The sequence below is a fragment of the Pelagimonas phthalicica genome (assembly GCF_004364805.1).
GTDB lineage: Bacteria > Pseudomonadota > Alphaproteobacteria > Rhodobacterales > Rhodobacteraceae > Pelagimonas > Pelagimonas phthalicica.
The window spans coordinates 1-54,570 of record NZ_SOAP01000003.1 but is presented as its reverse complement, the minus strand read 5'-3'; the positions used below and the strand labels follow the sequence as shown (position 1 = coordinate 54,570).

The window sequence follows — 54,570 nt, the reverse complement described above, 5'->3', positions numbered from 1 at the left end:
TCTGCCAGCCCAATGTCTTCCACCGCCATGCGAGTAATACGGCGGGCCAGAAAACGCGGGTCCTCCCCTGCCTCAAGCATACGCGCGAACCAATAGAGCGAGGCATCCGGGTCAGAGCCGCGCACGGATTTATGCAAAGCGGAAATCAGGTTGTAATGGCCGTCCCCGCTTTTGTCATACTGCGCGGCGCGTTTCATCAGCCGGTTGGTCAGCGCGTCCACATCCAGCGGAGCGTCCACCTTCCAGGACATGACCTGTTCCACGAGGTTAAGCAGCGCGCGCCCATCCCCATCCGCCATTTCCAACAGAGCCCGGCGTGCATCCGTTTCAAGCGGCAATTCGCGCGCCAACTCACTCTCGGCCCGCTGCGCCAAAAGCTCCAGATCCTCCTGCCCCAAACGCTCTAGCACAAGAACCTGAGACCGGCTCAGCAAAGCGGCGTTCAGTTCAAAGGATGGGTTTTCAGTCGTGGCTCCGACCAAAAGGATCGTGCCATCCTCCATATGCGGAAGAAACCCGTCTTGCTGGGCTTTGTTGAAACGATGGATCTCATCCACAAACAACAGCGTGCCCTGCCCGGTCTTGCGCCGCAGCTTGGCCGCGTCAAAGACTTTGCGCAATTCGGGGACACCGGTGAAAATCGCGCTGATCTGCACAAAATGCAGATCGGTGGCATCCGCCAGCAACCGGGCAATGGTGGTCTTGCCCACACCTGGTGGCCCCCAAAAGATGATCGACCCCAGCGTGCCCGCCTCAAGCATCACGCCCAAAGGGGCGTCGGCCCCCAAGACCTGCCCCTGTCCGATCACATCCTCCAATGACTGCGGGCGCAATCGATCCGCCAACGGCCGCGGGGCCGTGTCGGGAACAGTGTCAGACGTGTCAAAGAGGTCGGCCAAAATCAGATCCGGAAATTGAGTCTCACCCGACGGTTACCACGCAAAAGATCGATGCGCACGCGCCGACCTGCTTTTTGCAACAGCCGCGCGACATCAGACGGTGCCGTCACCTCGCGCCCATTGACGCCAAGCAGAATATCACCGCGCTTGATCCCGATCTGCGCGCCATTGCGGCCCGGTGTCAGAACAATGATGCCTTGGATACCAGATGGCAGGCCAAGCTCGACCTGCACAGATGGGTTGACCCGCGCCAGTGTCAGCCCTTCAAGAACATCGCGACGCCCAAGCGTGACCTGATCACGGGGCGGGCTGTCGGGCGCGGTGATCATGGTGACATCGACATCCTGCGCTTGTCCTTGCGAGACATAGGTGACGCGCACGGTCTCGCCGATTCCGCGCACCGACATGCGAAACAGCATCTCAGCCGGGGTGTTCACCGGCAGCCCATCCACATCCTGCACGACATCACCAACCTGCAATCCAGCTTGGGCAAAGGGGCTTTCGGGATGCAGTTCAGCGATCAAAACGCCACCGGGCAGGCCAAGGCCAAGACTATCAGACAGATCCGCATCAACGGGCTGCCCGGTCATACCCGCCCAAGGGCGTTGGAATTGGGCAAAGCCCTGGCGCGCTTGATCAACAAAGGTCGCCACCAAAGCGGAGGGAATGGCAAAGCCGATACCGTTGGACCCGCCAGAGCGTGTCAAGATCGAGGTATTTACCCCGATCAAATGCCCATTCACGTCAATCAGCGCCCCACCCGAGTTGCCGGGATTGATCGGCGCATCTGTCTGGATGAAATAGCCGCGCGCATTGCCTGTTGCCGTGCCAGACCGCGCCAAGCCCGACACAATTCCGGACGACACCGTCTGCCCGACGCCAAACGGGTTACCAATGGCCAAGACCAGTTCGCCCACCTCGACCGTATCGCTATCACGCAAGTTTAGATGCGGCATATCTTCGGCGTCGCGCAGTTTCAGAATGGCCAGGTCCGCCTCTTCGTCGCCCAGCATTACATCGGCCACATATTCGCGACGATCATTCAGCACGACGCGAATATCGGTCGCCATGCCAACAACGTGATAGTTCGACACGACAATCCCGTCCTCAGACAGGATCACCCCGGACCCAAGCGAATTCTGCACGCGTGGCCGCGCCTGAAAGTCCCGGAACAGATTGTTAAAGAAAGGATCATCCGCAAAGGGGCTGCGTTGCTGCACCACCCGACGGGCATAGATGTTGACGACGGCTGGCGTCGCCTCTTTGACCAGCGGCGCAAAGCCCAAACTGATTTCGGCTTGCGACGTGGGTATCTTGGTATCCGCCCAAACCGGGGCGGCCAAAAGGCTCAGGACCAGACAAAGGCGCGCAATCATGGCTTTCCTTTCTTGAAATGCCAATTTGATATGCGGTGCCGTCGATTGGATTGCAAGTTGCCCAAGCGGCCGCCCGCGCAATTGCGCCCCGCATGGTGGTCTTGGGAGGGAGTGAAACCAAGACACCATACGGGACGCGGGGGAATTGGAAACGCTCTAGGGTTAGCTGGCCTTGCGTGTCAGCGCACCCCGGCGTTGGCGCACATTGTCCGACAGTTCGCGCAGGCAATCCTGCGTCGTCGCCCAGTCTATGCAGCCATCGGTGATGGACTGGCCATAAACCAACGGCCCCTCGCCACCGAGCTTCTGCGCCCCGGCCACCAGGTTGCTTTCCACCATCACACCCATGATGCGGTGATCCCCTCGGGCAATCTGACCACCGACATTGGCCAGAACCTCGGGCTGGCGCTCGGGCAGTTTGCCACTATTGGCATGGCTCGCATCGATCATGACCTGTGGGCGGATGCCGTCCTTTTCCGCCGTGTAGCAGAAGGTATCGACCGACGCCTCGTCGTAATTGGTGCCCTCGCCGCCGCGCAGGATCACATGGCAATCGGGGTTGCCGCTGGTGCCGACAATTGCAGCCTGTCCGCCCTCGCTGAGACCCATGAAATGATGTGGTTGCGCCGAGGACCGCACCGCATCAATGGCGATCTGGATATTGCCGCGCGTGCCATTCTTGAACCCAACCGGGCAGCTCAGCCCCGAAGCCATCTCGCGGTGGATCTGGCTTTCAGTGGTGCGCGCGCCAATCGCCGCCCAGCTCACCAGATCGGCGACGTATTGCGGCACGGCGGTGTCGAGGAACTCGGTGCCCACAGGCAGACCCATCTCATTGATTTCCAGCAGCAATTCCCGCGCCGCCAGCAAACCGTCATTAATGGCGAAGGACCCATCGAGGAACGGATCATTGATCAGCCCCTTCCATCCGCCAATGGTGCGGGGCTTTTCGAAATAGACCCGCATCACGATTTCCAGCGTGTCGGCGCATTCCACCCGCAGGGCCTGCAATTTGCGCGCATAGTCCAGCGCCGCCTCGGTGTCGTGGATCGAACAGGGGCCGGTCACCGCAATCACACGATCATCTTCACCCTTGAGAATGCGCTGAATCGCGTTGCGCCCGCCCTCGACGGTCAAAGAGGCCGCCTCGCTGATGGGCAATTGCGCGCGCAGCTCGGCCGGGGTGGTCAATTCTTGCATCTTGGCGACGCGAAGGTTCTGAGTTTTGATAGGCATGGGTCTCTTCCTGATGATGAGCCCCCGGTCAACGGACACAAAAAAACCGCCCCGGGGGCGGCTGGTTGGTGTCTCGTTTTTGCGTATTGTCAGAACGCGCAAACCCCATCCGCCGCCTTATGGCACGGTGCATAAAAATACCAAAATGCTGCGTAGGTATGGGTCATGTCGGCAAAGCTAGCGAGCGAATCGCAGACTGTCAAACAGAGAATTTCTGAATTCTGCGCTTGCATGCCACCTTGCTATGACGGCGTTGAGCCTTAGATTTCCAACCGAAAGCAAAGGAAACCTGATGTCCCAAGCCCCCAGAACCCGCGCGCTTTACAACGGTGATTGCCCGGTTTGCGATGCCGAGATGTGTCGTTACGAGGCGGTGTCGAAACAGAAAAACCTGCCCATCGCCTTTGACGACCTCAACAAGATTGACCTGCAAGACTGGGGCGTGACCGAGGATCAGGCGACGCGGCTGATGCATGTTTTGCATGACGGCCAGTTGCATGTGGGGTTTGATGCCATGCTGGTCCTGTGGGAACAAATGCCCCGGATGCGTATTCTGGCGCGCCTCTGCCGTCTGCCGGGCCTGTTTCAGATCTGCGACTGGATCTATGCCAATATCGTGGCGCGCTGGATCTACAACCGCCATCTGCGGCGCAAGGCCAAAGGCTTGGTTGGATAAGCTCCGGCCCTAAGACAGCAAAAAGCCCGCCAATTGGCGGGCTTTCTTAATTCGGAACAGCTTGCGCTTATTCTGCAGCTTCTGCCGCTTCTTCGCGGGCTTTGTCAGCCGCGCCTTTGGCGTCCACATCGCGGTCAACCAGTTCGATGATCGCCATTGGGGCCATGTCACCGTAACGGAAGCCAGCCTTCAGAACGCGGCAATAGCCGCCCTGACGCTCGGCGTAACGTGGGCCCAGAACTTCGAACAGTTTGGCCACGTCTTTGTCTTCGTTCAGCTGCGCTGCGGCCTGACGGCGCGCATGCATGTCGCCACGCTTGCCCAGGGTGATCAGCTTGTCGATCACGCGCTTCAGCTCTTTGGCTTTTGGCAGAGTGGTTTTGATTTGTTCATGTTCGATCAGCGAGCCGGCCATGTTCTTGAACAGCGCTTTGCGGTGCTCGTGAGTCCGGTTCAGGCGGCGGTAACCACGCTTATGACGCATTGTCTTTCTCCATTCATGTGCCCTCTACGGGCTGTTTTGCTTTGTCTGGCTGGCGATGCGTGTCACCAACTCTCCTTGGGGCGGTATGCCCATAACCGGGCGACGCGCGCGCCGCCCAGATGTAGGGTGGGGTTCTACCCCACCAACCTTAAAAGTTGTCTTCCAGCTTTTTGGCCAGATCTTCGATATTGTCCGGTGGCCAATCCTCGACATCCATGCCCAGGTGCAGACCCATGCCAGACAGAACTTCTTTGATCTCGTTCAGCGACTTGCGGCCAAAGTTTGGCGTGCGCAGCATTTCTGCTTCGGTCTTCTGGATCAGATCGCCGATATAAACGATGTTGTCGTTCTTCAGGCAGTTGGCCGACCGCACGGACAGTTCCAGCTCGTCCACTTTCTTCAGCAGAAGCGGATTGAACTCGAGACCATCGTCTTCGTCCTGGCGGCCAGCGGCTTCTGGCTCGTCGAAGTTCACGAATATCGACAGCTGGTCCTGCAGGATACGCGCAGCAAAAGCCACCGCATCTTCGGGGCTGATAGAGCCATCGGTTTCGACTTTCATGGTCAGCTTGTCATAGTCCAGAACCTGACCTTCACGGGTCGGCTGAACGTCATAAGCCACCTTTTTCACCGGCGAATAGATCGCATCGATCGGGATCAGACCGATGGGCGCATCTTCTGGCTTGTTCTTGTCGGCCGAGACATAACCCTTGCCGGTGTTCACGGTGAATTCCATGTACACTTCGGCTCCTTCGTCCACGTGACAGATCACGTGGTCGCGGTTCAGGATCTCGATACCGGCGCTGTCGGTGATGTCACCAGCAGTCACAACACCCGGACCTTTGGCGTTTACGGACAAACGCTTGGGGCCTTCGACTTCCATACGGATCGACACACCCTTGAGGTTCAAGATGATGTCGGTGACATCTTCGCGAACTCCGTCAACGGACGAAAATTCGTGCAAAACATTGTCGATCTGAACGCTGGTGATAGCCGCGCCCTGCAGGCTCGACATCAACACGCGACGCAGCGCGTTGCCCAATGTCAGACCAAAACCGCGCTCAAGCGGTTCGGCAACAACAGTGGCTTTGCGTGCAGGATCATTGCCTGGCTTGATTTCAAGCTGGGCGGGCTTGATCAGTTCGGCCCAATTCTTATGGATCATGCAAGTCCCTCCATACCAGCCTGGTCCCCATGTCCAAAAGGTCCAGACGCCCGAGGTTTCAAAACGGCATATTGGGGCCGGGTAAAAACCAGGCCCCAATATAGAATATTCGAATTATACGCGGCGGCGCTTTGGTGGGCGGCAGCCGTTGTGCGCGATTGGGGTCACATCACGGATCGAAGTGATGTTGAAGCCAACTGCAGCCAGAGCGCGCAGAGCCGATTCACGACCCGAACCTGGGCCCTGAACTTCGACTTCCAGAGTTTTAACACCGTGTTCCTGCGCTTTTTTGCCTGCATCTTCTGCGGCCAGCTGAGCAGCGTAAGGAGTCGATTTGCGCGACCCTTTAAAGCCCATGGTGCCAGCGGAGGACCAGGAAATTGCGTTGCCCTGAACGTCAGAGATCAGGATTTTGGTGTTGTTGAAGGTCGAGTTCACATGCGCAACGCCAGCTGCGATGTTCTTGGAGACCTTTTTCTTGCCGCCACGGCGGGTATCACGTGCCATTGGTCTGTGTCTCCCTTACTTCTTCTTGCCTGCGATGGCCTTTGCAGGGCCTTTGCGGGTACGAGCGTTGGTGTGTGTACGCTGACCGCGTACCGGGAGGTTACGACGATGGCGCAGACCGCGGTAGCAGCCCAGATCCATCAGACGCTTGACGTTCATGGTCACTTCGCGGCGCAGGTCACCTTCTACGGTGTAGTTGGCGTCGATGTGCTCACGAATGGCCAGAACTTCTGCATCAGACAGCTCGTTCACACGACGGGTCGCGTCGATGCCAACGGCTTCGATGATGGCAGCAGCGGAGGTGTGGCCGATACCTGTGATATATGTGAGCGCGATAGGCACTCGCTTGTTGGTCGGGATGTTAACGCCGGCAATACGTGCCAAGGTGCATCTTCCTTTTCGTTGCGAGCCCGTAGCACCGGGCCCTTTTTTCACAACATGAGGCCCGAGGCATCTGCCGCCGGGCCGTAGCTGATCAGGTGATCTGCGCAGCGGGAGCGACCCACCTTGCATATGTGATTCTCTGTAAGAGATAGCGGTGCGTATGAGGATTTTACGACCGGGTCAAGCACCTATTCGCACTTTCCAAGCAAACCCAGGTTTCTGGGTCTCAAAACCCCTTTGGCAACCAGGCGGAAACCGAGGCTTTCCCATCCAGAAAAGGGAGACTTGGGCAGGCGCGTAATTCGAAAAGTCTCCCCTTCAACGCAAAACTCAATGAATTGGCATTTTGCTGCTTTAACCGCGCCTTTCCAAATCGCATGACTTTTTACGAATGTAGTCCTATATATGATTCAATCTAAAAGAGAGGTCCACGTATTAAGTAAGTTATTTCTGCACCGCCGAGATCAAAGGGTAAATGCTGAATGCTTTTTCAAACAATGTATATTAGCCGTTCCATCCATCCGCAGGGCCATTTGTCCGATTTGGAAATCATGGAGATTGCTACGCAGACCAATCAGGGTATTGGCATTACGGGTGTCTTGTTGCGTGACAAGCAGCGTTTTCTGCAGATCGTCGAGGGCGACAAGGCTCAGATCGAAACTCTGCTGGACAAAATTCAAAGCGACCAGCGCCACTATGACGTTCAGGTCTTGTTCAGCCGAAAGCTCACCCAGCGCAATTTCGAGGATTGGGCAATGGCCTATGCCGAAATCGAACCCGGTGTGTTTGACCAGTTCACGGAACTGAAATTCTCCGATCAACTTGTTCTCGAAGACGGGCTATCCAGAATTCGACAGCACCTGCCCGCCACGCAATAAAAAAGCCCGCTCAAAGCGGGCTTTTTTTGTATCTGTTCAAGCGAGCCTTAGGTGTCCAACTTTTCAGCAATTTGCTTGCGCACGTCTTCCATGGACCGCATGCCCTCAACACGGGCATAGGTGCCTTTGGCATAGTAGTAACCAACCAAGGGCGAGGTCATCTTGAAATAGGCCATCAGACGGGTGCGCAGCGACTCTTCGTTGTCATCTGCACGTACTGGCTGACCTGCGGCCTTGGCATCCGCTGCACGTTTCAGAATACGTCCAACCAGGGCGTCTTCGTCGACACGCAATTCGATGACAGCATCCAGGCTCTTACCCATTTCCTCAAGCAACTCACCCAGGGCGTCCGCTTGTTTCAATGTGCGCGGGAAACCGTCAAAGATGAAACCCGGCGCATCGGTGTTTTCCAGCTTTTCCCGGATCAGACCAATCACGATCTCATCGGTGACCAACTCACCACGATCCATGACTTCAGCCACGCGCTTGCCCATTTCGGTGCCGCTGCTCTTGGCCTCGCGCAGCATGTCACCAGTTGACAGCTGCACCATGCCACGATCTTCGACCAGGTATTGCGCTTGTGTTCCTTTACCCGCGCCTGGCGGCCCCAAAAGAATAATGTTCATCGACGTGCAGGTCCCTTCCGCTTACGGGCCTTACCTTTACCGCGTAGCTGCGATTTTTGGATAAGACCTTCGTATTGATGTGCTAGCAAATGAGACTGCACTTGTTGAATGGTGTCCATTGTCACACTTACGACAATAAGTACCGAAGTTCCGCCAAAGTAGAACGGAATTGCGAATTGGGCGCGCAGGATCTCTGGCAGCAGGCAGACGGCGGTCAGATAGAGCGAGCCCAGAACCAACAGGCGATTCACCACATATTCCAGGTATTTCGCGGTATTTGGCCCTGGCTTGATACCCGGAACAAAACCACCCTGATTCTTCAGGTTGTCCGACACGTCATCGGGTTTGAAGGAAACGTTGAACGTGTAGAAATACGCGAAAAAGATGATCATCGCGGCGAAGAAGGCCAGATACAGCGGCTGACCCGGCCCGAAATAGGCCAGAATCGTCGACATGATCGGCCCTGTATCATTGCCCGAGAAGGTGCTGATCGTCACCGGCAAGAGCAGCAATGAGCTGGCAAAGATCGCCGGGATAACGCCCGCAGGGTTCACCTTCAGCGGCAGGTGGCTGTTTTGCGCTTCGGTCATCTTCATCCCGACCTGACGGCGCGGATATTGAATGGTGATCTTGCGAAGCGCCCGCTCCATAAAGACCACGAAGGCGATCACAGCCACAACCATCACCATGACGCCAACCGTCACAGCCGGGCTGATGGCACCGGACTGACCCGAGGCAAAGAACTGCGCCAAAGCGGCGGGGACTTCGGCGATGATGCCGACAAAGATGATCAGCGAAATACCGTTGCCGATGCCGCGTGCGGTGATCTGCTCACCCAGCCACATCAGGAACATGGTGCCGCCCACAAGGGTGATCACACAAGCGGCCTGGAAATACAGGCCTGGATTGGTGGCCAGATCGCCAGCCTCAAGGCTTTTGGCAAGGCCATAGGCCTGGAAGGTCGCCAGCAAAACCGTACCGTAACGGGTGTACTGGTTGATCTTCTTGCGCCCTTGTTCGCCCTCTTTCTTCAGCTGTTCCAGCGCCGGCACCATGGCCGTCAACAACTGAACGATGATCGAGGCCGAGATATAGGGCATGATGCCAAGGGCAAAGATGCCCATTCGGCCCAAGGCCCCCCCGGTGAACATCGACACAATACCTGCGATCCCCTGCCCGGCTTCATCGACGAATTCCTGCAAGGCCGCGCCATCGATTCCCGGAACGGGAATAAAGGTGCCCAAGCGGTAAACAATCAAAAGACCAAGGGTAAAGAGGATGCGATTGCGCAGGTCGGTTGCTTTGCCCAGTGCCGCCCAGCTTGTATTGGCGGCCATTTGCTCTGCTGCAGATACCATGCGGATCTCTCTGTTAAGCAAACGCCGCCCTGAGCGTCTTCCGGCTCGGGCGGCGTTGATGGAAAACTAAAAAGGTATGTAAGCGGCCAAAGCGCCGCTCACAAGGCGTTTATTCCGCCGCTGCCGCATTCGTGACAGTCAGTGCGCCGCCTTTTGCCTCAACCGCCGCAACTGCAGACTTGGAAGCACCGGTGACTGCGATGGTCAGCGCGCCAGTTACGTCGCCTTTGGCCAGAACGCGGATACCGTCGAGCTTACGACGCACCAGACCGGAGGCAATCAGGCTGTCCTCAGTGATTGCGCCAGCTTCCAGCTTGCCTGCGTCAACGAATTTCTGGATCAGGCCCAGGTTAACAACAGCATATGCCTTGCGGTTTGGCTTGTTAAAGCCACGCTTAGGCAGACGCTGGTACAAAGGCATTTGGCCGCCTTCGTAGCCATTGATGGCCACACCCGAGCGCGATTTCTGACCTTTGATACCACGGCCACCGGTCTTACCTTTGCCGGAACCCGGGCCACGGCCAATGCGTTTCTTACGCTGGGTTGCGCCTTCGTTGTCGCGCAGTTCATGCAATTTCATGTCGCTTCTCCTTAGCCGGAACCTTCCCCGAAGCGATCTTGGGAAGAACACGGCGTTTCTTGATTGTTGTTCGTGCCAATGCAGCACTGATTCTGTGCGGCCTCAGGCCACCGGGCGCGTATAAACGCCAGATGCCGCCCGCGCAAGTCTTACATGGTAAGCCCGGCGCCAGACGGCATCTGTTTTGCTAGGCCGACGGCTTAGCGGTTCTGCTCGGCATTCAAATACTCGGTCCAAGACGGGCACGGGCCCTTATTCCAGGTTGCGCGGAGGGACGCAAAAAAGGCCCGGATGCGTGTCATGGTCGTCTTCCTATTCGTAAAGGCTCTGGATCAGAGCTTGGCTGCTGCATCTGCAGCAATGTTGTGGAAATCTGCGCGGCTCAGGCCCAGATCGTTGAGTTCGCGATCGTTCAAAGCGGACAGCTCGGTGAACACGCGGTTATAGGCGGCGCGGCGCTGCATCATGTCCTGAACGGAAGCGATCAGAGTGCGAACAGCGGCGAATGGTGCAAAAGTTGCGGGGGTTTGGGCGATATGTGCCATTGTATTGGGTCCTTTCGAGGGGCTCGGGCGTATTCCCGGAGCACTGGTTTCAATCTCATTTCCTCTCCCACCCCCGATATAAAAGAAGTGTTTCGCGCTAACAATTTCAGAAAAGTTGACCCCGCCATGCATTTTCTGCAACGCAGAAAATGTGTACTGGCTATGTCTCCCTGCTGTAACCCCGACACTCAGGCTAACTCTTTGAGAGCTTCCCCAAGCCTGGCTTTTAATTCGCGGGTGCCTCTCTCAAGCTGCTCGAAACCATTTTTGAGCGAGTTGCATTGCTCCTGATCCACATCTGCCCATTTTTTGAACTCTCCAGTCTGCTCGCGAAGTTCCCGAAACACATCCTTTAGGCATTGGTGGCCCCGGTAGTATTCTAGGAGATGTGGCTCGATGGCTCCAAAGTACCCTCGAATTATGTATTTAAGCTCCGCCATTTCACTACCTGGGTGCCGGGGAGCGTTAAACCACTCGTGAGGCTTGGGGCGATCGAGCGTTTTCAACCAATCGATACGATCTGAATGGGAGTCATAGATTTCTTGAGAAAGGAGAAATGCCCTTTCTAGCTTTTCGGATCTTTTCCGGCGCTTTTCTGCCTTTCCAGACAAGTAACGGATGAAAAGGGCGATGCCGCCGGCCAGACCACCGCCGATTATTGTTCCCAAAAAGCGCAAAAGTTCCGGTTCCAAGCTGCGAGCCTCTTCTGCAAGAAAAAATCTCTTTCTTCCAAAGTATATTTCACAACTCTTTCAAATAGGACAGTCGAGACTTAAACCAGCTTATCCTGAAGACCCGTCGCAATTGGCGACAACTCCCCACGCGCAATGGGCGCGACCAGAACAAACAGCCATTCGCCGTCCTGCCAGCGTACCACCGTCTCATCCTGCTCGGTATCATAGAGCTGCACTGACTGACCGGCCTCGTCCAGTTTGGTCATGAACAAGGTCATGCGCTGGCCTTGTGCGTTCTCATACATGTATTGCGCTGCGGCACGATCCTGAAAGGGCAGCATCCGGCCACCAACAAAGACCATGCCGTGATCGGTCAATTGAGGGACCGTCATTTCACGGCCCATACGTTTGCTCAGCCAGGTTTGCAGATGTTCGGTTTCGTTGGCCGCGACCTCAACCGCATGGCGATTCTCCGCGGTGAACATGCGATGCGCGGCCCAGGCGTCAAACACCGCTTGCTGCTCCAATGCGCTTGCTTGATTGCGCCATTCGCCAAATCCAAACCCGCCAGCAGCGCCAAAGGCAACCAACGCCAAAGCGGCGGCCATCTGCATCCAAGGGGGCTGAACACGCCGCGACGTGTTTGACACCATCAGGCTTTCCAAATGATCCTTCGACGGGGTCGGCACCATATCCCGCAGGGCCTCTTCTGTATCCGCCCAAGCCATAGCCATCTCCGCCAGTTCGGGATTGTTTTCCAGATCAACCTCAAATTCGCGGCTTTCTTCGGGCGTCATTTCACCGTCGAGATAGGCGCTGAGCCGCTCTTGATCATTTTCAAATCTGCTCATTTGACGCTCCTCAACTCTGGTTTCCTATGCTCGCGCACCTCACTTAAGCTCGCCCGCGCTCTGGCAACACGTGACAAAACTGTTCCAATTGGAACCCCCAGCACGTCTGACACCTCAGCATAGCTCAGCCCACCAAAAGCAACGAGCTGCAAGGCCTGCCTCTGCCCCTCTGGCAAGGAGTGCAACCGCTGTACAACCTCACGCAACTTGGCCCGGTCTTCCCATCGCGTATCCTCGGCCCCGCCGACATAATCCTCGACAAAGGCCACTTCGGCCACCTGCGCCCGGTACCTGTCGCGAAACAGGTTCAGAAGGATCGTCATCAGCCAAGGCTTTAAGCCCCGTGTCGAATCCCACTGCGACTTCTTGCGCAACGCGCGTTCGACACAATCCTGAACCAGGTCATCCGCCCGATAGCTATCCCGCGTCAGGGAGTAGGCATAGCGCCAAAGATGGGGCAGTGAGTCTTTCAGCTGAGTTTGAAATCGCGACATTTGCAAATGCACCTTTGGGTCAAAGCGGCCGACCCCAGGAGGTTTGGGATCGGCGGAACAGGTGCGCCCTACTAGGACAAGGGGGGTTTACGGGCGCGCAATATGCCAAACACCTTTGACACCATCCCCGGTGATGTCACCAGGTTTCTTGTCTTTGACCCACAGATAAAGTGGCTGATCGTTATACGCGACCTGCAGCGAACCGTTCTTGCGTGTGATCGTGGTGAAGCCATCACCAAGTTTCGCGTCGCTTTTCACCAACAGCGGTGGCCAGGCTTTGGCACATTGGCCATAGCAATTGGATTGCCCGGCCTTGTCTTTGTCGAATGTATACAGGGTCATGTCATGACCGTCGGTCAAAAAGCCCGCATCAGAGGTTTTGACCATGCCGGAATGGCCATCGGCGAACGCAGCGGTTGCGGCAACGGTCAGAGCGGCGGCGAGTGTTAAAAAGCGTGTCATGTTGTCTCCATCAATGTCCCCTGCAACATGCAGGTACAAAAGATACGGATGGCAGACGGGTTTATTCCCTCGGATGTGAAAAAAGTCTTGAAACGTCAGCAACAGCCCCATAAGCGACTGACAAAACGCGCATTAATCCAAACCATACCGGCAAAAAAGAACACCCGCTGGATCTCTCCAACGGGTGTGTCTTGTCTCAACCAAATTCCATTGATGGAATTTGCAAATTCCGTGAACGGAATTTAGTCGCGCTCTTCCACGATCTCGACCAGATGCGGGATCTTGCGGATCATGCCGCGAACCGAAGGTGTATCTTCCAGCTCACGGGTGCGGTTCATTTTGTTCAGACCCAGACCGATCAGGGTCTGGCGCTGAATGGCAGGGCGACGGATCGGGGAACCGATCTGCTTTACAACGATGGTCTTGGCCATGGATTAAGCCTCCTCGGTTGCAGCTTCTGCTGCAGGTGCTTCGTCACGCTTGGGCAGGATGTCAGCAACCTTTTTACCACGACGCTGAGCGACGTTGCGAGGCGACTGTTCTTTGCTCAGCCCGTTCAGGGTGGCGCGGATCATGTTGTAAGGGTTCTGCGAACCGATCGACTTGGCGACAACGTCCTGTACGCCCAGCATTTCGAACACAGCACGCATCGGACCACCGGCGATGATACCAGTACCGGTTGGCGCGGTGCGCATAACCACTTTACCGGCACCGTGACGGCCTTCGATGTCGTGGTGCAGGGTGCGGCCCTCTTTCAGAGGCACGCGCATCATCTGACGCTTGGCCTGCTCGGTCGCCTTGCGGATCGCCTCAGGCACCTCTTTGGCTTTACCTTTGCCAAAGCCAACGCGGCCTTTTTGGTCGCCAACAACAACCAGAGCGGCGAAGCCAAAGCGCTTACCACCTTTTACGGTTTTGGAAACGCGGTTGATCGCAACCAAGCGATCTGCAAATTCCGGTGTCTCATCACGATCACGGCCTTTGCCGCGACGGTTTTCACGTTCTGCCATGTGGCATCCCTTTATTCATATGGCGCTCTGGAAATCCAAAACCGCCGATTTTCTCAACCCAAGTGAACCGCGCGCGGCCCCCGGATCATCGAGACGTTTCCGTCTGCAAAATAAGGTGGGGAAGATCCCCACCCTACATCTCTTTGGGTAGGGTGGGGTTTGACCCCACCCGTCCCTTAGATCTTGAGGCCACCTTCACGCGCAGCGTCGGCCAGAGCCTTCACTTTGCCGTGGAACAGGAAGCCACCGCGGTCGAAGTACGCTTCTTCGACGCCAGCCGCTTTCGCGCGCTCGGCAATCGCAGAACCTACTTTGGTTGCGGCTTCGATGTTGTTCTTGCCCACAACACCCAGCGCTGGCTCGAGGGTCGAAGCAGCGGCCAAAGTGCGGCCGGCTACGTCGTCGATCAGCTGAACAGAGATGTTCTTGTTGGAGCGGTGAACCGAAAGGCGAACGCGACCCGCGTTGACCTTGCGAAGTTTGTTCCGAACGCGCAGGCGGCGTTTCTGAAACAGAACTCGTTTGCTGTTTGCCATATCCTGGTGTCCTTACTTCTTCTTGCCTTCTTTTTGGAAGATGTATTCGCCTTTGTAGCGGATACCCTTCCCTTTATAGGGCTCGGGGCGGCGCCAGTCGCGGATCTTGGCAGCCGTTTCACCCACAACCTGCTTTTCGTGACCTTCGATCACGATTTCAGTTGGTTTTGGGCAAGCGATGGTGATGCCTTCCGGGATGTCAAAATCGACATCATGGGAGTAACCGAGGTTCAGCTTCAGGACCTTGCCCTGAACAGCTGCACGGTAACCAACGCCGTGGATTTCGAGCTCTTTCTTGAAGGTGTTCTGAACACCGTGCACCATGTTTGCAACGATGGTGCGGGACATGCCCCATTGCTGACGCGCGCGCTTGGATTTGCCGCGTGGGTCAACTTTGACAACATTGTCCTCGACAGTGATCGTCACATCGTCAGTCGCGGTAAAGCTCTGGGTGCCTTTCGGGCCCTTCACTTCGATGGACTGACCAGAGACAGATGCCGACACGCCGGAGGGCAGCTCAACTGGTTTCTTACCAATACGAGACATATTCAGCCCTCCTTAGAAGACGGTGCAAAGCACTTCGCCGCCAACATTCTGGCTGCGAGCGTTTGCGTCCGACATCACACCTTTGGGTGTGGAGACAATCGAAACACCCAGGCCCTGACGAACCTGTGGGATTTCCTTGACGCCCATATAGACGCGACGACCGGGCTTAGAGACCCGCTTCAGTTCGCGAATAACAGGTTCGCCGTCGAAGTATTTCAGGCTGATTTCGAAGGTCGGGTGACCTGCGGAATCGGTGCCACCTTCGTAGCCACGGATGTAACCTTCGTCGGCCAGCACGTCCAGAACACGGGCACGCTGTTTCGACGCTGGGGTCATTACGGTGGATTTACCGCGCATCTGCGAGTTGCGGATACGGGTGAGCATATCGCCGATAGGATCGTTCATATCTTACTCTCCCTTACCAGCTGGATTTAACCATACCGGGCAGCATACCGGTCGAACCGAGTTCGCGCAGAGCGATACGGCTGATTTTCAGCTTGCGGTAATAGGCGTGTGGACGGCCGGTCAGCTGGCAACGGTTGTGCAAGCGGGTCGGCGACGAGTTGCGAGGCAGCTTTGCCAGTTTCAGACGCGCTTTGAAACGCTCTTCCATCGGCTTGCTTTCGTCGTTCGCGATTTCTTTCAGCTCTGCGCGCTTGGCGGCATAACGAGCCACCAGACGCTCACGCTTTTTCTCGCGTTCGATCATGGATTTCTTGGCCATGTCTATGCTTCCCCTTACGCGTTGAACGGCATGTTGAAATGCTTCAACAGCGCTTTGCCCTGCGCGTCGGCGGTGTGCTCGCCTTGATCCTGCGCAGTGGTGGTGATGATGATGTCCATGCCCCAGACTTCGTCGACTTTGTCGAAATCAATCTCAGGGAAGACGATGTGTTCCTTCAGGCCCATGGCAAAGTTGCCACGACCATCAAACGAAGGCTTCACACCACGGAAGTCACGAATGCGAGGCATCGCGATGGTGATCAGGCGATCCAGGAATTCGAACATACGGTCGCCACGCAGAGTGACTTTGGCACCGATGATCATGCCTTCACGCAGGCGGAACGGCGCGTGGCTGTTCTTGGCCTTGGTGCCGACTGCCTGCTGACCGGCGATCTTTGTCAGATCTTCGATGGCAGATTTGGCTTTCTTGGAGTCACGTACGGCTTCGGCACCACAGCCGATGTTCAGAACGATTTTTTCCAATGCAGGGATCTGCATGTCGTTCTTGTAACCGAATTCCTCTTTCATCGCAGCGCGGATGGTGTCGCGATACTGCGTCTTGAGGCGTGGGGTGTAGTTTTCAGCGTCAAGCATTAGATCACGTCTCCCGTGGTCTTGGCGAAACGAACCTTTTTGCCGTCTTCCATGCGGAAGCCAACGCGGGACGCTTTGCCGTTTGCATCAACGATTGCCAGGTTGGACAGCTGGATCGGCAGCGCCTTTGGCAGGCGGCCACCCTGAGCGGTCTGGCTCTGGCGTGTGTGGCGGATGGCGACATTGACGCCGTCAACGATGGCCTTACCCGCTTTGGGGTCGACCGACGTGATCTCACCGGTCTTGCCCTTGTCCTTACCGGCAAGAACGATGACCTTGTCACCTTTTTTCAGCTTGGCAGCCATCTTACAACACCTCCGGGGCGAGCGAGACGATCTTCATCATGCCTTTTGCACGCAGCTCACGCACAACTGGGCCGAAGATACGGGTGCCGACCGGCTCGTTGCTGTTGTTCAGGATAACAGCAGCGTTGCGGTCAAAGCGGATGGCGGTACCGTCTTCGCGACGGACCTCTTTGGCGGTGCGAACGACGACGGCCTTGCGAACGTCACCCTTTTTCACACGACCACGTGGAATGGCCTCTTTCACCGAGACGACGATGATATCGCCGACCGATGCGTAGCGGCGATGCGAGCCGCCGAGGACCTTGATGCACTGAACTTTCCGGGCACCGGAGTTGTCAGCAACATCCAGATTGGTCTGCATCTGGATCATATGGTTTCTCCCGACCTATGGGGGCTGTTCTCGTTAGCTCCCCCAGGGTTTCGACTAAATGCCGAAAGGCTCTGGCTTAGTCAGCCAGAACCTCCCAACGTTTCGTTTTCGACTTAGGTGCGCATTCGATGATGCGAACGCTATCGCCTACTGCGAACTTTTCCGCCTCATCATGAGCACGGTATTTCTTGGTGCGCTTCACGGTCTTTTGCATGACCGGGTGCTTAAAGCGGCGCTCGACCAGAACGGTAACGGTCTGGGTGTTGGCAGTGGAGGTCACGGTGCCGGTAAGGATACGCTTGGGCATGTGTTACGCCTCCGCTGCAGCAGCTGCTGCTTTTGCATTCAGAATGGTGTTCACGCGCGCAACGTCACGGCGAACCTGACGCATACGGGCGGTGTTTTCGAGCTGACCGGAGGCCTGCTGGAAGCGCAGGTTAAACGCTTCTTTCTTGAGCTGGACGAGCTCTTCCCGGAGTTGATCCGGGGTCTTGTCCATTAGTTCCTTGGCGTTCATCGCCTTTTCCTTTTCCAGTTCACCAGCAGGCCCCGATCAGTTGAGTCCGGGTCACCCAAAGCCTGGTGACGTTTCAGAACAAAAAACAAAACCGGTGCGCGAAAGGCGCACTGATTCCGTTTATTCGTGCATGAGGGCTGCCTATACGCCTCGCAAAAGATTCTGGCAAGGGGGTTTTGGCCGCTATTTGCGCCCGGGCGAAACTTCTTGGAAATTAACCGGTTTTCTCAGGAAAAACGAGCAGATTTGGTGAATTGGCGCGTCCGTGTTACGCTGTCACTCATGCGCTTGGCCGTTCTCATAACCCTCGCGCTGGTCGCATCGCCTTTGGCGGCGCAGGACCAAGCGGAAAAGCCCTGTTTTTGCCGGAGCAGCGACGGGGAAAAGGTGATGCTGGGCGATATCGCCTGCTTGCAGGTTGGATCAACCATGTTCATGGCCCGCTGCTCCATGTCCCTGAACGTTCTGACATGGCGCAAGGTGGCGGATGGCTGTCTGAGCTCGCAGATCAGCACGCCCAAGAAGCTGGTTGCGCTCTAACCCCCTGCCTAGGAATTGTACACATCTCGCGGAATCAAGGCCCTTGGGCCGCCGCGTGATCGCCGTCCCGCCCCCCGGGATGGCGATTTTATTAGCGGCTTGGTGAACACGGAGGTTGGAAGGTGCTTGGCTGGTATCAAGTGGCAGAAACCAGGGTGGGTTCGCCAACCCGCGGTACGACGATCACACGTCTCCGCAAACCGCTCAACGTTATATCCTTACCACTCCGGTGGTGCCATCAAGCGGCAACATCCCTGATGAAAGCTCTCATCCTCACCGTTCACAAAAACCGACGACATCAACCCATAGGCCGCATCAATCATCGTGCTGTGGCAAGTCTCTTTGCGCACGGCAATTAGCACCTCGATGCCGTCGCCCTTAGCGCGCAGCCCGTGATCAGTCAGATGTTCTGAGCCGGTGCGCAACACCCCGGCCACCAACGGATACCCGTCAGGTTCATAATTCTGGCGCAACTCACCCTTGCCGCCTTGGGTAAACCGGATCCCCCAGGGGCTTTCGCTGCCACCGCAATACATATGTGGCCAGTCCGGAAAATTCCCGCCCGGCACCGCCTCAAGGTAGCGCGCATAAAGCCAGCCCTGACCCGCCTCGCCATTATTGACCAAGGCCCATTTGCCGCTCGGGTCGAGCTGCAACACCTCTATATATGTCTCATCATGCGCACGCTCTGCGATGACCGGCGATTTCGACGTGGGCTTGGCCCGCACATTCAGCGTGTCATCCGAGGCCACACCGACAATATTATAAAGAGCGGGAAAATCCTGTGCCGCAGCAGGGCCTGCCAGGCACAGTGCCAAGGTCAAATATCGCAGCATCCGATCAGTTCCCCTGAATGGTGCAGCAGCCCGACAGCACTTCGACGCCATAACCACCAATAATCACCGTCCCCTCAAGACCAAAGAGATCATCCGACATACCGTCGGAACAAATCTCCTTGCTGAAATGGATGGCGATGTTTTCACCCGATCCGCGCCCCAGCATGGCATAGGGTTCCGGGCGGGCGGCAGCAGTGTGCAGGTTGCCCACGACAAAGCCGCGATCCGATCCTTCGGGCGTCGACAACACCGCCTCGCCGCCTTGGGCAATATCGAGTGACCAAAACGGCTCGGTGCCAAAACAGCCGATATTCTGCGCCTCGGGCATCGCCGTGCCATCCTGCATTGTCAGGAATTTCATCGAGGCCCAGCCCGACCCATCGGGCACATTCACGCGCCCCCAGCCATTGTCGATCTCGACCACTTCTATGTCTTGCGCGTTATAGGCCAGCGTTCCGATAATATTGGCCTGCGCCATGGGCCGCGTGCGCACGTTCAGCACATCATCCGAGGCCACTCCGGTGACGTCAAACAGTGCGGGCAGCTCTTCGGCATGCGCCAAGGAGGCGGTGGTCAGCAGGATGGCAAGCGCGCGGGTCAGCATGGGAAACTCCTTGATCAGTTGCCCAAAGCATACCCCAGACGCCCAAAGTCAAAAGTGCGGTATTCCTTACGAGGCCTTAGCGCCGCGCGCTCCACGAGGCAGAGGCATGTTTGCGGGTATAAAACTCGCCCATCAACCCGATCATGATCAGCACCAGCGACAGATAAAGCGCATATTCCGAGCTGGAATTGCGCGGATTGTAATCCAGAAAGGCATAGCCGCGTGACTGATCAATGCAGTGGAACAACGGGTTCCAGTCAAACATGACCAACATATAGGTCGGCAGGGTATTGGCCACGAACATCTTGCCCGAGGCGATCATATTGGCGCGCTGATAGACCGTTGAAATGATCCCGACCGGGGTCGGGAACCAGGGCTTGGCCGCCAGGAACACCATCCCGATCGCCGCGCCTGAAAACCAGGCCAACAGGATCATCGCCAGACAGCCTATCGGATCAAAGATTTCCAGCAGAACACCAGGGGCAAAGGCCACATCATAGACAAACAGGATCGCGACCAGCGACAGGACCTGAATATATAAGGTGCTGATCATGGCCGAAGCGATGGCAATCGCCGTGTTCATCGGCGCGTGCTGCATCATCGGGCTCGCCGGCCCCTCTGACCCGGCCACGGCCCCCAATGTCTTGGAATGGGTCATATACAGGAAGATGCCTGTCATGATGTAAATCATGAAATCGCCCCGCAGCGCCGCGCCGCGTAGCCCGAGGATCATGAACATCACGTAAAACGCCATGACAAAAACGATGGTCTGCAGCATGTTCATGAAAATCGCCATAAAGGCGTTGCCATGGGATTTGCGCACCGCTCTGACCGAATTGTGGTAAATCAATTCGGCGATGTAGATCGCTGACCCCAGACGGGATCTGGGTGATGTCACTTGAAACATACTGCTGCTCCGGTGCCGTGTTGGGTACGGTCCTGCTTGGGGGCCTGATTAATTTGGCATTCTTGCCGTTCTTGTTATTTGCCACCATAAGGCGCAAAGGCTTTCAAATCAATAAACCCGCAACCCGCGCGGGAAGGAGCATATCGTGGACTATTCCGAGCTGACCCAAGTGATCCGCAAACTGGCGCTCGAGGCCGGTGACAAGATCATGGAGATCTACAATGCCGATGACTTTGACGTGAAGGTCAAATCAGATGACAGCCCGGTCACCGAAGCAGACGAAGCCGCCGATGCGTTGATCTCGGCCGGGCTGCGCGCGGCCTTTCCTGACGTGGCCCTTGTGACCGAAGAACAGGCCGACAGCCACGATCTGGATGTCTCGACCTTTCTCATCGTCGATCCGCTGGACGGCACCAAGGAATTCATCAAACGCCGCGGCGATTTCACTGTGAACATCGCTCTGGTCGAAGACGGCACTCCAGTGCGCGGCGTGGTCTATGCCCCCGCCAAAGAGCGGATGTTCTACACCTTGGCGGATGGCTCCACCGTCGAGGAAATGGGCCCGTTCGACAAAGACACAGCGGGCGAGATCAAACCGATCCGCGTCTCTGACCCGGATAACAGCGCCCTGATGCTGGTGGCGTCGAAATCCCATCGCGATCAGGCGACCGAGGATTACATCGCCAAATATGCCACCAAAGATTCCAAAAGCGCTGGCTCGTCGCTGAAATTCTGCCTGGTCGCCACGGGCGAAGCCGATCTTTACCCGCGTGTTGGTCGCACCATGGAATGGGACACCGCCGCCGGTCAGGCGGTTCTGCATGGTGCCGGTGGCAAAGTCGTGCGCTTTGACGATCACACCCCGCTCACCTATGGCAAAGACGGGTTCGCCAACCCGTTCTTTATTGCCTATGCGCCGGGCGTTGAGCTGAAAAAGGCCTGAACCATGGGCGCGCCGGTCAGCGTCATTATCGTCAGCCGGGGGCGCCCCCGCGCACTGCATCGCTGCCTGACCGGCCTTGCCCAACTGGATTACGACCCGTTCGAAATCATCGTGGTTGCCTGCCCCGACGGGCAGGCCATCGCAGCAGCCCATCCGCAAGCAGAACACATCAAACTGATCGGGTTTGATGAGCCCAATATCTCCGCCGCGCGCAATCTGGGCATTGCTCAGGCCGCTGGTGAGATCATCGCCTTTATCGACGATGACGCGGTGCCAGAGCCGCTCTGGCTCCAGCACTTGACCCACCCTTTCAGCGATCCCGACATTTCGGCAACCGGCGGTTATGTCATTGGCCGCAATGGTATTTCCTTCCAATGGACGGCCCGCTCGGTTGATGCCCATGGCGTTGGTCACCCGATTGACCTGACCACCGATGCTCCGCAAACACCCACGCCCCCTGCTGGCCACGCGCTCAAGACCGAAGGCACCAATATGGCCTTTCGCAGCGATGTCCTGCGCGAAATGGGCGGGTTCGACCCCGGTTTTCAGTTTTACCTCGATGAAACCGACCTGAATATGCGCCTTGCCTTGGCCGGTCACAAAACCGCCATCGCGCCGCTTGCGCAGGTGCATCATGGGTTTGAGGAAAGCGATCACCGCCACGGCAACCGCGTCCCAAAGGATCTGACCCAGATCGGGGCCTCGCAACGGTTGTTCCTGCGCAAATATTGCCCCGAGGCTGAACAGGAACCGGCCTGGCACGCCTTTTGCAAAGACCAACGTCTGCGCCTGTTGCGGCTGGTCAAGGGGCGCAAGCTCAAACCCGATGGGTTGGCGGACCTGCTGCACGGCTTGCAAACAGGCGGCGACATGGGTCTGACGCGCGAGATCACGCGCTTGGCCTCGATCCAAACAGCACGCCCACCCTTCACCCCATTCAAGGGCCGCCCGGCCGCCCCGCGCCGCATCTTATCCGGTCGAATCTGGCAAGCCCCTCGCCTGCGACGCGAAGCAGCACAACTGGCCGCCCAAGGCAATATTGTCAGTCTTTACATATTCCTGCCCAGCCCCCGCTATCATACAGTGTCCTTCAAGGAAGATGGCTATTGGGAACAATTTGGCGGCCGATTTGGGCGCAGCACACGCTCACAACCTGTCTGGAAGTATTACCGCCTGTCCGAACGGGTCCGTCAGGAATACGCAAGAACTGCTGCAATCCGTGGTCAAATTTGAGACATATTCATCTGCTAGATATGAATTAAGCAACGAATTGGAAACAATCTTTGGATAATCGAGCTATCGTATCACAATTTGGTGGCTACCGCCGAATCCGCATGCGATAACGCGACTAAAGAAAAACGTCAGGAGCAGACCATGCGTAAGAAGGTCACGAAAGCTATTTTCCCGGTTGCGGGATTGGGTACACGCTTTCTTCCGGCAACCAAATCGGTCCCCAAGGAAATTATGACCCTGGTCGACCGCCCACTGGTGCAATACGCCATCGACGAGGCGCGCGCCGCCGGGATCAAGGAATTCATCTTTGTGACATCGCGCGGCAAGGGCGCGCTCGAAGATTACTTTGACCACGCGCCACAGCTGGAACAAGAGCTGCGCAAAAAGGGCAAGGATGATCTTCTCAACACCCTGAAAAGCACCAATATGGACTCGGGCGAGATTGCCTATATCCGCCAGCACCGCGCCCTTGGTCTGGGCCACGCGGTCTGGTGCGCCCGCCGCCTGATCCATAATGAACCCTTTGCCGTCATGCTGCCTGATGACGTGATCGCAGCCGAAAAACCCTGCTTGCAGCAGATGGTTGAGGCCTATGAGGAAACCGGCGGCAATATGGTCGCCGCGATGGAGGTGCCGGCGCATAAAACCTCCAGCTATGGTGTTCTTGATGTCGAAGAGGACATGGGCAGCATGGTCAAGGTCAAAGGCATGGTTGAAAAACCCAAGGCCGACGAAGCGCCATCCAACCTCGCCGTGATTGGCCGCTATATCCTGTCGCCCGACGTGTTCCGTCACCTGAACCAGATCAAATCCGGTGCCGGTGGTGAGATTCAGCTGACCGATGCCATCGCCCGCGAGATCGAGGATGGTGAGGGCGTCTATGGCTACCGCTTCCGTGGCCAGCGTTTTGACTGCGGTTCCAAAAGCGGCTTCTTGCAGGCCACCGTGGCCTTTGGCCTGTCCCGCGACGATCTGCGCGACGACCTTGAGGGCTACCTGACCGAGGTCATGTCGACCCGGAAAGCCGCAGAATAAGCGAGACTGACGTGTCACATGTACTGGTCACAGGCGGGGCGGGCTATATTGGCAGCCACGCCTGCAAGGCGTTGAAAGCAGCGGGTTTCACCCCCGTCACCTATGACAATCTCAGCACCGGTTGGCAGGATGCGGTGAAATTCGGGCCCTTCGAACAAGGTGACCTGTCTGACCGCGCCCGGCTCGACGCGGTGTTTGCCAAATGGCAGCCCATTGCCGTCATGCATTTCGCCGCGCTCAGCCAGGTGGGCGAGGCGATGGCCAAGCCCGGCCTGTACTGGCGCAACAATGTCGAAGGTTCGTTAACCTTGATCGAGGCGGCCGTTGCCGCGGGCTGTCTTGATTTCGTGTTCTCATCGACCTGCGCCACCTATGGCGAACATGACAATGTCGTGCTGGATGAAAACACCCCGCAGGAACCGCTCAACGCCTATGGCTCCTCCAAATTGGCCGTGGAAAACATCCTGCGCGATTTTGAGGCCGCTTTTGGACTGCGCAGCGTAATCTTTCGCTATTTCAACGTCGCGGGCGGTGACCCGGATGGCGAGGTTGGTGAATTCCACCGCCCCGAGACCCATCTGATCCCTGTGATGCTCGAAGCGGTGGATGGCAAACGCCCGGCCCTGACCGTGCATGGCACCGATTACGACACGCCCGACGGCACTTGCATTCGCGATTACGTGCATGTCTGCGATCTGGTCGACGCCCATGTTCTGGGCCTGCACTGGTTGCAAGAGGGCAAGGGCAGCCGCGTCTTTAACCTCGGCACCGGCAGCGGATTTTCCGTGCGTGAGGTCATTCAATCCGCTGGCACTGTCACCAATCTCCCTGTGCCATGCTCCGACGGGCCCCGCCGTGCCGGTGACGCGACCAAGCTGGTTTCGGGCTCGACCCGCGCCGGAGAAGAGCTGGGCTGGCAGCCCAAGCGCTCGACCATGCAACACATGATCGCCGACGCCTGGCATTGGCACAAGAATGGCCATTACGACGGCTAACCCTCCCGCCCGGCTGCTTGACCTGACACGGTTGATCAGCCGCGCCGGACGCCCCTTTACCGGGGTGGATCGCGTCGAATTTGCCTATCTGGATGCCCTGCTCGAGGCTGGTCCGCTGTATGGGTTGATCCGGTCTTCGCTCGGTTATGTGCTGCTGGATACCTCCGGCTGCCGCCAGCTGCGCGATAAAATCCACGCCAATTCATGGGGTGCCCCCGACCGGCTCAGCACGCTGAAACGCGGCATTGATCCCATCCGAGCCCGCGCGGAATCTGACCTGCGCCGGATGTGCATCGCCCGCTGTCTGCCCCTGCGCCTCAGCCGCATGTTGCGCAAGCATCTGCCGCGTGGCGTGCACTACATCAATACCGGCCATTCCAACCTGAGCGACCGTGTCCTCTCGGCCCTGCGCCTGATCGAGGCGCGGGTGGCGGTGATGATCCATGACACGATCCCGCTGGATTTCCAGGACTATCAACGCCCCGAAACCATTGCCCCTTTCGCGCATTTCCTGACCCGCGCCTGCACCCATGCGGACCTGATCCTGTGCAACTCACACCAGACGGAACAAGACATTGCCCGCCATGCCCCTGGCCCGCTGCCCCAAACGCTTGTCGCTCATCTTGGCGTCACCACGCCCACGACCGGCCAAGCGCCCAAGGGCCGATGGACCACCCCCTATTTCGTCGCCCTGGGCACCATAGAACCGCGCAAGAACCATCAGCTTTTGTTAGATATTTGGGTCGAAAACCCGCCCGGCGACCTGCTGATTTGCGGGCAACGCGGCTGGGAAAACCAAAAGGTGTTTGATCAACTCGATGCCAAGCCAGACCGGGTTTACGAGCTCAACACCCTGCCAGATGACCAGCTGTTTGCGCTGCTGAAATCCTCCGCCGGACTGTTGTTTCCCAGCTTTGCCGAAGGCTACGGCCTGCCCCCGATCGAGGCCGCGGCGCTTGGCGTGCCGGTCCTCTGTAACGATTTGCCCATTTACCGTGAAATCCTGGGAAATATTCCCGTTTACGCAGCGGTTTCTGACAGGTATCTTTGGTCAACAAAGATAAAGCAGATGGCTGAGACACATCAATCTGGTTTAGGTGGTACAAAATCGTTCGATCCTCCCTCTTGGGATGAACATTTCAAGACCGTCTTAACCTTGATCTGATAGCTCCCATCTAGAAATTGAGCTGGGGAACCAGCTTGGGTAAGGGCACTTAATTGGGCGCATGGCAGTCATACCGGCTTCGGATTCAGCGCAAGCGCTGGCGCATTCGTGCGTTCCGCAAACGTCGGGAATTGCGCCCTGTTGCCAATCGCACCTCGGACATTGCGCCATCTGACATCCTGCTGTTTTCCACCCAGCGCAATGAGGGCGTGCGCCTGCCATGGTTCCTGAAATACTATCGCGACATGGGGGTGAACCACTTTTTCTTTGTCGACAATGACAGCACAGATGGCTCGCTCGACTATCTCGCCAAACAGCCCGATGTTTCGGTCTGGACCACGCAGGCCAGCTATAAACGCTCGCGCTTCGGGGTGGATTGGCTGAATTGGCTGGCGCTGAAATATGCCCATGATCACTGGGCTTTGACCGTCGACCCGGATGAACTGTTCCTCTATCCCTTCTGCGACACGCGGCCCTTGCGCGCCCTGACCGATTGGCTTGATGCCTCCTCGATCAAAAGCTTCAGCGCCATGTTGCTGGACATGTACCCCAAGGGGCGCATCGACGCACAGCCCTACCGCGCCGGTCAGGACCCGATGGAAATTGCCTCTTGGTTCGACAGTGGCAATTACACCGTTCAAAAGAACCCGCAATTCGGCAATCTCTGGATCCAGGGGGGGCCGCGCGCGCGCATGTTCTTTCAGGACAAGCCCGAGCTGGCCCCGGCCCTGAACAAAATCCCGCTGGTGAAATGGAACCGCCAATACGCCTATGTCAGCTCGACCCATAACCTGCTGCCACGTGGGTTGAACCAGGTCTATGATGAATGGGGCGGTGAAAAGGCCAGCGGCATCCTGCTCCATACCAAATTCCTCGACACCTTTGCCGCCAAGGCTGAGGAAGAGCTGAAGCGCAATCAGCATTACGGGGCCAGCCGCGAATATATCGCCTATGCCGAGGGCGTGCGCGACAATCCCGATCTGTGGTGCAAATGGTCGGAAAAATACATCAACTGGCGCCAGCTTGAGATTTTGGGCCTGATGTCCAAGGGGAACTGGGCATGAGCGTCGGGATTGTCATGCTGGTGCATACCGCACTGGATCGCGCCGAAGAGGTCGCCCGCCATTGGACACGCGGCGGCTGCCCGGTTGTGATCCATGTGGACAAGATCGTGTCGAACCAGACCTATGAGGCGTTTCAAAACCGCCTGTCTGACGACCCCATGGTGTTGTTCTCCAAACGTCACCGCTGTGAATGGGGCACATGGGGTCTGGTCGCTGCGTCGCAGGATGCCTCTGAGCTGCTGCTTGAGAAATTCCAGGAGGTGCGGCATGTCTACCTCTCCTCCGGCTCTTGCCTTCCGCTGCGCCCGGTCGAAGAGCTGGTCGATTACCTCGCCCAACGCCCCCGCACCGATTTCATCGAAAGCGCCACCACCGCCGATGTGCCCTGGACCGTGGGCGGGCTGGATCAGGAACGCTTTACCATGCGGTTTCCGTTCAGCTGGCGCAACAACCGCTATCTCTTTGACAAGCTTGTAGAAATTCAACGCCTTATCGGTTACCGCCGCCGCATTCCGCACGGGTTGGTACCCCATATGGGCAGCCAATGGTGGTGCCTGACCCGCCAGACCCTGACCGCGATCCTGCAGGATCCGGAACGCGCGCGGTTTGACCAGTATTTCCGCCATGTCTGGATCCCGGATGAGAGCTATTTCCAGACCCTGGCGCGGCTTTATTCCACCAATATCGAAAGCCGCTCTTTGACCCTGTCCAAGTTCGACTTTCAGGGCAAACCACATATTTTCTACGACGATCACCTGCAATTGCTGCGCCGATCCGACTGTTTTGTGGCGCGCAAGATCTGGCCACATGCCGGGCGGCTTTATGATGCGTTTCTGACCGATCCCAACCGCGCCATGTCGCAGCAGGAGCCCAATCCGGGCAAGATTGACCGCATCTTTGCCAAGGCGGTTGATCGCCGGACCCGTGGCCGCCCTGGCCTGTTCATGCAAAGCCGCTTTCCCAATCATGGCTGGGAAAACGGCGTGACCGCCGGGCGCTATTCGGTGTTTCAGGGCTTTACCGAGCTGTTTCACGATTTCGAAAACTGGCTCAGCCGCGCCACCGGTGCGCAGGTGCATGGCCATCTTTATGGCCCCGACCGGGCTGAATTTTCCGGCGGGCAAAACGTGATCAACGGCGCACTCAGCGACAATGCCAATTTGCGCGACGCCAATCCGCGCGCCTTTCTGACCAACCTGCTTTGGAACACCCGCGGCGAACGCCAATGTTTCCAATATGGCCCCCATGACAACCCCAAGATAAATTGGCACATGTCGCGCGATCCCAATGCGCAAATCAGCGTGATTTCAGGGGCTTGGGCCGTTCCTCTGTTCAAATCGAACAAGAATTTCGCCGAAATCCGGGCCGAGGCAGCGGCGCTGCAAAAGATCGAAAGCAAGATGCTGGATGAACTGCGCAACCCCGATGTCAAAGCCCGCGTGCGCATCTGGACCATGGCCGAATTTATCGAGGCCCCTATGGAACCGCTGCAGGTGATCATCGACGAAATCGGCCAGAAAAGCTTGCGGCGTTTGGCCGAAGCCCCACGTCTTGAGGATCTGTCCGGCTTTGGCCAGTTCCTGCAAAACCTGAAAAACCAGGGGATGCACCCCTATCTCATGGGCGATTTCCCCGTCGATCCCGCGCCGCGCAACCTGCCCGGCGGTCACCGCAAACCTTACCTGATCAAGAAATAGGCCCGTTGAATGTCTGACCGTTTCGACTGTTTTGTCGTTTTTGCCGAAATGCGCACCGGGTCCAATTTTCTCGAGGCCAATCTCAACGCGTTTGACGGCGTCACCTGCCATGGTGAGGCGTTCAACCCGCATTTCATCGGCTATCCCAATTCCGAAGACATCCTTGGAATTACCCAATCCGAACGCGACGTCGATCCGACCCGCCTTTTGGGGCAAATCCGCAAGGCGACCATGGGCGGGATTGGCGGGTTTCGCTTTTTCCATGACCATGATCCGCGGGTTTTGGAGCATCTGCTGCATGATCCCAAAATCGGGAAAATCATCCTGACAAGGAACCCGGTAGACAGCTATGTGAGTTGGAAAATCGCCCAATCCACCGGTCAGTGGAAGCTGACCAACGTCAAAAAGCGCAAAGATGGGCAGGCACAATTCAACGCCGCCGAGTTTGAACAGCATCTTGCCGACCTGCAGGAGTTTCAGGTCAAGATTATGAATACGCTGCAAAAAACCGCACAGACCGCGTTTTATGTCGCCTACGAAGACCTGCAGGATGTTGAGATCATGAATGGCCTCGCGCGTTGGCTTGGGGCGTCTTCGCAGCTCGACAGCCTCAACACCGCGCTCAAACGTCAAAACCCGCAGCCCATTTCCGAGAAAGTTAAAAATTTCGACGAAATGGAGGGATCTCTGGCGCGGCTTGATCGCTTTAACCTGACCCGCACCCCGAATTTCGAACCTCGGCGCGGGCCGGTTGTGCCCTCTTACCTTGCCGCGGCCAAGACGCCCTTGCTTTACATGCCGATCCGATCCGGCCCCGAGACGGCGGTACAGCAGTGGTTTTGTGCGCTTGATGGGGTTGAACCGCAGGATTTGATTGGCAAATTCAAACAAAACACCCTACGCGCCTGGAAACGCGAACGCCCCGGCCATCGCAGTTTCACCGTGATCCGCCACCCGCTGGCCCGCGCGCATGAGGCGTTTTGCACCAAGATCCTGACCACCGAAAAGGGCAGCTTTGCCGGGATCCGCCGCACCCTGCGTCGCGCCCATAACCTGCCCATCCCCGAGGGCGAGCCCGATGCCAGCTACACGCTGGAAAATCACCGCGAGGCCTTTACCGCCTATCTGGCTTGGGTCAAGGCCAACCTGTTGGGGCAGACCGCCGTGCGGGTCGACGGGCATTGGGCCACGCAGGCGCAATGCATTCAGGGCATGTCAGAATTCACCCTGCCCGACATGATCATCCGCGAGGATGAAATGGCGCTTTACCTGCCCGCTCTTGCGATGCAAGTCGGGCACCCTGCCCCGGCAGAACCGGCCAGCCTGCCGACCAAAGCACCCTATGCGCTGGCGCAGATCTATGATGACCAGATTGAATCGCTGGCGCGCGAGGCATACCAGCGTGACTATCTCATGTTTGGATTTGATAACTGGGCCTAAGGCCCCATGGTCCAAAATCAGGGCCAAAGATCCGCGGCTATAAGATCAGGCCGCTTTGACCACTTCTGCTTCGGTCAGAATGGTGTGCAGCGTGCCCGTATCGAGATTGGCACGCAGTTTTGCGCACAGGCTTGCTTCGCGCAGGTTGCGCGACACCAAGGCCAGCGCCTTGAGATGTTCCACCCCCGCATCCTGCGGCGCAAACAGGGCAAAGACCAGATCAACGGGCTGACGATCGACGGAATCGAAATCTACTGGCTTTTCCAGCACCAGAAACGCGCCGACAACCGATTGCAGGCCCGGCAGGCGGGCATGTGGCAAGGCAACGCCCTGCCCCACACCGGTTGGTCCCAGCGTTTCGCGCTCCATCAATGCTTCGACGACCTCTTGGCACGGCAAATCATAGGCCGAAGCAGCCAGATCGGCCACTTCGTGCATCAACCGTTTCTTACTTGAAGCCGAGGAGAGAATCTTCACGGCTTCAGGTTTGATGAGATCAACGAATTTCATTATCTACCTGTATTTGAGCGCTCGCGCGGCAGTTAGGCCTTATGGATCGATCCAGCCAATATTGCCATCTTCGCGTCGATAAACGACGTTCACGCCATCCTTCTTTTCATTACGGAACACAAGAACCGGAGCCCCGGCCAATTCCATCTGCATCACGGCTTCGCCCACGGTCAGGGATGGGATCTTGGTCTCCATCTCGGCCACGATAATGGGCTGCAGCGATTCCGGTTCCTGTTCTTCCGATTCCGGACCACTGGCGAGGATATACGAGGCCCCTTCGGAAATTTCAACGGGTTCCGTCCGGTCCTTGTGGTGGTCCTTCAACCGGCGCTTGTAGCGCCTCAGCTGTTTGTCTAATTTTTCACCGCATTCATCAAATGCTGCGTAAATTTCGGTCGCATGTGCCTTGGCAGCGGCGGTCAGGCCGGTCGACAAATGCACAGTGGTTTCACATACAAATTCATGCCCGCTTTTGGAGAAGGTGATATTCGCGTCCGTCGGGCGTTGGTGGTATTTTTGAAGCACGGCTCCCAGTTCGTCTTTCACATGGGTTTGCAAGGCTTCGCCAATATCAATGTGCATTCCCGTGATCTGATAGCGCATGTTACATCCTTTTTGTTTTTGGCCCTCACGACAAAACCCAGGCCGGGGCCTGTGCTTCGTTTGCGGGCTGTTCAGGAAAGACACCTGGTTGCGGCTTGTCATAACCGCTCCCCAAAATCGGAGAGGGTGTGAACAAGGATGCAGCAAACCAAAATGCCATGCCCTATTTGACGGCGGAAATGGGACCGGAGTCAATGATCGGGATCAAACAAAGTGACCCGAACGTAAAACAAAATGCTGAAAACACGGTTAGCACCGATCAACCAATGCGAAAGTTGTCGCCAAGGTAAACGCGGCGGACATTCTCGTTGCGCACTACCTCTTCGGGGGTGCCCGACATCAGGACCTGACCGTCATGCAGAATGTAGGCCCGGTCCACGATCTCCAGTGTTTCACGTACATTGTGGTCGGTGATCAACACACCCAATCCGCGCGTCTTGAGGTCGGCCACAAGGTGGCGAATATCCCCAACGCTGATCGGGTCAACCCCGGCAAAGGGTTCATCCAAAAGCAGGTATTTCGGGTCTGCCGCCAGACAACGGGCAATCTCAACCCGGCGGCGCTCACCACCGGATAGGGCCAAGGCAGGCGCGCGGCGCAGATGTTCGATGGAAAACTCGCCCAGCAATTCTTCCAGCCGCTCGCGGCGACGATGGCGATCCTTTTCGGCAATGTCCAGCACTGCGCCGATATTGTCCTCAACCGACAGCCCACGGAAAATCGACATCTCCTGCGGCAGGTATCCAATCCCCATCCGGGCGCGGCGATACATCGGCAGATAAGTCGCATCCTTGCCGTCGATCATCACCTGACCGCCCTCAGGATTGACCAAACCGGCGATGGCATAGAAGGACGTCGTTTTGCCCGACCCGTTTGGCCCCAGCAAGGCAACCGCCTCACCCCGGTTCAAACGCAAAGACACATCGCGGATCACGACCCGTTTGGCATAGCTTTTGCGCAGATGTTCAATAACGAGGCCGGCATCGCCCTCGGTCACGGTCAGTTTTGGATTAGCCATTATTGACCGTCCTGGTTCAGAACCGTTTTGACCCGACCAGACAGTTGCGCGGTGCCGCTTTCCAGGTTCACGGTCATCTTTTGCGATGTCAGCGCGCTGGCCCCTTGGGTCAGCAACACATTGCCGCTCATGACCACAACACCCTCTTCGGGTGAGTAATCAGCGCGTTCCGCCTCGGCCGCTTCGGAGCCGCTGACCATGGTCACGCCACCGGTGGCCTCAAGCCGTTGAATCTTTTGCTGCGCTTCGGAATAGACAACCAGCACACGCGGAGCGGCCAGGCGCATGTCACCCTGAGCAATAATCACGTTGCCAGTATAAAGCGCCGTGCCATCCTTTTGATTGACCGAAAGCGAGTCCGCGGTCACTTCAACCGGGGCGCTGGTATCTTGATTGCCACCAAACGCAACCTGCGCCCCCTGCGCCAGAACCATGACGGGAAGCAGAACCACTGCAGAAATAAAAGCAATCAATCGTGTCATTCCAAGCACTCACTTGTTTTGCGGCAGGTATACCAGCTTTACGCCGCCGGTGAACAACATTTGCACATCTTTACCGTTTTCAACCGTCTCAATGCGCATTTTTCCGGCATTTAACGTTCCCAGCGGGCCGTTTCCCTGAACCGGCCCCTCACTTTCGACGTCGATTTCATTGATCCCCGAGACCAGAACATCGGTGGTCAGCTCATACCCGGTCGAACTGGTGATCCGCACTCCGTCACGCATGGTGACGCGTTGCTCGCCCTCTTTGACCTTGGCGCGGGTGGCGTCAAGGTTGATCTCAGAGCCATCCTGCATTTGCAGCCGCGCCGTGACCTCCTCGGCATCCACATCGCCCGACACTTGCGGCAGGGCGCGTTTGGCCGTGACCGTCACCATATCCCCGCGCGACGTGGTGCCGGAAAAATGCGGCGCGCTGACCATTTCGGAAATCGCATCGCCGGTGCGGCGCAGATTGTCAGCAAAGGGCAGCTCGCTCACCGGATCGGTGCTGCGCGAAAACAGGAACAGCGTCGACATCAGCCCAAGCGCCACCAGCGGCAGCAAAATCTTGAGCCAAGCAATCACCTGTGAATAAAGTCCCTGCGCGCGCGCCATCTGCCTGAAATCCCCGCGTCAACTATGGGCAAAAATATCGGTATCGGGCCAGCCCTGAAGATCCAGCAAGGCCCGATTGGGCAGAAAATCGAAACAGGCCTGCGCCAGTTCCGTGCGCCCTTCCCGCTCCAGCCGTTCATTCAGGACCTCGCGCAGGCGGTGCAGATAAAGAACATCAGACGCCGCATAATCCATCTGCGCTTTGGTCAATTTTTCCGCGCCCCAATCGCTCGATTGCTGCTGCTTGGAAATATCCACCCCAATCAATTCCTGCGTCAGGTTCTTAAGCCCATGGCGGTCCGTATAGGTCCGCGTCATCCGGCTGGCGATTTTGGTGCAATAGACCGGTGCCGCCAGCGCGCCAAAGGCATGAAACATCGCCGCAATGTCAAAGCGGCCATAGTGGAACAGTTTCAGCACCGCCGGATCGGTCAACAGCTTGCTCAGATTGGGGGCTTCGGTTTGCCCTTTGGCAATCTGGACCAGATGCGCATCGCCATCCCCGGCGGACAATTGCACCAGACACAAACGGTCACGATGCGGGTTCAAACCCATGGTTTCGCAATCGATCGCCACAATTGTGCCCAGATCAAGATCGTCGGGCAGATCGCCTTTGTGGAGATGATTGGTCACTTCTGCCTCTTTTCCTGGTATTTTGGGGTCTGAACCCGACATATCCCTCCCTCTCGCGGCTTTCAACTCGGCCAAATCGGGCGCCTGTGCCACATTTCGCCGGCCCCGCGCCCAAATTGGGAGAGATTCGGGCAGAATTGGGCCCAATTGTGGCAGTGGCGTGCCTTGATTCGGACGCTTTCCTCACGGTTTTCCGAAAATTGTAACATTTCGTGAGCCGGGTATTTCTTGCGTAGATTGTTGCCCTGCGCGCTTTGGCAAATCGTTAACAAAAAGGCTCTTATCCAAGAATAATCCGTTTGTTTTTACCGAAGCGCGTGTTTATTAACGGAAAATCCACAGGTGAACTGTTTCCGATCTGCGGAACAATCCCACAGCCATTGTCACATTGCCGCCAATTTGACCTACCGCTTCGTATAGGATTGCGCGGCAAGTTTCCCATTCGGAAACAATTCAGGGCAATTCACAGGATTATTGTTTCCCGCTAAAATGGCGGGATTATCCAGCAAAACCTGACGCCGAATAGCGTCAGCCACCCTTGACGGGGAATAAAACACCGCCTTAATCACATCTGCATTTCGCGGAATCTGACGCCCCTCAACCCCTTATTTCCTAAAAGCATTTCAACCATAAGATGTGCTTTCATCTCAATGTTGACGCAGAAGCGCCTCATTGTCATAACAAAGAGGTCGAGCGGGAATGACAAAGTCTTGTCACATTTCGCATAACCGGCACTTGGGGGTTGGTGCTTCTACTTCGGGAGTAAACGGTCAGTCTGCTGCAAATAAGCTGCGCTTAGATCTTTAAAACTTGAGGCGATTTCGCCGAAATCTTTCTCGTTCCGACTGCTCGGAGCGACCGGTCGAGTTTTGCCTGATCACAGCCAGTTCCGCCTCAGACCCAGATCATCTCTCGTCACGATTGGCTTTAGGAGGCTAACTTGACACTGCATATTCGCCAGCCGCTGCCCACGGCGAAAATTGATGCTCTGATCGACGAAGCGCTGTTCGCGACGTCGAAAGCCACCTCTTACCGTGACTATGCCAAGCGTGCCTTGGATGTGACCCTGGTTCTCATCGCCGCTCTGCCGGTTCTGTTTTTCGTTGCGATCTTCGCCGCTGTTGTGGCTCTGGACGGCAAATCGCCCTTCTACATGCAAAAGCGCGTTGGTCAGAATGGCCGTATCTTCCGCATGTGGAAGCTGCGTTCGATGGTCTCCAACGCTGATGAGATGCTGAAACAGCACCTGGCCGCTGATCCAGCCGCCCGCGCCGAATGGGACCGCTTTCAGAAGCTCAGCAATGATCCCCGCATCACTAAGATCGGCCAGCTGATCCGCAAGACCTCCATCGACGAGCTGCCACAGCTGTGGAACGTGCTGCGCGGCGACATGTCTCTGGTTGGCCCACGCCCGATGATGCCCTGCCAGCAGGAAATCTATCCTGGCACCGCCTATTACGCGCTGCGCCCTGGCATCACCGGTTTCTGGCAGACTTCCGTGCGCAACGAGAGCAGCTTTTCCGAGCGCGCCGCATTCGACACCGCCTATCTGCGCGAGCTGTCCTTTGCCACCGATGTCAAAACCATCCTCAAGACTTTCAAAGTGGTTGTCCGCGGCACTGGTTGCTGATCTGACAATCCAACGCATATGCAGCGAAAGGCCTTGCCCCTCGGGGCAGGGTCTTTTTCATTGGGGCAAAGACAGGAGCCTTTGATGCCGCCACATGTTACCTCTTTGGATCACCTCGTACTGACCGTCGCCGATATCGCCACGACGGTGCGGTTTTACGAAACCGTGCTGGGCATGACGGCCAGCCAGTTCACCCCGGCGGATGGCTCCACCCGCTGGGCGCTGAGCTTTGGCGCGCAAAAGATCAATCTCCATCCCAAAGGCGGCGAATTTGACCCCAAGGCGCAGGTACCAAAACCCGGCAGTGCCGACCTGTGTTTCCTCTCGGACCAGCCCATCGCCGATTGGCAAGCGCATCTGGCGGCGCAAGACGTCCAAATAGAAGAAGGCCCCGTGCCACGAACCGGGGCGACGGGGCCTATCCTGTCTCTCTATATACGCGACCCCGATGGCAATCTGATCGAGATCGCGAATGGGATAGTGCCTAATCATTGAGTTTAGGAAACGAGACGCGTGATCGCCGTCTCGCGGGTTGGCGACGCTACGCGACTTTCTACCACTTTATTTCAGCCAAGCTCATCCCAACATCAGTGTTTATCCAGACGTGAGCAAATCGCCATCCCGGGGGGCGGGACATGCCAAAGGCATGCCTCTGGCATGACGATCACGCGTCTCTCGGCGTTTGCTTGCAAACGCCTGCCGGCAGCGCATTGCAAGCAATGCGCGAGAGGCAGCCTATCGGCCTTGATTCCGCGTGAAGGGAGTTCCTTTTTCAATGCTCGAGGGCGCTGCGAAGTTAAGCCCGCTCCGCCTCGGCGCGCAGCTTATCCATCAAAACCTGCAGGTTCTCGATCGTCCGCTCATTGGTCAGCGCGCCGGACTCGTCAAACTGGTTAAAGCTCTGCGCCAGACCGATTTCGGGCCCGGTGACAAAACGCGGCTGCGAATAGACCAACGCCTCCCGCGTGGCGACCTGCGCGCGTTCCCCACCGGCACGGCCCGCCGCGGCTGAGATGATGGCGACAGGCTTGTCCTGCCAGGGGTTGCCCTCAACCCGGCTGATCCAGTCAAAGGCGTTTTTCAGCACACCGGGCAGGGATTTGTTATATTCCGGGGTCGAGACGATGATCGCATCCGCCCCAGCAATCAGATCGGCTGTGGCCTGAACTTCGGCGGGAATGCCCTCGCTGCTTTCCAGATCACCATCATAAAGCGGAAAGCGGATGTCGCCCAAGGCGAACTCCGCCTCACCAAACAGGCGCGCGGCCTCTTTTACAAAGAGCGTATTGGTTGATCCGGCCCGCAGGGCCCCGCTGATCCCGACAAGTTTCAATGCTGACATGGTCTGTCTCCTAATCTCTGTTGCCCCAGACATAGGAAACAGAAAACGCCGCGTCTATTCGCGGCGTTTCCATAGGATTGGTGCGTAGGCGCACATAAATGCAATTTAACGCATCAAGCGTTCGGCAGAATGACAATCTCAACGCGACGGTTCTGCGCTTTGCCCTCTGGCGTCAGGTTCGACGCGATGGGCTGATCTTCGCCGCGTCCAATGGCCTGCACGCGATGCGACGGCACGCCTTCGCCGACCAGCACATCAGCCACCGCAAAGGCGCGGCGCTGCGACAGGTCGAGGTTGTAAGAAGCATCACCATCGCTATCGGTATGGCCGATCACCTGCGCGGTGGTGTTCGGGTAGGCCAGCAGGCTTTGGCCCACATCGCGCAGATCCGCCATCAGACCCGGGCGCAGCTGCGCGCTATCCGTGGCAAACAGGATGTCCTGCGGCATGGTTACAATCAGCCGGTCGCCCGTGTTGCGAATGTCGGCGTTGTTGCCCAATTGCTGGCGCAGCTCGGCCTCTTGCTTGTCGAGCTGGTTGCCAATCAGGCCACCCGCCGCCGCACCGACCAAAGCACCGGCAACGGTGGCGCGGTTGCGTTCGCCTTTGTCATCGCCGCCAGCCAAACGGCCCGCGACCGCGCCGAGACCGGCACCAATCAGAGCGCCGGTTTTGGCCTGACGGTTGGGATCGCTTTCGTCAAAGATAGGGCCAGTGGTACATGCGCTAAGCCCAAGGGATGCCACAGCGGCAAGGAATATCGGGGAAGTTGCCCGGATCATGTGAGTGCCTCTTCAAGTTTTCGCCCCTTTGGAATGGGGTCATTCACTGCTGATATACAATAACATGGGGTCTGGACGCACCACTGTCACGGGGAAATCGGCAGTTTGCCGCCCATTTCCTTGGGGTCACGGGGTGTCGCACGGGAAAGGGGCGCTGCCCCGCCCCGAGCAAGCTCGGGACTCCCCGGAGTATTTGAACCAAGAAGAAACGCAGGCTCAGCCTTCGGCGCGGGCGGCTTCCCAGGCCAGAATGGCGCGTTTGACCGGCAGGCCCCAGTGATATCCACCCAGTCCGCCGGATTTGCGTAGGGCGCGGTGGCAGGGGATCAGGAAACTGATCGGGTTACGGCCCACCGCCGTTCCAACCGCGCGCACCGCTTTGGGTTTGCCTATGCTGCCCGCCAATTCCGAATAGGTCGTCACTTGCCCAGACGGGATACGCATCAGCGCCTCCCAGACTTTGATCTGCAAAGGCGAGCCAATCAGGTAGAGCGGCACCTCGCCCTCTTGTTGCACCCCAAAGGCACTGAGCACCCAAGGGCGCAAGAACATCGGGTCTTCGACAAAATCGGCCTTGGGCCAGCGCGATAGCAAATCCTCAAACGCCGCCTCTTCGCCGCTTTCCGAGGCAAAGCCGATGCCGCATAGCCCTTTATTAGTGCCCATCACCAGGGCCGGGCCAAAGGGGCTTTCGAACCAGCCCCAATAGATGGTCAGGCCGGCGCCGCCTTTGGCATAATCACCGGGGCTCATCGCCTCCCATCGCAGGAACAGATCATGCAAGCGCCCGCTGCCCGACAGGCCCGTCGCATGGGCGGTTTCCAGCGTGGTGAAGCGGTCGGTCAGCAAAGCCTTGGCATGGCCCAGCGTCAAATATTGCTGAAAGCGTTTCGGCGACACCCCGGCCCAGCGGCTGAACACCCGTTGGAAATGCGCCGGGCTCATGCCCATTTCACCGGCCAATTGCTCAAGGCTGGCCTGTTCGCCCATCCCGTCGATCAGCTCAATCGCGCGCCGCATGACGTGGAAATGATAGCCCTCTTGCTGCAAATCGTCCGGCATGGTGGCCCCCTTATCTAGTCACCAGCAAACTAGACCGGGCACCCGCGCCAAGCGACCCGGAAATTGCGCATTTCTTGCTATGCCAGTTTTCTCGCACCACGCGTGTTGCGGCGGCGCAGGGTCATCAACAGGGCGGCTTGCTCCTGCGTCAGGCAGCTGCGTGTGGCGCGGGCGTGATAGATCCCCTTGGGGCTCAGCGCGCAGCTTGGCTTAGGCCCAGCGCAACTTGGCGGCGGGACAAACAGGCTTTGGACCCAGACACCATTGGCCTGCACGATCTGATGGCGGTGAAACAGCAGCTGATGATAGGTAAAGCTTTGATTGCTCAGCGGAATGCTGTGGCCCTCGGTGCCTGCCCCGCGCAAATGCGCCGCCTCGACCAAGACTTCATCCTCACCAAACAACAGTTGCACATCTGCCCCCTCGACCAGAATGCGGTGACCGGGGGAGATCATGAGTGACCGGTTTTCTCGTCCGGGACCAATGGGGTGAGCCCCAAGCCAAACCGGTGCCACCCCCGCCACCCGGCGCAAATCGAGGCAGGAAAAGCTCAGCCGCCCCAACCAGCGCAGCGGTTGATAGCCGTTATCACGGGTCAGGATCCTGTCACCACGGGCCAGAAACCGCACCGGGATCTCACCGCGATCGGTCATGATGCGGGTATTCTCCGCCAGCCCGTTATCCAGGCCAGCGTCCAGCCCGCCATTCGGGCCAAACGCGCGTCCCATCCCGCCCGGCTCCAATTCGCCATAGGCCAGCCCCGGTTGCAGCGGGGCCGAGGCGCGATAGCCGATAGGGGCACCAGCCACATCGATCCGATCCAGAAAAATCACTTCTCCGCCCGGCCCCTCAAGCACCCCATGGTCAGTCGCGCTGAGACAACCCTGAGCGACATGCTGATCCTCACAAAGTACCGCCCCCTCGGGATCCGTCCGATACCCATCGAACGCCGGCTCACCAGCCAATTCAGCAAAGCGAATGCTGATACGATGCCGCGCCCTGTCGAAACCACGACGCAAGCTCCAGGAATTGCCCCGGGGCGTGTAGACCAACCCATCTGTGCTATAGCCGTGACATTGCGGCATGGCGACCTTCGAATATTAGCGCATTCTTCGTGCCATATCGGGCTTGAGAACTGGTTAACCCGGCCAGCCCCCTTGTCCCACCTATCAAAGGCAGGCATACCCTCGGCCATGGCCAAGCAGATGGATTACCAGACCCTGCGCGAGATCTTTACGCGCTTTCAGAACAGCGAACCCGAACCCAAAGGCGAGCTGAACCATACCAATGCCTATACATTGGTCGTGGCCGTGGCGCTCTCTGCCCAGGCCACCGATGCCGGGGTCAACAAAGCGACCGAAAAACTGTTCCAGATCGCCGACACGCCGGACAAGATGCTCGCCCTGGGCGAAGAGGGCGTGATCGAGCATATCAAGACCATTGGCCTTTATCGTCAAAAGGCCAAGAACGTCATCAAAACCGCCCGCATTCTGGTCGAGCAATATGGCAGTGAGGTGCCCAATTCCCGCGCTGCTTTGGAAAGCCTGCCGGGGGTCGGACGCAAGACCGCCAATGTGGTTTTGAACATGTGGTGGGGCCACCCGGCCCAGGCCGTTGACACCCATATCTTTCGCGTCGGCAACCGCTCCGGCATTTGTCCGGGCAAAGATGTGGTCGCGGTCGAGCGCGCCATCGAAGACCACATTCCCGTCGATTTTCAACACCATGCCCATCACTGGCTCATCCTGCATGGGCGCTATATTTGCGTGGCCCGCAAGCCGAAATGCAAAGCGTGCCACATCAACGACCTTTGTCAATTCGAGGAAAAAACCGAATGAAAAAGTATCAGGTGGTCGGGATCGGCAACGCCGTTGTCGACGTTTTGACCCGCTGCGAAGACACATTTCTGGACCATATGGGTATCCAGAAAGGCATCATGCAACTGATCGAACGCGACCGCGCCGAAACGCTTTATGGCGCGATGACCGACCGGGTCGAAGCTCCGGGCGGATCTGTGGCCAACACCCTGGCCGGGATCGGCAATCTCGGCCTGCCCACCGCCTTTATCGGTCGCGTGCATGACGACGCTTTGGGGCATTTCTACGCTGATGCCATGGTCAAAGGCGGCACCGATTTCGTCAACGCCCCGATGTCCGAGGGTGATCTGCCAACCTCGCGCTCGATGATCTTTGTCTCACCCGATGGCGAACGCTCGATGAACACCTATCTCGGCACCTCCGCCGAGCTGGGCCCCGAGGATGTATCCGAAGAGGTCACCACCCAGGCCGAGATTATCTTTCTCGAAGGTTACCTCTTTGACAAAGACAAAGGCAAAGACGCCTTCCTGCGCGCCGCCCGCACCTGTCGCGCCGCCGGGGGCAAGGCTGGCATCGCCATTTCCGACCCGTTCTGCGTGGAACGTCACCGCGACGACTTCCTGAAACTCATCGCCAATGAGATGGATTTTGTCATCGGTAACGAAGAGGAAATCCGCTCCCTCTACCAGGATGACAGCCTGGAACAAGACCTCGCCCGCGTGGCCGAAACCTGCCCGCTTGTGGTCTGCACCCGCTCCGGCGACGGCGTGACCATCATCCAGAACGGCACGCGCTACGACATTCCCGTCCAGAAAATCACCCCCGTCGATGCCACCGGCGCCGGTGATCAATTCGCCGCGGGCTTCCTCTACGGTCTCGCCACCGGGGCCGATATGGAAACCGCCGGTCGCATGGGCTGTGTCTGCGCCGCAGAAGTCATCAGCCATATGGGCCCCCGCCCCGAGGCCAATATGCAGGCGCTCTTCCGCCAGCACGACCTGCTCTAAAGCGTTTCCAGTTTTTGTTGAAGCAAAGCATCAGCTTTCTGCGTTTGAGCCTTTGGTGAAAGGCAGCGAAAGCTGATCCAAAATAAACTGGAAACGCTCTACCCCCCAAAAAAACCAAAGCTGGGCCCCGCGCCCGGCTTTCTCTTTCTCCGACGGCCCCCCGAACGACTCCCCCGGGTTTCTTTGGGCCAAAAATATCCCGGGGAGTCTCAAGCCTGCTTGAGACGGGGCAGCGCCCCTTCCCCCTATGAGGCAGGCGCGCGCGCAACCAGGGTCACACCCGCTCCAAATGTCCCAATTGCAACCGCATCACATTCAGTATGTCTTCATGATTGCGCAGCAATTTCTTAGTCTTACGCAGCAATTTCGCTGACCGGCTTGGCACATGCTCAGCAATCTCTCCGGTCAGATCCAGAAAAACCGACAGCGCAAAGGCGCGGGTTTCCTGACGCATATAGCCCTGCCACCCCGCCTGTTCCGCCCCCATCATCTGTACCTCGCCAAACCCGCTGGTGATCGCATGTAAATCCGTCGCCAGTTCTTCGGCCTGCAAACCGCCGGGAAAATCCATCTCAGTCATGTGCAGGCGTTGATGCATCATCTCATGCACCAGGGTCGACAAAAAGCTCATCGGGCGCTGTGCCAGCGACGGATCAAAAGAAATCACCGCCCCATTACCGTCGCTTTGCCAGGTTCCGGCCGTATCGCCAGTTGCGTTGTAATCAATCCGATACTCCGCCGGGATGACATCCAGCGCGCGGACTTCAATACCGCTTTCGATACCCAGATGCCCGGCAATCGCATCCACAAGCCCACGCGCAACGAAAGCGGGTTCGCCCTTGGATACGGGAAAGTTCTCAGCGGTGGGCGAAACCAACCGGGTGTCTTTTGTCATCAACCCGGTGGCAATCGCCCATTCAAAATTCTCCAGAACCCAATCCTGGGTGTCCTCGTCAACAATTGGTCCAAAAAACACGTTACCCTCAATATTTTAATTCAAATCAATGCGCCTCAGCCCAGTTCGCCCCCTGCCCGGCATCCACAACCAAAGGCAGGTCAAGCTTGACTACCGGGTCAGCGGCCCCTTCCATCACGCCACGTGCCACGCCGATCAGCTCATCCACCGCCGATGCATCCACCTCGAACAGCAATTCATCGTGGACTTGTAGCAGCATCTTGGCGGGCAGGCCTTCGATCGCTTCAGGCATGCGGATCATCGCACGCCGGATAATATCCGCCGCCGTGCCCTGAATGGGCGCGTTGATCGCCGCACGTTTGGCAAAGCCCGCCCGTGGCCCCTTGGCATTGATATCCGCCATATGGATCTGGCGGCCAAACAGGGTCTCAACCCGCAGGTTCTCTTTGGCAAATTCCACCGTCTCATCCATGTAACGGCGAATGCCTGGAAAGCGTTCGAAATAGCGGTCGATAAAGTCCTGCGCCTCTTTGCGGCCAATGCGCAGATTGCGCGCGAGGCCAAAGCCGGAAATGCCATAGATCACGCCAAAGTTGATCGCCTTGGCCTGACGACGAATATCCGGCGTCATCTCCTCCAGCGGTACGTTGAACATTTCCGAAGCGGTCATAGCGTGAATATCCAGCCCCTCGCGAAACGCCTCTTTCAACGCATCAATCCCCGCCATCTGCGCCAAAACCCGCAGCTCAATCTGGGAATAGTCGAGCGAGACCAGCACCTTACCCTCCGGCGCGACAAAGGCCTCGCGGATGCGCCGCCCATCTTCGGTACGCACCGGAATGTTTTGCAGGTTCGGATCGGTCGAGGCCAGACGCCCGGTATTGGCCCCGGCAATGCTGTATGACGTATGCACGCGGCCCGTATCCGGGTTGATATGTTCCTGCAAGGCATCCGTGTAAGTCGATTTCAGCTTTTGCAACTGGCGATAATCCAGCACACGGGCGGCAAAATCATGCTCTGCGGCCAGATCCTCCAGCACATCCGCCGGGGTCGACCATTGCCCGGTCTTGGTCTTTTTACCGCCCTCAAGCGCCATTTCTTCGAACAGGATCGCGCCAACCTGGGCGGGGGATTGTACGTTAAACTCGCGCCCCGCCAGCTCGAATAATTCCGCCTCAAACCCGGCCATTTTCTGGGCAAAGGCGTTGGACATGCGGCTCAGCACATCGCGATCCACCTGGATCCCATCCATCTCCATCCTGGCCAGCACCGGCACCAATGGGCGCTCCAGCCCCTCATAGACACGCGTCACCTTTTGCGCGTGCAATTGCGGCTTGAACAACTGCCACAGGCGCAGGGTGATATCCGCATCCTCCGCCGCATATTTCACCGCATCCGCCACCGGCACCTTGTCAAAGGTGATAGCGCTTTTGCCCGTCCCCAGCAGGGTTTTGATCGAGATCGGATTGTGGCTCAGATAGCGTTCCGACAGGCTGTCCATACCGTGATTGTGCAGCCCGCCATGCAGCGCATAGCTCATCAGCATGGTGTCATCTATGGGTGCAATATCAATGCCATAGCGTTTGAACACCTTGGCATCATATTTCATATTCTGCCCGATTTTGACGATGCTCGGGTCTTCGAACAGCGGCTTTAAGGCATCCAGCGCCTCTTGCAACGGCATCTGCCCCTCGGCCAGCTCATCACTGCCAAACAGATCATCCGAGGCCGCCGCGCGATGGGTCAGCGGGATGTAACAGGCATCCCCGGCGGTGACACACAGCGAGATCCCGACAAGATCGCAGAGCATTTCATCCAGACCCGTGGTCTCGGTATCGACCGCAATCCAACCGGTCTCATAGGCTTTGGCGATCCAGGCCTGCAAAGCGGCCAAATCGCTGACACATTCATATTTCTCCGGATCAATCGGCGCTTGCTCAGCCGCCTCAACCTCGGCGGCCTGAACCTCAGGAATGACCGGAGCCTCTTTGCCAAAGGCCGCCGCCATGCGTTTCGACATGGTGCGGAATTCCATTTCCGCGAGGAAATCCAACAACTTGTCCGGATCAGGATCCTGCACCTCAAGATCGTCCAGCGTGAAATCCAAGGACATCTCGCAATCAAGCTGCACCAGCCGCTTGGACAGTTCAATCTGCTCGCGCTTTTCAATCAGGGTCTGGCGACGTTTGGGCTGCTTGATCTCTTCGGCGCGATCCAGCAGCTCCTCGAGCGACCCGAATTCATTGATCAACAAAGCCGCCGTCTTGATCCCGATCCCCGGCGCGCCCGGCACGTTATCAACACTATCCCCGGCCAGCGCCTGCACATCGACCACACGCTCTGGCCCAACGCCAAATTTCTCATGCACCCCGTCGCGATCAATGCGCTTGTTCTTCATCGGGTCGAGCATTTCGACCCCGTCGCCAACCAGTTGCATCAGATCCTTGTCCGAGCTGACAATCGTCGCGCGCCCCCCGGCCTCACGCGCCTGACAGGCCAGCGTGGCAATGATGTCATCAGCCTCAAAGCCTTCAACCTCATGACAGGCAATGGAAAACGCACGCGTCGCGTCGCGGGTCAGCGGGAATTGCGGCACAAGGTCTTCGGGCGCAGGGGGGCGATTGGCCTTGTAGAGATCATACATCTCATTGCGGAACGATTTGCCGGAATAGTCAAAGATCACCGCCACATGGGTCGGCGCATCCGGGCCGCTTTGGCCCTCGGCATAGCGTTGCAGCATATTGCAGAACCCGGCCACGGCGCCCACCGGCAAACCATCGGATTTGCGCGTCAAGGGCGGCAGCGCATGGTAGGCCCGAAAGATAAAGGCCGACCCGTCGATCAGATGCAGATGGCACCCCTTGCCAAATTCCCCTGCCATGCGCATGTTCCTTTTGTTTTGGTCAATAACGGGTGTGCCATGTTCCGAATTCTTCTGCCAGTCGCTCTTTGCCTTAGCAGCCCGGTTTTTGCGCAAACCCTGTCAGTTCCTGGCATCAGCAAGCCCAGCGCCGAGGTAAAACCGACCTGCCAAAACATCCCATACAGCCAAGAAAACTGCGTCCGGGTGCTGGCCTGTGTCGGGGCGAGTGGGCTTTATTTTGATGGCCGCGCCCTGGGCTGGGACCAAGGCAAAGTGATCGGAGCACTCAGCAACGGCACCCGCTGTGTCGGGACATGGAAAAGCGGTGGATTTATGGGCACCGGCACCTCGACCCTGTCCTGTCAGGACGGCACCCAGGCGCAGGTTTTGTATTACACGCAGGATAATGACACCGGCACAGTGACCGGGCGCGGCAGCGACAATCATGCCCGCGCCGTAATCGCCTGGAGCGGGCAGAACGTGTTGGAGTTCCTGACCCCATCCGGCAAGCCCAGCGCCGAACTGCCCTGCGGCCCAACGGCGATTCCGATTAGTTGAGGATAGTGAAACAGAAGGTTCGCACCCGACCCGAGGGCGGGCTTACTGGCATCCCTTTCCTCGCCTGTAAAACCAACAACACAAAGGCAGCGCGCCCTATCAAATTCGCACCCGCCCTGGGGGCGGGTCGGGTGCGAACCGGATTGCAAGCAATCCGGGGGGCTAAGTTCGCACCCAGTTTGCAGGCGACCCTTGGCTCAATGCTCCGAACGAATAAACGTCCCATTCTGCAAATCGCGCATCGCCTGCTGCAGCTCGGCCCGTGTGTTCATCACAATCGGCCCATGCCAGGCCACCGGCTCCTGAATCGGACGCCCGGCCACCAGCAAAAAGCGCACGCCGTCCGGCCCGGCCTGCACCGTCACCTCATCGCCATTGCCAAAACGCACCAGCGTGCGGTTGCCCGACAGATCGCGAATGTTCAACTCCTGACCCGCGACCTCTTTCTCAACCCGCACGCCAATCGGATCCGCCGCATCGCTAAACCGACCCGCCCCGGCAAAAACATAGGCAAAGGCATTGGCACGCGTATCCACGGGCAGCGACTTCTTCACCCCCGGCGGCACCGAGACATCCAGATACAAAGGATCCGCTGCAATGCCATCCACCGGCCCGCGCTTGCCCCAGAACCCGCCGGTCACCACTTTGACCCGCGTGCCATCATCATCAATGATCTCGGGAATATCGCTGGCCGAGATATCCTGATAACGCGGCGCGGTCATCTTCAGCGACGAGGGCAGATTGGCCCAAAGCTGAAACCCATGCATCTGCCCCGCCGCGTTGCCGCGTGGCATTTCCTGATGCATGATCCCCGACCCGGCCGTCATCCATTGCACCGAACCCGCGCCCAGCGTGCCGCGATTGCCCAGGGAATCACCATGCTCAACCTCACCCTCCAGAACATAGGTGATGGTCTCGATCCCGCGATGGGGATGCCAGGGAAAGCCCTTTTCATAAAGGCGCGGATCATCATTGCGGAAATCATCCATCATCAGGAATGGATCAGTCTCGCTCGGATCACCAAAGCCAAAAACCCGGTGCAAATGCACCCCGGCCCCTTCCATTGCAGGCTTGGCCAGACTTGTTGCGGTCACTGGTCGAAACGTCATGTCGCATCTCCTCGTGTTTGCTTACCGAGAAGATAGGCCATCAGCAGAAACGCACCAATCCCCGAGCCCCGCACAGGTTTGGTGCGCAACCGCGATGCAGACCTCACGCCTAACCCTGGAAAATCCAAGCTGACAACGTCACCGCAAATGGCGCAGGCGTCCATCGGCCAAAGCGCAGCCCGGCCTGTGCCATCACCTCGGCCACCCAGACATTACATGTCCGAAACAGATGAAACCGCCCCCGCGCGGCAAAGAATTGATCTGTTGCGCTCAATCCAGCCCCGGCAATCGGGCGTTTCTCTGCAAATTCGCCACGGATCACTGTCAACAGACGCTCATATTCAGCCTCTGTCAGATGCAGCACTCTCCGGGTGACCTCCTTTGGCAGTTTCCCTGCCACATCAATACGCATCACGCTTTGATCACCCGTCGCGGCCTGCCAGATGACATCGGCGCGCAGATCGGTGTAATCCCCGGTTGCGGTGTAAAAGCCCCGCGCGCCCCAGCCAACCACGACCCATCGCGCCCCAGGGTGCTGCGCCGCGTCGGAAAAGCCAAACACCGCGCGTGTTCGCTCATCCGCGGGCAATAGAAAATCGTAGTGAATCGGGCCGGGCACCAAATGGACGATCACATTGCCCTGCCCGCCACCGCTTTGACCATTGGGCCAAACCGCGCCGACCCCTGCCGCAAACAGGTAGAGGACTGGCAATAGCAGCGGCAGAAAAAGCCAGCGAAGACGGCTCAGACTTTGCCCTCAAAATCCTTGTGGATGTATTTGCACCCGCAATAGGGGCATTCTACCCAGCCAATATCTGTCGGGATCTGCAACCAAACACGGGGATGGCCCAATGCGCCCTCACCGCCATCACAGGCAACGCGATAGCTATCGACGATCTTTGTTTCAGGCGCCTGCATGGTCATGGCATTGGTTCCCTTTCCTCGAACTCTGGCTTATCAGCCTTATGAGGCAAGCAAGGCTCAGGAGCAAGCACGCGCAATGACACAGGACGCGATCCGTATCCACAATTTGCAAAAGACCTATGCCGGGGGCAAAGAGGCGCTGAAAGGCGTCGATCTGAACGTGCCCGCCGGGTCGATCTTTGGCCTGCTTGGCCCAAACGGGGCGGGCAAATCCACCCTGATCAATATTCTCGCCGGTCTCGTGATCAAATCCGCCGGATCGGTTGAAATCTGGGGCTGGGATCAGGACAAGAACCCGCGCCAATCCCGCGCCGCCATTGGCGTCATGCCCCAGGAACTGAACCTCGACCCGTTCTTTTCGCCCCATGGCGCGCTCGAGGTGCAGGCCGGTCTCTATGGCGTGCCCAAGGCTGATCGGCGCTCAGACGAAATCCTCGACATGGTCGGCCTCAGCGACAAGCGCGACGCCTATGCCCGCACCCTTTCTGGCGGGATGCGCCGTCGTCTGCTCTTGGCCAAAGCGCTTGTCCATCATCCGCAGATCCTGGTGCTGGATGAACCCACCGCCGGGGTGGATATCGAGCTGCGGCAGATGCTCTGGCGCAATATCCGCAAGCTCAACCAAGAGCGCGGCATGACCATCATTCTCACCACCCATTACCTCGAAGAAGCCGAGGAAATGTGTGACGAGATCGCGATCATCAATCAGGGCAGCCTTGTGGCGCGCGACAGCACTGCCAATCTGCTGGGTCAGGTGGATGCCAAATCCATGCTGATCACCCCGGAAACCGCGACCGATACGCTACCCAGCGCCCCCGGCCTCACCGTCGACACCCGCCCCGACGGCACCATCGCCATTCAATACAATGCCAAAGACACCCGCGCCGAAGACGTGCTGGCCGCCGTCCACGCCGCCAATATCCGCATCCGCGACGTGCGCACTGAACAGGCTGACCTCGAGGATGTCTTCCTCTCACTGACCAAATCGACCTGACCTTGGAAACAGGCCAATACCCCCAGGTTTCTTTGGGCCAAAAATATCCCGGGGTGAATTGGGGCCAATAGGCCCCAAAAGGGGCAGCGCCCCTCCCACGAATTTTCGGAAATTCGTTATCCGCAGCTTCAGCCGCGCGCCAGCATCGGCCCCAGTAGACGACCCGCCAGAATATGCACATGCAGATGCGGCACATCCTGCACGCCGTTCTTGCCCGCATTGGCAATCAGACGGAACCCATCCGCCTCAACCCCTTCCAGCTTGCAGACCTCACCGACAGCGCGGACATAATCCACGATCTCGGCATCGCTGGCCGTCTGCGCAAAGTGGTCAAAACACACATAGGGCCCCTTGGGGATCACCAGCACATGGGTCGGGGCCTGGGGGTGAATATCGCGAAAGGCCAAGCTGTGCTCGGTCTCCAGCACCGTGGTATTCGGGATCTCACCCCGCAAAATCTTCGCAAAGATATTCTGATCGTCATAGACATAGCTCATGTCCAAGGGCCCCCTGCCATAAATCCTGCTTCCTCAAGCGTTTCGATTCAAGGTATCGCGTAAATCCTGCCCAAGCTCAATCAGGATGGCTGCGCGGGATTGAAGCATGTGGACAAACAATCCCTTTTGCACCTCACGCGGAATCAAGGCCTTTAGGCCGCCGCGTGATCGCCGTCCCGCACCCCGGGATGGCGATTTGGCTAGCGACTTGGAGAACACGAAAGTTGGAAAGAGCTTGGCTAAGATTAAGTGGCAGAAACAGATGTTTCATCGCCAACCCGCAGGACGGCGATCACGCGGCTTAGCACATTCTTTCCAACGAAAACCCCACCTCAATCCGCATAAAGGTGATCATGATCAATGATCTGGCGCGCCTTGTCCTGCGGCACGCTCAGGAAACTCGCCACCATATCCGCATTCGTATCCTGAGTCTCGATCTCGCGCATCCGCAGCAGGTTGGCAAAATTCCCATCCCGGATACGGTCGCTCTCATGCACCATATCATTACGCACGGTGGGCAGCAGCCGCTGCAAGGTCTCCGGCGGCGTCCGCTCCCCAGCCAAACCAACCCGCATCGCATGACCAATCAGATACTCATCCGAGAACTGACACTCGATCTCCAGAATCCGCGTCAAAGACCGGTCGCGGCCAAAATCCTCGATCAGGTCCAGATTGGCCGGGTCCATACAGACCACCAAACGATCCGTCTCGTAATAATCAAACAGCATCCGCATCAGCGCGCGCCGGTGACGGTGGCGCTTGCCCATGGTTGACTGAATGCCCCCCAGATCGGGCAGCTCACAGCTATCCTCATTGAACAGGTATTCGATGCAGGGAATGTTGGTCATCTGCCGGATGCGCTCCAACAGCCGCTTGGCCACATGCCACTTTTTGCACACCACGATCATCAGCTCGCGTTCCCGCCCGAGCGAGCTTTCCTTCTCCCAGAACCGCGAGGCAAAGCGCCGCCCCGTGCGCCCTTTTTCCGACAGGAATTTATAGAGCGAGCGCCCCTCATTCGAGATTTTGAACCGCTGCCCCTCCGAGGCATAAAGCACCCCCAGCCGGCGGCGCAGCTCGGTCGCCTCGGCGCTGATCTTGCGCGCAAACAGGAAATCCTGGCTCAGCAGCAGATCATAGTGATCATTATAGAACACCACCGGCATGCCGTAATCGGTGAACATCAGAAAGGTCAGCGTGCGGCATTCAATCTCATGCTCGGGCACCAGATGGCGCACCAGCGTCTGGAAAAACGTCTCATCCGGGATCCATGTGGTGGCGAAAAAGCGCATCACATCCTTGCGCTTCTTGATGAAATCCAAAATCCACTCAATCGTGCGCCGCCGCAGGCACCACCATTGCGACCCGATCATGATCTCCAGATCCGCCGGAATCTCGCGCGTCAGCCCCAGGCGTTTTTGCAGGTTGAACATCGCATAAAACCGGCGCTTTTGCGTGCGCTCGTTGAACCAGTGGCGATAGATCAGCCGCTCTTCCTTCCAGCCGGTCTTGATCCAGTCGGACTGAAAATAGTCATAACTTTCAATATAATCGCAGTCGCGCCGGTCCAGGAACTCATGCGCATATTCCGCCGATTTGATCGCCATGCAGTCGCCGGACAGCATGTAGAAATGCGTCGCCCTCGGAAACGCCTCGACCGCCGATTGCACCGCATAAATCGTCGCCTCGACCAGGCTCCATTCGCCCCAGCCGCATTTGATCCGCTTATGGGCAAAGCAGACATTGGGGTTGTCGCCCAGCGCCTCGGTGATCTTCTTATAGGCCTCGGGAGAGGCACTGGCGTCAAAATGGATCGACATATAGTCGCCCACCGCCGTCAGGCTGTTGGCCTGCTTGATGATCGCATCCGGGTCTTTATGACACAGCAATATGAAGGCAATTTTTGCCATTTTGGAAACCATCTGCCCTATTTTTGCCTGATTGTTTATGTTGATAGACGTGAACAGGCGTTGAATAAAGTCGCTTCTTTTGCTTTTTAGGGTCCAAAGGGCGCCAAAAAACAACAAGGCGCGGCAGTTGGAGGCAGCGGTTATGGGTTTTCCTGGAACCTGGATGACCGAGAGTCAGAGCATGGTGTATCGGGTTGTCCCGAAATGCGCCTGCTCGACCATTGGTCAAATCATGTATTATTCCGATCACGGAGAGTTCTTTGATGGCGACATTCATGACGCCACAGATGGCTTGCACAAATGGGCGCGCGAGGACAGCCAACCGGCGATCAAGGCCAATGTCAAAACCCGCACCAGCTATGCCTATACTTGCGTGCGCAACCCCTATACCCGCGTGCTGTCCAGCTTCTTTGACAAGATCTGTGGCATCCAGCGCAACGGGCGTCGCTATCGCGGCAATCTCGTCCCGCTTCTGATCCAGAAATACGGCATCGAAGTTGGCGGCGATGACGGCAAGCAAGAGTTTGACCAGATCAAAAGCTTCCGCCGCTTTCTGTTATTCGCCCGCGACACCATCCGCTGGCGCCGCCCGATGGAGCCTGACATTCATTGGAGCGCCTGTTCCGGTCACGTCTCGACCTTCATCGTCAATGGCGGCCGCTATAACAAGATCTTTTGGACCGAACAGTTCAATGACGGCATGCAGCAGGTGCTCGACGCAATCGAAACCCCGCACGCCGTCGATCTGACCGCCATCCCGCGTTTCAACGAATCCGAAGGCCACGGCCCCAAACGCGCCCACCCGGTTGAGGATTACTTTGACGATCTCTCCATGCATCTGATGAAAGAGATCTATCACCGCGATTTTGCGCTGTTCAAATATGACTTCGACAATCCCGGCAACAAGATGCCGATTGGCGAGATTGACCTGGACGAAATCCACGCCAAGCTTGGGGATTGAAGATAATTCAGAGCAACTCCCAACGCGGAATCCAGGCCAAAGGCCGCCGCGTTATCGCCGTCCCGCCCACCGGGATGGCGATTTTGCTGATCTCTTGGTGAACACTGAAGTTGGAGTGAGCTTGGCTGGGATTAAGTGGCAGAAACCAACGTTTCGTCGCCAACCCGCAGGACGGCGATCACCCGGCTCGGCATTCAACGCTTCAGGCCGGAGCCTTCCCTTTTCCAAGCCTCCCGCCCCATTCTCGCCACATCTCTTCATTAGATTTTCACCACAAACGGGGTGTCTTTCGTGCGACTGATCTTAACTCTTCTCTTCGGTCTCTGGGCCAGCTCTGCCACCGCGCAGGGGCTGTTCTCCATGCACACCACCCAGGATGGCCGCGCCTGGGAGGCTGTCGGGCGGCTCGAAATCTCTGGCGAGGCGTTTTGCACCGGGGCCCTGATTGAACCGCGCCTTGTGCTGACCGCCGCCCATTGCCTCTTTGATCCCACCACCGGCGAACGTGTCGCCGTCGAAGACATCCAATTCCTCGCTGGTTGGCGCCATGGCCGTGCCGCCGCTTATCGGCGGGTGCGCAGCGCCGCGCCACATCCCGATTACGTCTATACCGGCGGCTCCTCTACCGACTCTACCGACCGAGTGCGCCACGACCTTGCGCTGATCCAGCTGCAACACCCGATCCGCAACACCACCATCACCCCCTTTGCCACCGATGCCCAGCCCGGCAAGGGCGCGCGGGTGGGCGTGGTTTCCTACGCCCATAACCGCTCCGAAGCCCCCGCCCTTCAGGAACTCTGCCAGGTCATGGCGCAGCAGGATGGCATGTTGGTCCTTTCCTGCGCGGTCGATTTCGGGGCTTCCGGCTCTCCGGTGTTTTCCTTTGACGAAAACGACACCCCACGCATCGTCTCGGTGGTCTCCGCCAAAGCACAGGCCAATGGCCAACCGGTCTCCCTCGCCGCCCCTTTGAATGACTTATTACCCGCCCTGCACGACGCCCTCGCCAATTCCGGCGATAAGGGCGCAGGGCTCACCACCATGGCCGCCGGCACCCGCCGCGACACAGGAGCAAAATTCGTAAAACCATGAGACAGCTTGTTTTCCTAATCAGTTTCCTTTTCCTCATCCCTCAAACCGCCCTCGCCTTTGACGTCATGGATCGCCGCGGCGAATTGCTGGGATGGGAGGGCGTTGGCCGCGTCGATACCGGAGGCGGCTATTGCACCGGCACCCTCATTGCCCGCGATGTCGTCCTGACCGCCGCCCATTGCGTCTATGCCGATAATGGCAAACCAATCCCCGCCAGCCGCATGCGGTTCAAGGCCGGTTATCACCACGGCAAATCCATCGCCGCCCGTCGGGTTGTCAAATGGGTCGCCGCTCCGGGCTATCGTCAGGAATCCGGCGGGTTGATCAGCGGTCAGATGATGTCCCAGGATGTTGCCCTGCTGAAACTCGATCGTGAGATTTTCAGCGCCGAGGCCGATCCGTTCAAAGTCCAGCAAAGCGCCGCACCGGGCAGCGCGGTCTCCGTCGTCTCCTATGGGCGTGGCCGCTCAGAGGTCCTCTCGCGCGAAGCCAAATGCAATGTCACCCAAACCTATCGCGGAGGCGTTCTGGGCATGGACTGCAACGTCACCTTTGGCTCCTCCGGTGCGCCGGTCTTTATGAAAGAAGATGGGCGTCTGCGCATCCTTGCCATTGTATCGGCCGGAGGCAAAACCCGCGATGGCCGCAAAGAAGCTTACGCTGCCCTCGCCTCCTCCCATGTGGCCTCCCTTATGGCCGAACTGCGCAACGACGCCGCCCGCGCCAAACCCACCACCGGCGTCAAACGCGTCACCATCGGCCAACGCACCCCCACCGGCCCGCGGTTTATCAGGCCGTGAGCCTGGCTGTGGCTTTTCACGACACCTGGCTTTCTACTGCTACCAGGCCGAAGCAGTCATAGGAATTGCGCGCAGCTAAAGACCGCTGTGAGCCCAAAGTGACGCTGGGGACCATTATACATGATCAGAAAAATGATCTCCCAACGCCGCCAATTTGGCTACGAAGTCAAACAAATACTGAATTTGTTGC

66 protein-coding genes (1 of these 66 only partly in view) are annotated in these 54,570 nt (G+C 57.7%); 20 read left to right on the top strand and 46 right to left on the bottom strand.

Features of this window, described 5'->3' with window-relative positions:
* The 3 genes from CLV87_RS18370 to CLV87_RS18360 form a co-directional block, all read right to left on the bottom strand.
* A protein-coding gene (locus CLV87_RS18370) for a replication-associated recombination protein A (RefSeq protein WP_099248486.1) crosses the window boundary here: on the bottom strand, positions 1-899 show its 5' portion. Its footprint begins 415 nt before the window's first position; only the first 899 of its 1,314 coding nucleotides appear in the window; its start codon is at positions 897-899; the stop codon falls past the left edge of the window.
* Between the two features lie 2 nt (positions 900-901).
* Positions 902-2,275 carry a trypsin-like peptidase domain-containing protein gene (locus CLV87_RS18365; protein WP_099249314.1) on the bottom strand — a complete coding sequence of 458 codons (1,374 nt, stop codon included), beginning with the start codon at positions 2,273-2,275 and terminating at the stop codon, positions 902-904.
* A gap of 162 nt (positions 2,276-2,437) precedes the next feature.
* Positions 2,438-3,511: a 3-deoxy-7-phosphoheptulonate synthase gene (locus tag CLV87_RS18360; protein ID WP_099248484.1), complete on the bottom strand. Its 1,074-nt coding sequence runs from the start codon at positions 3,509-3,511 to the stop codon at positions 2,438-2,440.
* 292 nt (positions 3,512-3,803) lie between these two features.
* On the opposite strand from CLV87_RS18360, the gene CLV87_RS18355 reads away from it, so the two are divergent.
* Entirely contained in the window at positions 3,804-4,187 is a 384-nt protein-coding gene (locus CLV87_RS18355; RefSeq protein WP_099249311.1) for a thiol-disulfide oxidoreductase DCC family protein, read from the top strand.
* Between the two features lie 67 nt (positions 4,188-4,254).
* On the opposite strand, the gene rplQ is transcribed toward CLV87_RS18355, so the two are convergent.
* The 4 genes from rplQ to rpsM form a co-directional block, all read right to left on the bottom strand.
* Entirely contained in the window at positions 4,255-4,671 is a 417-nt protein-coding gene (rplQ, locus tag CLV87_RS18350) for a 50S ribosomal protein L17 (protein WP_099248482.1), read from the bottom strand.
* 148 nt (positions 4,672-4,819) lie between these two features.
* Positions 4,820-5,836 carry a DNA-directed RNA polymerase subunit alpha gene (locus tag CLV87_RS18345; RefSeq protein ID WP_099248480.1) on the bottom strand — a complete coding sequence of 339 codons (1,017 nt, stop codon included), beginning with the start codon at positions 5,834-5,836 and terminating at the stop codon, positions 4,820-4,822.
* Positions 5,837-5,950: 114 nt separating this feature from the next.
* Positions 5,951-6,343, bottom strand: coding sequence for a 30S ribosomal protein S11 (gene rpsK / locus CLV87_RS18340; protein ID WP_058247669.1), 393 nt, complete (start codon positions 6,341-6,343; stop codon positions 5,951-5,953).
* Positions 6,344-6,358: 15 nt separating this feature from the next.
* Positions 6,359-6,727 (bottom strand): 30S ribosomal protein S13, encoded by a 369-nt coding sequence (gene rpsM, locus CLV87_RS18335; protein ID WP_099248478.1) that lies wholly within the window; start codon positions 6,725-6,727, stop codon positions 6,359-6,361.
* 482 nt (positions 6,728-7,209) lie between these two features.
* Here rpsM and CLV87_RS18330 point away from each other — a divergent pair, with 482 nt between their 5' ends.
* On the top strand, positions 7,210-7,605 hold the full coding sequence (locus CLV87_RS18330) for a BLUF domain-containing protein (protein ID WP_099248476.1): 396 nt from the start codon (positions 7,210-7,212) through the stop codon (positions 7,603-7,605).
* A 47-nt stretch (positions 7,606-7,652) separates the two neighbouring features.
* On the opposite strand, the gene CLV87_RS18325 is transcribed toward CLV87_RS18330, so the two are convergent.
* The 19 genes from CLV87_RS18325 to rpmC form a co-directional block, all read right to left on the bottom strand.
* The gene (locus CLV87_RS18325; protein ID WP_099248474.1) at positions 7,653-8,231 is read right to left on the bottom strand and encodes an adenylate kinase; all 579 of its coding nucleotides are present in this window, start codon (positions 8,229-8,231) and stop codon (positions 7,653-7,655) included.
* Positions 8,228-9,589, bottom strand: coding sequence for a preprotein translocase subunit SecY (gene secY / locus CLV87_RS18320; RefSeq protein ID WP_099248472.1), 1,362 nt, complete (start codon positions 9,587-9,589; stop codon positions 8,228-8,230). The genes CLV87_RS18325 and secY overlap by 4 nt, the downstream gene beginning before the upstream one ends.
* A 109-nt stretch (positions 9,590-9,698) precedes the next feature.
* A complete protein-coding gene (gene rplO / locus CLV87_RS18315) occupies positions 9,699-10,169 on the bottom strand; it encodes a 50S ribosomal protein L15 (RefSeq protein WP_099248470.1) in 471 nt (156 codons plus the stop codon).
* Positions 10,170-10,501: 332 nt separating this feature from the next.
* The gene (locus tag CLV87_RS24210) at positions 10,502-10,714 is read right to left on the bottom strand and encodes a DUF1127 domain-containing protein (RefSeq protein ID WP_235871990.1); all 213 of its coding nucleotides are present in this window, start codon (positions 10,712-10,714) and stop codon (positions 10,502-10,504) included.
* Positions 10,715-10,902: 188 nt separating this feature from the next.
* On the bottom strand, positions 10,903-11,406 hold the full coding sequence (locus CLV87_RS18305; RefSeq protein ID WP_099248468.1) for a hypothetical protein: 504 nt from the start codon (positions 11,404-11,406) through the stop codon (positions 10,903-10,905).
* 80 nt (positions 11,407-11,486) lie between these two features.
* Complete coding sequence (locus tag CLV87_RS18300) at positions 11,487-12,239, bottom strand: anti-sigma factor family protein (RefSeq protein WP_099248466.1); 753 nt, start codon at positions 12,237-12,239, stop codon at positions 11,487-11,489.
* The gene (locus CLV87_RS18295) at positions 12,236-12,733 is read right to left on the bottom strand and encodes a sigma-70 family RNA polymerase sigma factor (protein ID WP_099248464.1); all 498 of its coding nucleotides are present in this window, start codon (positions 12,731-12,733) and stop codon (positions 12,236-12,238) included. The genes CLV87_RS18300 and CLV87_RS18295 overlap by 4 nt, the downstream gene beginning before the upstream one ends.
* A gap of 87 nt (positions 12,734-12,820) precedes the next feature.
* On the bottom strand, positions 12,821-13,195 hold the full coding sequence (locus CLV87_RS18290; RefSeq protein ID WP_099249307.1) for a COG4315 family predicted lipoprotein: 375 nt from the start codon (positions 13,193-13,195) through the stop codon (positions 12,821-12,823).
* Between the two features lie 242 nt (positions 13,196-13,437).
* Entirely contained in the window at positions 13,438-13,626 is a 189-nt protein-coding gene (rpmD, locus tag CLV87_RS18285; RefSeq protein ID WP_099248462.1) for a 50S ribosomal protein L30, read from the bottom strand.
* 3 nt (positions 13,627-13,629) lie between these two features.
* The gene (gene rpsE / locus CLV87_RS18280) at positions 13,630-14,205 is read right to left on the bottom strand and encodes a 30S ribosomal protein S5 (RefSeq protein ID WP_099248460.1); all 576 of its coding nucleotides are present in this window, start codon (positions 14,203-14,205) and stop codon (positions 13,630-13,632) included.
* Positions 14,206-14,381: 176 nt separating this feature from the next.
* A complete protein-coding gene (gene rplR / locus CLV87_RS18275) occupies positions 14,382-14,741 on the bottom strand; it encodes a 50S ribosomal protein L18 (protein ID WP_099248458.1) in 360 nt (119 codons plus the stop codon).
* A gap of 12 nt (positions 14,742-14,753) precedes the next feature.
* Entirely contained in the window at positions 14,754-15,287 is a 534-nt protein-coding gene (rplF, locus tag CLV87_RS18270; protein ID WP_099248456.1) for a 50S ribosomal protein L6, read from the bottom strand.
* 12 nt (positions 15,288-15,299) lie between these two features.
* Positions 15,300-15,692, bottom strand: a complete 393-nt coding sequence (rpsH, locus tag CLV87_RS18265) for a 30S ribosomal protein S8 (RefSeq protein WP_099248454.1) — start codon at positions 15,690-15,692, stop codon at positions 15,300-15,302.
* Positions 15,693-15,705: 13 nt separating this feature from the next.
* Positions 15,706-16,011: a 30S ribosomal protein S14 gene (gene rpsN / locus CLV87_RS18260; RefSeq protein ID WP_099248453.1), complete on the bottom strand. Its 306-nt coding sequence runs from the start codon at positions 16,009-16,011 to the stop codon at positions 15,706-15,708.
* A 14-nt stretch (positions 16,012-16,025) separates the two neighbouring features.
* Positions 16,026-16,604, bottom strand: coding sequence for a 50S ribosomal protein L5 (rplE, locus tag CLV87_RS18255; RefSeq protein ID WP_099248452.1), 579 nt, complete (start codon positions 16,602-16,604; stop codon positions 16,026-16,028).
* A complete protein-coding gene (gene rplX / locus CLV87_RS18250) occupies positions 16,604-16,909 on the bottom strand; it encodes a 50S ribosomal protein L24 (protein ID WP_099248451.1) in 306 nt (101 codons plus the stop codon). The genes rplE and rplX overlap by 1 nt, the downstream gene beginning before the upstream one ends.
* 1 nt (position 16,910) lies before the next feature.
* A complete protein-coding gene (gene rplN, locus CLV87_RS18245) occupies positions 16,911-17,279 on the bottom strand; it encodes a 50S ribosomal protein L14 (protein WP_099248450.1) in 369 nt (122 codons plus the stop codon).
* 76 nt (positions 17,280-17,355) lie between these two features.
* Positions 17,356-17,586, bottom strand: coding sequence for a 30S ribosomal protein S17 (rpsQ, locus tag CLV87_RS18240; protein WP_099248449.1), 231 nt, complete (start codon positions 17,584-17,586; stop codon positions 17,356-17,358).
* Between the two features lie 3 nt (positions 17,587-17,589).
* Positions 17,590-17,796 (bottom strand): 50S ribosomal protein L29, encoded by a 207-nt coding sequence (gene rpmC, locus CLV87_RS18235; protein ID WP_099248448.1) that lies wholly within the window; start codon positions 17,794-17,796, stop codon positions 17,590-17,592.
* Between the two features lie 249 nt (positions 17,797-18,045).
* On the opposite strand from rpmC, the gene CLV87_RS18230 reads away from it, so the two are divergent.
* On the top strand, positions 18,046-18,336 hold the full coding sequence (locus CLV87_RS18230) for a hypothetical protein (protein ID WP_133840843.1): 291 nt from the start codon (positions 18,046-18,048) through the stop codon (positions 18,334-18,336).
* Between the two features lie 218 nt (positions 18,337-18,554).
* Here CLV87_RS18230 and CLV87_RS18225 read toward each other — a convergent pair whose 3' ends face one another.
* The 3 genes from CLV87_RS18225 to CLV87_RS18215 form a co-directional block, all read right to left on the bottom strand.
* On the bottom strand, positions 18,555-19,172 hold the full coding sequence (locus CLV87_RS18225; RefSeq protein WP_099248446.1) for an SH3 domain-containing protein: 618 nt from the start codon (positions 19,170-19,172) through the stop codon (positions 18,555-18,557).
* A 4-nt stretch (positions 19,173-19,176) separates the two neighbouring features.
* Positions 19,177-19,776 carry a COG3650 family protein gene (locus CLV87_RS18220; protein ID WP_099248445.1) on the bottom strand — a complete coding sequence of 200 codons (600 nt, stop codon included), beginning with the start codon at positions 19,774-19,776 and terminating at the stop codon, positions 19,177-19,179.
* A 76-nt stretch (positions 19,777-19,852) separates the two neighbouring features.
* Positions 19,853-20,683 carry an ABC transporter permease gene (locus CLV87_RS18215; RefSeq protein WP_099248444.1) on the bottom strand — a complete coding sequence of 277 codons (831 nt, stop codon included), beginning with the start codon at positions 20,681-20,683 and terminating at the stop codon, positions 19,853-19,855.
* Positions 20,684-20,828: 145 nt separating this feature from the next.
* On the opposite strand from CLV87_RS18215, the gene cysQ reads away from it, so the two are divergent.
* From cysQ to CLV87_RS18175, 8 genes are all read left to right on the top strand, one after another.
* Positions 20,829-21,626, top strand: coding sequence for a 3'(2'),5'-bisphosphate nucleotidase CysQ (cysQ, locus tag CLV87_RS18210; RefSeq protein WP_099248443.1), 798 nt, complete (start codon positions 20,829-20,831; stop codon positions 21,624-21,626).
* A 3-nt stretch (positions 21,627-21,629) separates the two neighbouring features.
* Positions 21,630-22,859 (top strand): glycosyltransferase family 2 protein, encoded by a 1,230-nt coding sequence (locus tag CLV87_RS18205; protein WP_099248442.1) that lies wholly within the window; start codon positions 21,630-21,632, stop codon positions 22,857-22,859.
* Positions 22,860-23,000: 141 nt separating this feature from the next.
* A complete protein-coding gene (gene galU / locus CLV87_RS18200; protein ID WP_099249305.1) occupies positions 23,001-23,894 on the top strand; it encodes a UTP--glucose-1-phosphate uridylyltransferase GalU in 894 nt (297 codons plus the stop codon).
* 11 nt (positions 23,895-23,905) lie between these two features.
* On the top strand, positions 23,906-24,889 hold the full coding sequence (gene galE / locus CLV87_RS18195) for a UDP-glucose 4-epimerase GalE (protein WP_099248441.1): 984 nt from the start codon (positions 23,906-23,908) through the stop codon (positions 24,887-24,889).
* Entirely contained in the window at positions 24,870-26,054 is a 1,185-nt protein-coding gene (locus CLV87_RS18190) for a glycosyltransferase family 4 protein (protein ID WP_099248439.1), read from the top strand. The genes galE and CLV87_RS18190 overlap by 20 nt, the downstream gene beginning before the upstream one ends.
* Before the next feature lie 53 nt (positions 26,055-26,107).
* Positions 26,108-27,118 (top strand): glycosyltransferase family 2 protein, encoded by a 1,011-nt coding sequence (locus tag CLV87_RS18185; protein WP_099248437.1) that lies wholly within the window; start codon positions 26,108-26,110, stop codon positions 27,116-27,118.
* Positions 27,115-28,815 (top strand): DUF5927 domain-containing protein, encoded by a 1,701-nt coding sequence (locus CLV87_RS18180; RefSeq protein WP_099248435.1) that lies wholly within the window; start codon positions 27,115-27,117, stop codon positions 28,813-28,815. The genes CLV87_RS18185 and CLV87_RS18180 overlap by 4 nt, the downstream gene beginning before the upstream one ends.
* 9 nt (positions 28,816-28,824) lie before the next feature.
* Positions 28,825-30,255, top strand: coding sequence for a sulfotransferase family 2 domain-containing protein (locus CLV87_RS18175; protein ID WP_099248433.1), 1,431 nt, complete (start codon positions 28,825-28,827; stop codon positions 30,253-30,255).
* 45 nt (positions 30,256-30,300) lie between these two features.
* Here CLV87_RS18175 and CLV87_RS18170 read toward each other — a convergent pair whose 3' ends face one another.
* From CLV87_RS18170 to CLV87_RS18145, 6 genes are all read right to left on the bottom strand, one after another.
* On the bottom strand, positions 30,301-30,765 hold the full coding sequence (locus CLV87_RS18170; RefSeq protein WP_099248431.1) for a PTS sugar transporter subunit IIA: 465 nt from the start codon (positions 30,763-30,765) through the stop codon (positions 30,301-30,303).
* Between the two features lie 39 nt (positions 30,766-30,804).
* Positions 30,805-31,368, bottom strand: coding sequence for a ribosome hibernation-promoting factor, HPF/YfiA family (hpf, locus tag CLV87_RS18165; protein ID WP_099248429.1), 564 nt, complete (start codon positions 31,366-31,368; stop codon positions 30,805-30,807).
* Positions 31,369-31,627: 259 nt separating this feature from the next.
* Positions 31,628-32,386 (bottom strand): LPS export ABC transporter ATP-binding protein, encoded by a 759-nt coding sequence (gene lptB, locus CLV87_RS18160; RefSeq protein WP_099248427.1) that lies wholly within the window; start codon positions 32,384-32,386, stop codon positions 31,628-31,630.
* Positions 32,386-32,868 (bottom strand): lipopolysaccharide transport periplasmic protein LptA, encoded by a 483-nt coding sequence (lptA, locus tag CLV87_RS18155; RefSeq protein WP_099248425.1) that lies wholly within the window; start codon positions 32,866-32,868, stop codon positions 32,386-32,388. Before lptA ends, lptB begins: the two co-directional genes overlap by 1 nt.
* A 9-nt stretch (positions 32,869-32,877) precedes the next feature.
* The gene (lptC, locus tag CLV87_RS18150; protein ID WP_099248423.1) at positions 32,878-33,483 is read right to left on the bottom strand and encodes an LPS export ABC transporter periplasmic protein LptC; all 606 of its coding nucleotides are present in this window, start codon (positions 33,481-33,483) and stop codon (positions 32,878-32,880) included.
* Between the two features lie 18 nt (positions 33,484-33,501).
* Positions 33,502-34,116: a ribonuclease D gene (locus tag CLV87_RS18145; RefSeq protein ID WP_099249303.1), complete on the bottom strand. Its 615-nt coding sequence runs from the start codon at positions 34,114-34,116 to the stop codon at positions 33,502-33,504.
* A 940-nt stretch (positions 34,117-35,056) separates the two neighbouring features.
* On the opposite strand from CLV87_RS18145, the gene CLV87_RS18140 reads away from it, so the two are divergent.
* Together CLV87_RS18140 and CLV87_RS18135 are read left to right on the top strand one after the other, a co-directional pair.
* Positions 35,057-35,746, top strand: coding sequence for a sugar transferase (locus tag CLV87_RS18140; RefSeq protein WP_099248421.1), 690 nt, complete (start codon positions 35,057-35,059; stop codon positions 35,744-35,746).
* An 84-nt stretch (positions 35,747-35,830) separates the two neighbouring features.
* Positions 35,831-36,241: a VOC family protein gene (locus CLV87_RS18135; protein WP_176556048.1), complete on the top strand. Its 411-nt coding sequence runs from the start codon at positions 35,831-35,833 to the stop codon at positions 36,239-36,241.
* A gap of 301 nt (positions 36,242-36,542) precedes the next feature.
* Here CLV87_RS18135 and CLV87_RS18130 read toward each other — a convergent pair whose 3' ends face one another.
* From CLV87_RS18130 to CLV87_RS18115, 4 genes are all read right to left on the bottom strand, one after another.
* Positions 36,543-37,088, bottom strand: coding sequence for an NADPH-dependent FMN reductase (locus tag CLV87_RS18130; RefSeq protein WP_099248417.1), 546 nt, complete (start codon positions 37,086-37,088; stop codon positions 36,543-36,545).
* Between the two features lie 113 nt (positions 37,089-37,201).
* Positions 37,202-37,870 carry an OmpA family protein gene (locus CLV87_RS18125; protein ID WP_099248415.1) on the bottom strand — a complete coding sequence of 223 codons (669 nt, stop codon included), beginning with the start codon at positions 37,868-37,870 and terminating at the stop codon, positions 37,202-37,204.
* Between the two features lie 216 nt (positions 37,871-38,086).
* The gene (locus CLV87_RS18120; RefSeq protein WP_099248413.1) at positions 38,087-38,932 is read right to left on the bottom strand and encodes a methylated-DNA--[protein]-cysteine S-methyltransferase; all 846 of its coding nucleotides are present in this window, start codon (positions 38,930-38,932) and stop codon (positions 38,087-38,089) included.
* Positions 38,933-39,009: 77 nt separating this feature from the next.
* The gene (locus CLV87_RS18115) at positions 39,010-40,017 is read right to left on the bottom strand and encodes a Hint domain-containing protein (RefSeq protein ID WP_099248411.1); all 1,008 of its coding nucleotides are present in this window, start codon (positions 40,015-40,017) and stop codon (positions 39,010-39,012) included.
* Positions 40,018-40,125: 108 nt separating this feature from the next.
* Between CLV87_RS18115 and nth the strand changes: the two genes are divergently transcribed.
* Together nth and CLV87_RS18105 are read left to right on the top strand one after the other, a co-directional pair.
* Positions 40,126-40,770 carry an endonuclease III gene (gene nth, locus CLV87_RS18110; protein WP_099248409.1) on the top strand — a complete coding sequence of 215 codons (645 nt, stop codon included), beginning with the start codon at positions 40,126-40,128 and terminating at the stop codon, positions 40,768-40,770.
* Positions 40,767-41,756, top strand: coding sequence for an adenosine kinase (locus tag CLV87_RS18105; RefSeq protein WP_099248407.1), 990 nt, complete (start codon positions 40,767-40,769; stop codon positions 41,754-41,756). The genes nth and CLV87_RS18105 overlap by 4 nt, the downstream gene beginning before the upstream one ends.
* Positions 41,757-42,030: 274 nt before the next feature.
* Here CLV87_RS18105 and CLV87_RS18100 read toward each other — a convergent pair whose 3' ends face one another.
* Positions 42,031-42,732: a hypothetical protein gene (locus CLV87_RS18100; protein WP_099248405.1), complete on the bottom strand. Its 702-nt coding sequence runs from the start codon at positions 42,730-42,732 to the stop codon at positions 42,031-42,033.
* A 25-nt stretch (positions 42,733-42,757) separates the two neighbouring features.
* Entirely contained in the window at positions 42,758-45,553 is a 2,796-nt protein-coding gene (gene polA, locus CLV87_RS18095; protein WP_099249301.1) for a DNA polymerase I, read from the bottom strand.
* 39 nt (positions 45,554-45,592) lie between these two features.
* Between polA and CLV87_RS18090 the strand changes: the two genes are divergently transcribed.
* Positions 45,593-46,093, top strand: a complete 501-nt coding sequence (locus tag CLV87_RS18090; RefSeq protein ID WP_099248403.1) for a hypothetical protein — start codon at positions 45,593-45,595, stop codon at positions 46,091-46,093.
* A 197-nt stretch (positions 46,094-46,290) separates the two neighbouring features.
* On the opposite strand, the gene CLV87_RS18085 is transcribed toward CLV87_RS18090, so the two are convergent.
* From CLV87_RS18085 to CLV87_RS18075, 3 genes are all read right to left on the bottom strand, one after another.
* On the bottom strand, positions 46,291-47,202 hold the full coding sequence (locus CLV87_RS18085; RefSeq protein WP_099248401.1) for a pirin family protein: 912 nt from the start codon (positions 47,200-47,202) through the stop codon (positions 46,291-46,293).
* 109 nt (positions 47,203-47,311) lie between these two features.
* Positions 47,312-47,914 carry a DUF2459 domain-containing protein gene (locus CLV87_RS18080; RefSeq protein ID WP_166652793.1) on the bottom strand — a complete coding sequence of 201 codons (603 nt, stop codon included), beginning with the start codon at positions 47,912-47,914 and terminating at the stop codon, positions 47,312-47,314.
* Between the two features lie 32 nt (positions 47,915-47,946).
* Positions 47,947-48,126, bottom strand: coding sequence for a zinc-finger domain-containing protein (locus CLV87_RS18075; RefSeq protein WP_099248397.1), 180 nt, complete (start codon positions 48,124-48,126; stop codon positions 47,947-47,949).
* A gap of 76 nt (positions 48,127-48,202) precedes the next feature.
* Here CLV87_RS18075 and CLV87_RS18070 point away from each other — a divergent pair, with 76 nt between their 5' ends.
* Entirely contained in the window at positions 48,203-49,120 is a 918-nt protein-coding gene (locus CLV87_RS18070; protein ID WP_099249299.1) for an ABC transporter ATP-binding protein, read from the top strand.
* 128 nt (positions 49,121-49,248) lie between these two features.
* Here CLV87_RS18070 and CLV87_RS18065 read toward each other — a convergent pair whose 3' ends face one another.
* On the bottom strand, positions 49,249-49,617 hold the full coding sequence (locus CLV87_RS18065; protein WP_099248395.1) for a histidine triad nucleotide-binding protein: 369 nt from the start codon (positions 49,615-49,617) through the stop codon (positions 49,249-49,251).
* Between the two features lie 332 nt (positions 49,618-49,949).
* The gene (locus CLV87_RS18060) at positions 49,950-51,527 is read right to left on the bottom strand and encodes a DUF5928 domain-containing protein (RefSeq protein WP_099249297.1); all 1,578 of its coding nucleotides are present in this window, start codon (positions 51,525-51,527) and stop codon (positions 49,950-49,952) included.
* 142 nt (positions 51,528-51,669) lie between these two features.
* Here CLV87_RS18060 and CLV87_RS18055 point away from each other — a divergent pair, with 142 nt between their 5' ends.
* The 3 genes from CLV87_RS18055 (at position 51,670) to CLV87_RS18045 (ending at position 54,380) form a co-directional block, all read left to right on the top strand.
* On the top strand, positions 51,670-52,488 hold the full coding sequence (locus CLV87_RS18055; RefSeq protein WP_099248393.1) for a sulfotransferase family protein: 819 nt from the start codon (positions 51,670-51,672) through the stop codon (positions 52,486-52,488).
* Between the two features lie 291 nt (positions 52,489-52,779).
* Positions 52,780-53,580: a trypsin-like serine peptidase gene (locus CLV87_RS18050; protein WP_235871989.1), complete on the top strand. Its 801-nt coding sequence runs from the start codon at positions 52,780-52,782 to the stop codon at positions 53,578-53,580.
* Positions 53,577-54,380: a trypsin-like serine peptidase gene (locus CLV87_RS18045; RefSeq protein WP_099248391.1), complete on the top strand. Its 804-nt coding sequence runs from the start codon at positions 53,577-53,579 to the stop codon at positions 54,378-54,380. Before CLV87_RS18050 ends, CLV87_RS18045 begins: the two co-directional genes overlap by 4 nt.
* The last annotated feature ends 190 nt before the right edge of the window (positions 54,381-54,570 follow it).

Coding starts and splice junctions, on each gene's coding strand:
- rpsK (WP_058247669.1), bottom strand. CDS start 6,343: ATGGCACGTGATACCCGCCGTGGCGGCAAGAAAAAGGTCTCCAAGAAC.
- rplF (WP_099248456.1), bottom strand. CDS start 15,287: ATGTCTCGTATTGGTAAGAAACCAGTTGAGCTGCCCTCCGGCGTGTCG.
- CLV87_RS18115 (WP_099248411.1), bottom strand. CDS start 40,017: ATGCCGCAATGTCACGGCTATAGCACAGATGGGTTGGTCTACACGCCC.
- hpf (WP_099248429.1), bottom strand. CDS start 31,368: ATGCGCTATCAGATCACGGGAATGCACATTGATATTGGCGAAGCCTTG.
- CLV87_RS18330 (WP_099248476.1), top strand. CDS start 7,210: ATGCTTTTTCAAACAATGTATATTAGCCGTTCCATCCATCCGCAGGGC.
- rpsQ (WP_099248449.1), bottom strand. CDS start 17,586: ATGCCCAAGCGTATCCTTACCGGCACCGTGACCTCCACTGCCAACACC.
- secY (WP_099248472.1), bottom strand. CDS start 9,589: ATGGTATCTGCAGCAGAGCAAATGGCCGCCAATACAAGCTGGGCGGCA.
- rplQ (WP_099248482.1), bottom strand. CDS start 4,671: ATGCGTCATAAGCGTGGTTACCGCCGCCTGAACCGGACTCACGAGCAC.
- CLV87_RS18170 (WP_099248431.1), bottom strand. CDS start 30,765: ATGAAATTCGTTGATCTCATCAAACCTGAAGCCGTGAAGATTCTCTCC.
- rplX (WP_099248451.1), bottom strand. CDS start 16,909: ATGGCTGCCAAGCTGAAAAAAGGTGACAAGGTCATCGTTCTTGCCGGT.
- CLV87_RS18065 (WP_099248395.1), bottom strand. CDS start 49,617: ATGAGCTATGTCTATGACGATCAGAATATCTTTGCGAAGATTTTGCGG.
- lptB (WP_099248427.1), bottom strand. CDS start 32,386: ATGGCTAATCCAAAACTGACCGTGACCGAGGGCGATGCCGGCCTCGTT.
- CLV87_RS18075 (WP_099248397.1), bottom strand. CDS start 48,126: ATGACCATGCAGGCGCCTGAAACAAAGATCGTCGATAGCTATCGCGTT.
- CLV87_RS18105 (WP_099248407.1), top strand. CDS start 40,767: ATGAAAAAGTATCAGGTGGTCGGGATCGGCAACGCCGTTGTCGACGTT.
- CLV87_RS18360 (WP_099248484.1), bottom strand. CDS start 3,511: ATGCCTATCAAAACTCAGAACCTTCGCGTCGCCAAGATGCAAGAATTG.
- CLV87_RS18215 (WP_099248444.1), bottom strand. CDS start 20,683: ATGTTTCAAGTGACATCACCCAGATCCCGTCTGGGGTCAGCGATCTAC.
- CLV87_RS18090 (WP_099248403.1), top strand. CDS start 45,593: ATGTTCCGAATTCTTCTGCCAGTCGCTCTTTGCCTTAGCAGCCCGGTT.
- rpmD (WP_099248462.1), bottom strand. CDS start 13,626: ATGGCCAAGACCATCGTTGTAAAGCAGATCGGTTCCCCGATCCGTCGC.
- CLV87_RS18345 (WP_099248480.1), bottom strand. CDS start 5,836: ATGATCCATAAGAATTGGGCCGAACTGATCAAGCCCGCCCAGCTTGAA.
- CLV87_RS18325 (WP_099248474.1), bottom strand. CDS start 8,231: ATGAACATTATTCTTTTGGGGCCGCCAGGCGCGGGTAAAGGAACACAA.
- CLV87_RS18365 (WP_099249314.1), bottom strand. CDS start 2,275: ATGATTGCGCGCCTTTGTCTGGTCCTGAGCCTTTTGGCCGCCCCGGTT.
- lptA (WP_099248425.1), bottom strand. CDS start 32,868: ATGACACGATTGATTGCTTTTATTTCTGCAGTGGTTCTGCTTCCCGTC.
- nth (WP_099248409.1), top strand. CDS start 40,126: ATGGCCAAGCAGATGGATTACCAGACCCTGCGCGAGATCTTTACGCGC.
- CLV87_RS24210 (WP_235871990.1), bottom strand. CDS start 10,714: ATGGCACATATCGCCCAAACCCCCGCAACTTTTGCACCATTCGCCGCT.
- CLV87_RS18045 (WP_099248391.1), top strand. CDS start 53,577: ATGAGACAGCTTGTTTTCCTAATCAGTTTCCTTTTCCTCATCCCTCAA.
- rplO (WP_099248470.1), bottom strand. CDS start 10,169: ATGAAATTGCATGAACTGCGCGACAACGAAGGCGCAACCCAGCGTAAG.
- CLV87_RS18220 (WP_099248445.1), bottom strand. CDS start 19,776: ATGCTGACCCGCGCGCTTGCCATCCTGCTGACCACCGCCTCCTTGGCG.
- rplE (WP_099248452.1), bottom strand. CDS start 16,604: ATGCTTGACGCTGAAAACTACACCCCACGCCTCAAGACGCAGTATCGC.
- CLV87_RS18300 (WP_099248466.1), bottom strand. CDS start 12,239: ATGAGCAGATTTGAAAATGATCAAGAGCGGCTCAGCGCCTATCTCGAC.
- CLV87_RS18060 (WP_099249297.1), bottom strand. CDS start 51,527: ATGGCAAAAATTGCCTTCATATTGCTGTGTCATAAAGACCCGGATGCG.
- rpmC (WP_099248448.1), bottom strand. CDS start 17,796: ATGAACGCCAAGGAACTAATGGACAAGACCCCGGATCAACTCCGGGAA.
- CLV87_RS18055 (WP_099248393.1), top strand. CDS start 51,670: ATGGGTTTTCCTGGAACCTGGATGACCGAGAGTCAGAGCATGGTGTAT.
- CLV87_RS18130 (WP_099248417.1), bottom strand. CDS start 37,088: ATGTCAGCATTGAAACTTGTCGGGATCAGCGGGGCCCTGCGGGCCGGA.
- CLV87_RS18355 (WP_099249311.1), top strand. CDS start 3,804: ATGTCCCAAGCCCCCAGAACCCGCGCGCTTTACAACGGTGATTGCCCG.
- CLV87_RS18290 (WP_099249307.1), bottom strand. CDS start 13,195: ATGACACGCTTTTTAACACTCGCCGCCGCTCTGACCGTTGCCGCAACC.
- CLV87_RS18085 (WP_099248401.1), bottom strand. CDS start 47,202: ATGACGTTTCGACCAGTGACCGCAACAAGTCTGGCCAAGCCTGCAATG.
- rpsE (WP_099248460.1), bottom strand. CDS start 14,205: ATGGCAGAACGTGAAAACCGTCGCGGCAAAGGCCGTGATCGTGATGAG.
- rplR (WP_099248458.1), bottom strand. CDS start 14,741: ATGGCAAACAGCAAACGAGTTCTGTTTCAGAAACGCCGCCTGCGCGTT.
- rplN (WP_099248450.1), bottom strand. CDS start 17,279: ATGATCCAGATGCAGACCAATCTGGATGTTGCTGACAACTCCGGTGCC.
- polA (WP_099249301.1), bottom strand. CDS start 45,553: ATGGCAGGGGAATTTGGCAAGGGGTGCCATCTGCATCTGATCGACGGG.
- CLV87_RS18225 (WP_099248446.1), bottom strand. CDS start 19,172: ATGCTGCGATATTTGACCTTGGCACTGTGCCTGGCAGGCCCTGCTGCG.
- CLV87_RS18125 (WP_099248415.1), bottom strand. CDS start 37,870: ATGATCCGGGCAACTTCCCCGATATTCCTTGCCGCTGTGGCATCCCTT.
- CLV87_RS18120 (WP_099248413.1), bottom strand. CDS start 38,932: ATGCCGGACGATTTGCAGCAAGAGGGCTATCATTTCCACGTCATGCGG.
- CLV87_RS18190 (WP_099248439.1), top strand. CDS start 24,870: ATGGCCATTACGACGGCTAACCCTCCCGCCCGGCTGCTTGACCTGACA.
- CLV87_RS18070 (WP_099249299.1), top strand. CDS start 48,203: ATGACACAGGACGCGATCCGTATCCACAATTTGCAAAAGACCTATGCC.
- rpsN (WP_099248453.1), bottom strand. CDS start 16,011: ATGGCCAAGAAATCCATGATCGAACGCGAGAAAAAGCGTGAGCGTCTG.
- CLV87_RS18135 (WP_176556048.1), top strand. CDS start 35,831: ATGCCGCCACATGTTACCTCTTTGGATCACCTCGTACTGACCGTCGCC.
- CLV87_RS18180 (WP_099248435.1), top strand. CDS start 27,115: ATGAGCGTCGGGATTGTCATGCTGGTGCATACCGCACTGGATCGCGCC.
- CLV87_RS18205 (WP_099248442.1), top strand. CDS start 21,630: ATGGGCGCGCCGGTCAGCGTCATTATCGTCAGCCGGGGGCGCCCCCGC.
- lptC (WP_099248423.1), bottom strand. CDS start 33,483: ATGGCGCGCGCGCAGGGACTTTATTCACAGGTGATTGCTTGGCTCAAG.
- rpsH (WP_099248454.1), bottom strand. CDS start 15,692: ATGAACGATCCTATCGGCGATATGCTCACCCGTATCCGCAACTCGCAG.
- CLV87_RS18295 (WP_099248464.1), bottom strand. CDS start 12,733: ATGTCGCGATTTCAAACTCAGCTGAAAGACTCACTGCCCCATCTTTGG.
- galU (WP_099249305.1), top strand. CDS start 23,001: ATGCGTAAGAAGGTCACGAAAGCTATTTTCCCGGTTGCGGGATTGGGT.
- CLV87_RS18175 (WP_099248433.1), top strand. CDS start 28,825: ATGTCTGACCGTTTCGACTGTTTTGTCGTTTTTGCCGAAATGCGCACC.